At 57.6% G+C, this 55351-nt stretch carries 58 protein-coding genes and 1 tRNA gene; 26 read left to right on the plus strand and 33 right to left on the minus strand.

Annotation, left to right across the window (positions count from 1 at the left end; all coding sequences use genetic code 11):
* Positions 1–162 precede the first annotated feature (162 nt).
* Together BK660_RS23940 and BK660_RS23945 are read right to left on the minus strand one after the other, a co-directional pair.
* Complete coding sequence (locus tag BK660_RS23940; RefSeq protein WP_123435383.1) at positions 163–1290, minus strand: hypothetical protein; 1128 nt, start codon at positions 1288–1290, stop codon at positions 163–165.
* Positions 1291–1365: 75 nt separating this feature from the next.
* Positions 1366–1638, minus strand: coding sequence for a hypothetical protein (locus BK660_RS23945; protein ID WP_123435384.1), 273 nt, complete (start codon positions 1636–1638; stop codon positions 1366–1368).
* A gap of 740 nt (positions 1639–2378) precedes the next feature.
* Here BK660_RS23945 and BK660_RS23950 point away from each other — a divergent pair.
* The 3 genes from BK660_RS23950 (at position 2379) to BK660_RS23960 (ending at position 6125) form a co-directional block, all read left to right on the plus strand.
* Positions 2379–4313, plus strand: coding sequence for a RecQ family ATP-dependent DNA helicase (locus BK660_RS23950; RefSeq protein WP_123435385.1), 1935 nt, complete (start codon positions 2379–2381; stop codon positions 4311–4313).
* A 135-nt stretch (positions 4314–4448) separates the two neighbouring features.
* Positions 4449–5675 carry a 3-hydroxyacyl-CoA dehydrogenase gene (locus BK660_RS23955; RefSeq protein ID WP_123435386.1) on the plus strand — a complete coding sequence of 409 codons (1227 nt, stop codon included), beginning with the start codon at positions 4449–4451 and terminating at the stop codon, positions 5673–5675.
* Positions 5676–5705: 30 nt separating this feature from the next.
* Positions 5706–6125 (plus strand): acyl-CoA thioesterase, encoded by a 420-nt coding sequence (locus tag BK660_RS23960; RefSeq protein ID WP_123435387.1) that lies wholly within the window; start codon positions 5706–5708, stop codon positions 6123–6125.
* Positions 6126–6195: 70 nt separating this feature from the next.
* Here BK660_RS23960 and BK660_RS23965 read toward each other — a convergent pair whose 3' ends face one another.
* The 4 genes from BK660_RS23965 to BK660_RS23980 all read right to left on the minus strand — a co-directional run bounded on the left by BK660_RS23965 (position 6196) and on the right by BK660_RS23980 (position 11080).
* Positions 6196–6687, minus strand: a complete 492-nt coding sequence (locus BK660_RS23965) for a glycine zipper domain-containing protein (RefSeq protein WP_123435388.1) — start codon at positions 6685–6687, stop codon at positions 6196–6198.
* A gap of 228 nt (positions 6688–6915) precedes the next feature.
* Positions 6916–9264, minus strand: a complete 2349-nt coding sequence (locus tag BK660_RS23970; protein ID WP_123435389.1) for an FdhF/YdeP family oxidoreductase — start codon at positions 9262–9264, stop codon at positions 6916–6918.
* A complete protein-coding gene (gene fdhD / locus BK660_RS23975) occupies positions 9261–10100 on the minus strand; it encodes a formate dehydrogenase accessory sulfurtransferase FdhD (protein ID WP_123435390.1) in 840 nt (279 codons plus the stop codon). Before fdhD ends, BK660_RS23970 begins: the two co-directional genes overlap by 4 nt.
* 92 nt (positions 10101–10192) lie before the next feature.
* Positions 10193–11080, minus strand: a complete 888-nt coding sequence (locus BK660_RS23980) for a LysR family transcriptional regulator (protein ID WP_123435391.1) — start codon at positions 11078–11080, stop codon at positions 10193–10195.
* 137 nt (positions 11081–11217) lie between these two features.
* On the opposite strand from BK660_RS23980, the gene lysM reads away from it, so the two are divergent.
* The gene (gene lysM / locus BK660_RS23985; protein ID WP_123435392.1) at positions 11218–11658 is read left to right on the plus strand and encodes a peptidoglycan-binding protein LysM; all 441 of its coding nucleotides are present in this window, start codon (positions 11218–11220) and stop codon (positions 11656–11658) included.
* Positions 11659–11785: 127 nt separating this feature from the next.
* Here lysM and yrfG read toward each other — a convergent pair whose 3' ends face one another.
* Positions 11786–12448, minus strand: coding sequence for a GMP/IMP nucleotidase (gene yrfG, locus BK660_RS23990; protein WP_123435393.1), 663 nt, complete (start codon positions 12446–12448; stop codon positions 11786–11788).
* A 90-nt stretch (positions 12449–12538) separates the two neighbouring features.
* On the opposite strand from yrfG, the gene nudE reads away from it, so the two are divergent.
* Positions 12539–13105: an ADP compounds hydrolase NudE gene (gene nudE, locus BK660_RS23995; RefSeq protein WP_123435394.1), complete on the plus strand. Its 567-nt coding sequence runs from the start codon at positions 12539–12541 to the stop codon at positions 13103–13105.
* Positions 13102–13929, plus strand: coding sequence for a 3'(2'),5'-bisphosphate nucleotidase CysQ (gene cysQ, locus BK660_RS24000; protein WP_123435395.1), 828 nt, complete (start codon positions 13102–13104; stop codon positions 13927–13929). Before nudE ends, cysQ begins: the two co-directional genes overlap by 4 nt.
* 162 nt (positions 13930–14091) lie before the next feature.
* On the opposite strand, the gene BK660_RS24010 is transcribed toward cysQ, so the two are convergent.
* From BK660_RS24010 to rfbB, 7 genes are read right to left on the minus strand one after another with little or no spacing between them, the layout of a single operon-like run.
* Positions 14092–14547 (minus strand): thioesterase domain-containing protein, encoded by a 456-nt coding sequence (locus tag BK660_RS24010; protein ID WP_123435397.1) that lies wholly within the window; start codon positions 14545–14547, stop codon positions 14092–14094.
* Positions 14548–14587: 40 nt separating this feature from the next.
* Complete coding sequence (locus tag BK660_RS24015; RefSeq protein WP_123435398.1) at positions 14588–15979, minus strand: sigma-54-dependent transcriptional regulator; 1392 nt, start codon at positions 15977–15979, stop codon at positions 14588–14590.
* On the minus strand, positions 15976–17784 hold the full coding sequence (locus BK660_RS24020) for a sensor histidine kinase (RefSeq protein WP_123435584.1): 1809 nt from the start codon (positions 17782–17784) through the stop codon (positions 15976–15978). Before BK660_RS24020 ends, BK660_RS24015 begins: the two co-directional genes overlap by 4 nt.
* A gap of 36 nt (positions 17785–17820) precedes the next feature.
* Entirely contained in the window at positions 17821–18690 is an 870-nt protein-coding gene (gene rfbD, locus BK660_RS24025; RefSeq protein ID WP_123435399.1) for a dTDP-4-dehydrorhamnose reductase, read from the minus strand.
* Positions 18687–19232 carry a dTDP-4-dehydrorhamnose 3,5-epimerase gene (gene rfbC, locus BK660_RS24030; RefSeq protein ID WP_123435400.1) on the minus strand — a complete coding sequence of 182 codons (546 nt, stop codon included), beginning with the start codon at positions 19230–19232 and terminating at the stop codon, positions 18687–18689. Before rfbC ends, rfbD begins: the two co-directional genes overlap by 4 nt.
* Positions 19229–20104: a glucose-1-phosphate thymidylyltransferase RfbA gene (gene rfbA / locus BK660_RS24035; RefSeq protein WP_123435401.1), complete on the minus strand. Its 876-nt coding sequence runs from the start codon at positions 20102–20104 to the stop codon at positions 19229–19231. Before rfbA ends, rfbC begins: the two co-directional genes overlap by 4 nt.
* A complete protein-coding gene (gene rfbB, locus BK660_RS24040) occupies positions 20101–21183 on the minus strand; it encodes a dTDP-glucose 4,6-dehydratase (RefSeq protein ID WP_123435402.1) in 1083 nt (360 codons plus the stop codon). Before rfbB ends, rfbA begins: the two co-directional genes overlap by 4 nt.
* A 176-nt stretch (positions 21184–21359) precedes the next feature.
* On the opposite strand from rfbB, the gene BK660_RS24045 reads away from it, so the two are divergent.
* The 10 genes from BK660_RS24045 (at position 21360) to BK660_RS24090 (ending at position 31838) form a co-directional block, all read left to right on the plus strand.
* Complete coding sequence (locus BK660_RS24045) at positions 21360–24272, plus strand: aminotransferase (protein WP_123435403.1); 2913 nt, start codon at positions 21360–21362, stop codon at positions 24270–24272.
* Positions 24273–24591: 319 nt separating this feature from the next.
* Positions 24592–25470 (plus strand): N-carbamoylputrescine amidase, encoded by an 879-nt coding sequence (gene aguB / locus BK660_RS24050; protein ID WP_123435404.1) that lies wholly within the window; start codon positions 24592–24594, stop codon positions 25468–25470.
* A gap of 5 nt (positions 25471–25475) precedes the next feature.
* The gene (gene aguA / locus BK660_RS24055; RefSeq protein ID WP_123435405.1) at positions 25476–26582 is read left to right on the plus strand and encodes an agmatine deiminase; all 1107 of its coding nucleotides are present in this window, start codon (positions 25476–25478) and stop codon (positions 26580–26582) included.
* A 245-nt stretch (positions 26583–26827) separates the two neighbouring features.
* Entirely contained in the window at positions 26828–27040 is a 213-nt protein-coding gene (locus BK660_RS24060) for an HAD family hydrolase (protein WP_123435406.1), read from the plus strand.
* A 214-nt stretch (positions 27041–27254) separates the two neighbouring features.
* Positions 27255–27869: a DsbA family protein gene (locus tag BK660_RS24065; protein WP_123435407.1), complete on the plus strand. Its 615-nt coding sequence runs from the start codon at positions 27255–27257 to the stop codon at positions 27867–27869.
* Between the two features lie 229 nt (positions 27870–28098).
* Positions 28099–29385 (plus strand): OprD family porin, encoded by a 1287-nt coding sequence (locus BK660_RS24070; protein WP_123435408.1) that lies wholly within the window; start codon positions 28099–28101, stop codon positions 29383–29385.
* A 231-nt stretch (positions 29386–29616) separates the two neighbouring features.
* On the plus strand, positions 29617–30366 hold the full coding sequence (locus BK660_RS24075) for a 2OG-Fe dioxygenase family protein (protein ID WP_123435409.1): 750 nt from the start codon (positions 29617–29619) through the stop codon (positions 30364–30366).
* Positions 30367–30412: 46 nt separating this feature from the next.
* Positions 30413–30826 (plus strand): GNAT family N-acetyltransferase, encoded by a 414-nt coding sequence (locus tag BK660_RS24080; protein ID WP_185045211.1) that lies wholly within the window; start codon positions 30413–30415, stop codon positions 30824–30826.
* Positions 30823–31542 (plus strand): AzlC family ABC transporter permease, encoded by a 720-nt coding sequence (locus BK660_RS24085; RefSeq protein ID WP_046031272.1) that lies wholly within the window; start codon positions 30823–30825, stop codon positions 31540–31542. The genes BK660_RS24080 and BK660_RS24085 overlap by 4 nt, the downstream gene beginning before the upstream one ends.
* The gene (locus BK660_RS24090) at positions 31521–31838 is read left to right on the plus strand and encodes an AzlD domain-containing protein (RefSeq protein WP_081743912.1); all 318 of its coding nucleotides are present in this window, start codon (positions 31521–31523) and stop codon (positions 31836–31838) included. The genes BK660_RS24085 and BK660_RS24090 overlap by 22 nt, the downstream gene beginning before the upstream one ends.
* Here the strand turns inward: BK660_RS24090 and BK660_RS24095 are convergent.
* A complete protein-coding gene (locus BK660_RS24095) occupies positions 31755–32681 on the minus strand; it encodes a LysR family transcriptional regulator (protein ID WP_123435410.1) in 927 nt (308 codons plus the stop codon). The genes BK660_RS24090 and BK660_RS24095 overlap by 84 nt on opposite strands.
* A gap of 707 nt (positions 32682–33388) precedes the next feature.
* Positions 33389–33682, minus strand: a complete 294-nt coding sequence (locus BK660_RS24100; RefSeq protein WP_123435411.1) for a DUF3077 domain-containing protein — start codon at positions 33680–33682, stop codon at positions 33389–33391.
* A 573-nt stretch (positions 33683–34255) separates the two neighbouring features.
* Here BK660_RS24100 and BK660_RS24105 point away from each other — a divergent pair.
* The 5 genes from BK660_RS24105 to BK660_RS24125 all read left to right on the plus strand — a co-directional run bounded on the left by BK660_RS24105 (position 34256) and on the right by BK660_RS24125 (position 36791).
* Positions 34256–34573: a transcriptional regulator gene (locus BK660_RS24105; RefSeq protein WP_123435412.1), complete on the plus strand. Its 318-nt coding sequence runs from the start codon at positions 34256–34258 to the stop codon at positions 34571–34573.
* Positions 34563–34847 (plus strand): helix-turn-helix domain-containing protein, encoded by a 285-nt coding sequence (locus BK660_RS24110; RefSeq protein WP_185045209.1) that lies wholly within the window; start codon positions 34563–34565, stop codon positions 34845–34847. Before BK660_RS24105 ends, BK660_RS24110 begins: the two co-directional genes overlap by 11 nt.
* Before the next feature lie 314 nt (positions 34848–35161).
* Entirely contained in the window at positions 35162–35383 is a 222-nt protein-coding gene (locus BK660_RS24115) for a tautomerase family protein (RefSeq protein ID WP_123435413.1), read from the plus strand.
* Positions 35380–36036 (plus strand): DsbA family oxidoreductase, encoded by a 657-nt coding sequence (locus tag BK660_RS24120; protein WP_123435414.1) that lies wholly within the window; start codon positions 35380–35382, stop codon positions 36034–36036. The genes BK660_RS24115 and BK660_RS24120 overlap by 4 nt, the downstream gene beginning before the upstream one ends.
* Positions 36037–36080: 44 nt before the next feature.
* Positions 36081–36791 carry an SDR family NAD(P)-dependent oxidoreductase gene (locus tag BK660_RS24125; protein WP_046031261.1) on the plus strand — a complete coding sequence of 237 codons (711 nt, stop codon included), beginning with the start codon at positions 36081–36083 and terminating at the stop codon, positions 36789–36791.
* Between the two features lie 182 nt (positions 36792–36973).
* Here the strand turns inward: BK660_RS24125 and BK660_RS24130 are convergent, their stop codons facing one another.
* From BK660_RS24130 to BK660_RS24170, 9 genes are all read right to left on the minus strand, one after another.
* Entirely contained in the window at positions 36974–37885 is a 912-nt protein-coding gene (locus tag BK660_RS24130) for an Abi family protein (protein WP_123435415.1), read from the minus strand.
* A gap of 233 nt (positions 37886–38118) precedes the next feature.
* Positions 38119–38331 carry a hypothetical protein gene (locus BK660_RS24135; RefSeq protein ID WP_059181808.1) on the minus strand — a complete coding sequence of 71 codons (213 nt, stop codon included), beginning with the start codon at positions 38329–38331 and terminating at the stop codon, positions 38119–38121.
* A 225-nt stretch (positions 38332–38556) separates the two neighbouring features.
* Positions 38557–38632 (minus strand) — tRNA-Thr (locus BK660_RS24140).
* A gap of 77 nt (positions 38633–38709) precedes the next feature.
* Positions 38710–39534, minus strand: coding sequence for an FkbM family methyltransferase (locus BK660_RS24145; protein ID WP_123435416.1), 825 nt, complete (start codon positions 39532–39534; stop codon positions 38710–38712).
* A 342-nt stretch (positions 39535–39876) separates the two neighbouring features.
* Positions 39877–41106, minus strand: coding sequence for a methyltransferase (locus BK660_RS24150; protein ID WP_123435417.1), 1230 nt, complete (start codon positions 41104–41106; stop codon positions 39877–39879).
* Entirely contained in the window at positions 41087–41776 is a 690-nt protein-coding gene (locus tag BK660_RS24155) for an ABC transporter permease (protein ID WP_123435418.1), read from the minus strand. Before BK660_RS24155 ends, BK660_RS24150 begins: the two co-directional genes overlap by 20 nt.
* The gene (locus BK660_RS24160) at positions 41773–42468 is read right to left on the minus strand and encodes an ABC transporter permease (RefSeq protein WP_123435419.1); all 696 of its coding nucleotides are present in this window, start codon (positions 42466–42468) and stop codon (positions 41773–41775) included. Before BK660_RS24160 ends, BK660_RS24155 begins: the two co-directional genes overlap by 4 nt.
* A 78-nt stretch (positions 42469–42546) precedes the next feature.
* Positions 42547–43293, minus strand: coding sequence for an ABC transporter substrate-binding protein (locus tag BK660_RS24165; protein ID WP_123435420.1), 747 nt, complete (start codon positions 43291–43293; stop codon positions 42547–42549).
* Positions 43294–43306: 13 nt separating this feature from the next.
* On the minus strand, positions 43307–44080 hold the full coding sequence (locus BK660_RS24170) for an ABC transporter ATP-binding protein (RefSeq protein WP_027922189.1): 774 nt from the start codon (positions 44078–44080) through the stop codon (positions 43307–43309).
* Positions 44081–44632: 552 nt separating this feature from the next.
* Between BK660_RS24170 and gabP the strand changes: the two genes are divergently transcribed.
* On the plus strand, positions 44633–46024 hold the full coding sequence (gene gabP, locus BK660_RS24175) for a GABA permease (RefSeq protein WP_123435421.1): 1392 nt from the start codon (positions 44633–44635) through the stop codon (positions 46022–46024).
* Positions 46025–46406: 382 nt separating this feature from the next.
* On the plus strand, positions 46407–46733 hold the full coding sequence (locus BK660_RS24180; RefSeq protein ID WP_123435422.1) for a hypothetical protein: 327 nt from the start codon (positions 46407–46409) through the stop codon (positions 46731–46733).
* Positions 46734–46814: 81 nt separating this feature from the next.
* Here BK660_RS24180 and vapC read toward each other — a convergent pair whose 3' ends face one another.
* The 6 genes from vapC to BK660_RS24210 all read right to left on the minus strand — a co-directional run bounded on the left by vapC (position 46815) and on the right by BK660_RS24210 (position 50643).
* Positions 46815–47222: a type II toxin-antitoxin system tRNA(fMet)-specific endonuclease VapC gene (gene vapC, locus BK660_RS24185; protein WP_123435423.1), complete on the minus strand. Its 408-nt coding sequence runs from the start codon at positions 47220–47222 to the stop codon at positions 46815–46817.
* Positions 47222–47452: a type II toxin-antitoxin system VapB family antitoxin gene (vapB, locus tag BK660_RS24190; protein ID WP_008149391.1), complete on the minus strand. Its 231-nt coding sequence runs from the start codon at positions 47450–47452 to the stop codon at positions 47222–47224. The genes vapC and vapB overlap by 1 nt, the downstream gene beginning before the upstream one ends.
* Positions 47453–47635: 183 nt before the next feature.
* On the minus strand, positions 47636–48088 hold the full coding sequence (locus BK660_RS24195; protein ID WP_123435424.1) for a hypothetical protein: 453 nt from the start codon (positions 48086–48088) through the stop codon (positions 47636–47638).
* 6 nt (positions 48089–48094) lie between these two features.
* A complete protein-coding gene (locus tag BK660_RS24200; RefSeq protein WP_123435425.1) occupies positions 48095–48511 on the minus strand; it encodes a hypothetical protein in 417 nt (138 codons plus the stop codon).
* A 29-nt stretch (positions 48512–48540) separates the two neighbouring features.
* Complete coding sequence (locus BK660_RS24205) at positions 48541–49515, minus strand: alpha/beta hydrolase family protein (protein WP_123435426.1); 975 nt, start codon at positions 49513–49515, stop codon at positions 48541–48543.
* A gap of 69 nt (positions 49516–49584) precedes the next feature.
* Positions 49585–50643, minus strand: coding sequence for a PDDEXK nuclease domain-containing protein (locus BK660_RS24210; protein ID WP_123435427.1), 1059 nt, complete (start codon positions 50641–50643; stop codon positions 49585–49587).
* Between the two features lie 264 nt (positions 50644–50907).
* Here BK660_RS24210 and BK660_RS24215 point away from each other — a divergent pair, with 264 nt between their 5' ends.
* Complete coding sequence (locus BK660_RS24215; protein WP_123435428.1) at positions 50908–51354, plus strand: carboxypeptidase regulatory-like domain-containing protein; 447 nt, start codon at positions 50908–50910, stop codon at positions 51352–51354.
* Between the two features lie 56 nt (positions 51355–51410).
* Here the strand turns inward: BK660_RS24215 and BK660_RS24220 are convergent, their stop codons facing one another.
* Together BK660_RS24220 and BK660_RS24225 are read right to left on the minus strand one after the other, a co-directional pair.
* Complete coding sequence (locus BK660_RS24220; RefSeq protein ID WP_123435429.1) at positions 51411–51872, minus strand: DUF4234 domain-containing protein; 462 nt, start codon at positions 51870–51872, stop codon at positions 51411–51413.
* Positions 51873–52466: 594 nt separating this feature from the next.
* Entirely contained in the window at positions 52467–52790 is a 324-nt protein-coding gene (locus tag BK660_RS24225) for a hypothetical protein (RefSeq protein WP_148057462.1), read from the minus strand.
* A gap of 742 nt (positions 52791–53532) precedes the next feature.
* On the opposite strand from BK660_RS24225, the gene BK660_RS24230 reads away from it, so the two are divergent.
* Together BK660_RS24230 and BK660_RS24235 are read left to right on the plus strand one after the other, a co-directional pair.
* Positions 53533–53733 carry a hypothetical protein gene (locus tag BK660_RS24230; RefSeq protein ID WP_259698530.1) on the plus strand — a complete coding sequence of 67 codons (201 nt, stop codon included), beginning with the start codon at positions 53533–53535 and terminating at the stop codon, positions 53731–53733.
* Positions 53723–55348: an N-6 DNA methylase gene (locus tag BK660_RS24235; protein WP_123435431.1), complete on the plus strand. Its 1626-nt coding sequence runs from the start codon at positions 53723–53725 to the stop codon at positions 55346–55348. Before BK660_RS24230 ends, BK660_RS24235 begins: the two co-directional genes overlap by 11 nt.
* Positions 55349–55351: the final 3 nt, after the last annotated feature.

The raw sequence follows: 55351 nt of genomic DNA on the forward strand, positions 1-55351 counted from the left end.
TGGTTGGCATACATGCACCTCTTACTCATGTTATGCCCGAACACAAAATTTCTGACACCCCCAATTCGCCTGTAGGAACCGGCCGAACCTCGGCTAGTCCCTTTCTATAGGAGTTTTCCGCGACGCAATTTCTCTCGTTTCCTCGATCCCGCGCCCCTCACCTCAACGAATATGCCGATACGAATCCACATCCGCCAGGCCTGTACTCAACCCGGTCGCAGGCGCGTAGATCGTGCCCTTCACCGCCGAGAACTTCACCCCGTTACTGCCCAGCGAGACATACCGTTCGCCCTGATCCAGTTCGGTGAAGTAGGTGTACGAAAACTTTTCCATGGCTTTGTATTTTGCGGCGTCGCGGGTCATGGCGTTGTGGTGGATTTGCAGGTCGGCCACGGTCAGGTTCAGGGTTTTGTTCAGCGGTACGCCCCAGCGCTTCAGGCACACTTCGGCAAAGTGGCGAACGATCAGGCCGGGTTCGGCCAGGGTTTTGGGGCCGCTGACACCATCGGCAGAGGCATTGCCGACCAGCGTGCCATGGCGGCCGGGCAGGGGGTAAATGTGGGTTCGGGTGCCGGTGGCCGTTTGCGGAATGACACAGCTGAAACCTTTGGAGCGCTCGTCGCGGGCGTAGAAACCGACGTACTCCTTTACATTGGCATTGAGTTTTACTTTGTCTTCTTGAAAGTTACTGATGCCTGGTACCGGGTCAATTGCAAAGATACTGACGGGAATGTTTTTTAATGCCGTATCTTTAAACATGGCGTTGGCCAGCATATGGCAACTGATTCCCCCACGGCTCCATCCGACCAGATTAACTTTGGTGGGGATGATGCCGTCTTTGCGGAAGGTCTTGATGATTTGCTCTTGTAACTTTTGTTGGGTGACGCTGCGTTCGCCATAATTATATTTACGCCATAGCCAGGAACCTTCGATTTTCACGTCTTCAATGGGAATACCGGCAGCCTTGAGTCGGTTGTATTCGGTCTCGGTCAATTGTTCCCGCTGCCAGTCACATTTGCCTTTGATGATATTGACGGCGTGTTTGACGTTCTCCTCCCAGCCTTTTCCGAACAGGGTGCCGCTAAGGCCGTAGTCCTTGGACTGGGTAAACAGTTCATCCGCTTGCAGGTTGCTGGTGCCGGGACCATCGATCACGATCCATTCGGCAAACTCTCGCCCACCGTGCAGGGAAGCCAGGATCGAAACCAGTTCGCCATTCCAGTAAGTTGGATTTTTACTGTCAAATTTGGTCGAGCCGGTGCCGCAAAATAAAATAGTTAATGTAGTCATTGTTGTGCTCTTGTTTGATTAAAGAGCGGGCAGGTTAGTGTCGGTCGTTTAAATATTGAAAGTGATGGATTGTTTCTATGTTTGTGAGTGTGGTGTTCTTTGTCTGGCGATATCGAGAAGTTCACAACCATCCTGCGTTAATAAATAAAGCGCATTGACTATGTTGGGGATATCTTTTACATCCGCCTGTTTGAAGCACAAACAATAAAGCGTTTCGAGCAAGTCACTGGCCGCGCGCAAGCGTTGTTGCGCGGCGTCAAGGACCGCGCCGGTACTGGCGGCGGTATCTATGACCAACACGGGAGTTTCGCTGTAACTGGTTTTGAGTGGGCGATAGCGATCTTGCATGAGGTCCGTCCTGTTTTCAGCGGCGCGGCAAACTATAGGGGCGCGCATCCAGGCGTCGCAATACCGCGCAAATGGACAGGGTTTGTAGGGGATTTACTGCTGGTGTCGCCTTTTGCCTACGTGCGGGCCGAGGTTTTTCTCAGCAATACCTTGGGGAGGCGAATTTCCTACGGGATCGTCAGGCATAGCGCTTTAAGCCCCGGAAGAGGCTGCGTCAGAATCTGTAGGACGTTTCGAAAACCGCGTAAGGGAATCAGCCCGGCTCATGCTGCAAGTGCGAGCAAGAGCCGGGTGGTCATGTGGGTGTCTTAGCCACTTGACCCGCAGTTGTCAGGAAGTTCGCCAAGCCTGTTGAGCCGAACACTCAAGGGTGTCGCACGCAGCGAGCAACGGTGGCTCCGTAATGGGTCCATCGCAGGCACTCAGCAGCAGGGAAGTCAGGATCAGCGCAACGGCAAAAATCGATTTTTGGAGCATGGTCATTCCTTGTTCAAGTGCCGCGCCCATCAGGCGTCCTGCCGTGATGTGAAGTGCGCGGACGGTTGTTTTGCGAGGAAGACCTTACCGCCAGAGCAAACGGCACGGCGAGGAACAAAGTGTTTCGTTTGTTTCATTCTGTGGCCAGGCCCGATAGGGCGACGCTGTATCATCCCGTATCGTTTTGGTCCCGACCTTTTCTCGACTCGTTGCGTTTGCCGGCTAGGCTTTGGGCTTCGCAGCGGTCAACGGAGTGACAGCTTATGCACAACACCCTGGAACAGGTTTTCGGTTATTCACAGTTTCGTCCCGGTCAGGAGGCGGCAGTCAGCGCGGTGTTGGCCGGGCGCTCGGCAGCGGCGATTTTTCCCACAGGTTCAGGCAAATCTCTTTGCTATCAACTGCCGGCCCTGTTGCTGCCGCACCTCACGCTGGTGGTGTCTCCGTTGCTGGCGCTGATGCAGGATCAACTGGCGTTCCTGCAACGCCACGGCATTGCGGCGGGCAGCATCGATTCGGCGCAGAGTCGCGATGACGCCAGCGATGTGATGGCTCGGGCCAAGTCCGGCGAGTTGAAGATCTTGATGATTTCCGTGGAGCGCCTGAAGAACGAACGCTTCCGCAACTTCCTGCAGCAAGTCCCCATCTCGCTGCTGGTGGTGGACGAGGCGCACTGCATCTCGGAATGGGGCCACAACTTCCGCCCCGATTACCTCAAGCTGCCCGACTACCAGCGTCAGTTCAATATCCCGCAGGCACTGCTGCTGACCGCGACCGCGACACCCAAGGTGATCGCTGACATGCAGACCAAATTCGCCATCGCCCCGGAAGACGTGGTGACCACGGGTTTCTACCGGCCAAACCTCAATTTATTGGTTGAGCCCGTTCGCGGTCAGGACAAGCGCCGACGTCTGGTCGAATGGATGAGCGAACGCCCCGATCAGCCGAGCATCGTCTATGTCACCTTGCAAAAAACCGCTGAACACATCGCCGAACATTTAGGGCGCAACGGTATTCAAGCCGAGGCCTATCACGCCGGTTTGCCTCACGATCAGCGCGAAGGCATACAAAAGCGGTTCATGGCTGGACAGTCCAATTGCATCGTCGCCACCATTGCGTTTGGCATGGGGATCGATAAAAGCGACATCCGCAACGTGGTGCATTTCGACCTGCCAAAATCCATCGAAAACTACAGCCAGGAAATCGGCCGCGCCGGGCGCGACGGGCAGCCATCCGATTGCCTGGTATTGGCTAACCGCGACAGCCTCAACGTGCTGGAAAACTTCGTCTACGGTGACACGCCTGAACAGGACGGAATCCGCTGTGTGCTCGATGAAATGCTCGCCGCCGCGCCTGAGGGGCAGTGGGAGTTTTTGTTGGGGCCATTGGCCGATCAAAGCAACATTCGCCAATTGCCGCTGAAAACCTTGCTGGTGCAACTGGAGTTGCGCGGCTTGATCGCCCCGCGCTACGCCTATTACGCCGAATACCGGTTCAAGTATTTGCAAGAACCCGAGGCCTTGCTCGCGCGCTTCGAGGGTGAGCGTAAGGACTTTGTCGCCGCGATTATCCAGACTTCCAGCCGCGCACGAACCTGGGCCACGGTGAACTTCGATGCGCTGTACGAGCAGCATCAGGCGGAACGCAATCGGGTGGTCAAGGCGCTGGATTATTTCCAGGAGAAGGGCTGGATCGAGCTTGAAAGCAAGCAGATGACCGAGATCTACAGCCTGCTGAAAACGGACTTCGACAGTCAGGCCCTGAGTGTCGAACTGCACGCTTATTTCACCCAACATGAGCGTACCGAGATCGCGCGGATTCACGCCATGCTGGACCTGTTCGCCACAGACCATTGCCTGGGTTATCGCCTGGCCGAGTATTTCGGCGACGAAAAAGCGCCTCTGCAATGCGGGCATTGCTCGGTGTGTCACGGTGATGTGGCGCGGCTGCCTGCGCCACCGGAATTGCCGGCGCTTGTGGATAAAAATTTCGAAGCGCTGTGCGGTGATTTTATCCACAAGCATGAACAGCACACGGGCAATGTTCCATCGGCTGAGCGCGTGACGCGTTTTCTGTGCGGGATCAGCGTGCCGCTGTTTACCAAGATGAAGGCGCGGGCTGTTTCAGGGTTTGCGGCGCTGGAAGATTATCCGTATGCCGAAGTGCGGGAATGGGTAGAGCAACATCTCTCAGGCTGAACCGTCCCCTGTGGGAGTGATCTTGCGGCCACATCCATCCGCTGAATGTTGCTCATCACAGGAATAAATTTCAAAAACCGGCGATGGCTGACTATGGTGGGGGCAGTCTTTGGATCGCCAACAAGAGAGCAAATCATGAGCCAGACGCCATTCAATATTCAGCGCGCCGCCGTCATCGGGGCGGGCACCATGGGCCGTGGCATTGTCATGTGTCTGGCCAACGCCGGGGTGCCGGTGCAGTGGGTGGATAACAATCCGCAGATGCTTGAACAGGCGCTGGCCGCCGTGGCCGACACCAACGCTCACAATGTGCGACAAGGGCGTATCGATCAGGCTGAAGCCGATGCGCGCATTGCGCGGGTGACCGCAGCGGCGGATTACGCAGCGATCCGCGAGGTCGATCTGGTCATCGAGGCGGTGTACGAAAACCTCGAACTGAAGCAGAAAATCTTTCGCGAGCTGGATGGCCTGCTCAAACCTGAAGCGATTCTGGCCAGCAACACGTCAGCGCTGGACATCGACGCCATCGCCGCCGCCACTCGCCGTCCGCAGCAAGTGCTGGGCCTGCACTTCTTCAGCCCGGCCCACATCATGAAACTGCTGGAAGTGGTCCGCGGCGCCCAGACTGCGCCGGCGGTGCTTGATGCAGCGCTGGCACTGGGCAAGCGCATGGGCAAGGTGAGCGTGGTGGCGGGCAATTGCGACGGTTTCATCGGCAACCGCATGCTTAATACCTACGTACTCGAAGCGCGCAAGATGCTGCTGGAGGGGGCTTATCCCTATCAGGTGGATGCGGCGCTGCAAGGTTTCGGTTTTGCCATGGGGCCGTTCCGCATGTACGACGTAGTGGGCGTCGACCTCGGGTGGCGCGCTCGGGAACTGGCGGGCACAGGCCAGGATGCACCGGAGGTCCAGGTGGATAACCGCCTGTGCGAACTCGGGCGTTTCGGTCAGAAGAGCGGTAACGGTTATTACCACTACGAGCCCGGCAGTCGTCAGGCCGAGCACGATGTTGAAGTCGATGCGCTGGTGCTGCAGGTCAGCGAAGGATTGGGCTTCCAGCGTCGTGAGATCAGCGCTGAGGAGATTCTTGAGCGTTGCTTGCTGGCACTGGTCAACGAAGGGGCGAAGATCCTTCAGGAAGGCATTGCGCAGTCAGCGCACGATATTGATCTGGTGTACCTCAACGGTTACGGTTTCCCGGCGGCGAAGGGCGGGCCAATGGCCTGGGCGGATCAGCAAGGCCTGGCGGACATCCACCAGCGCTTGATGGCGCTGGAAACCCGGCAGGGCGACCATTGGAAGCCGGCGCGTTTGATCGGTGAGCTGGCGGCGGTGGGTAAAGGGTTTGCGGATCGGTAGACTTCAGCCACTTCAAGACGAGAGCTGCGCATGAACCAACGCACCGACTACCCACACTTCCAGCCGATCACCACGCGCTGGCACGACAACGACGCCTACGGTCACGTCAACAACGTCACCTACTACAGCTTCTTCGACACGGCGGTGAATACCTACCTGATCGAAGTCGGTGGCCTGGATATCCATGACGGCGAAGTGGTGGGTTTTGTCGTGAGTTCGGCGTGCGATTACTTTGCTTCCATCGCTTTTCCGGACCGGATCGAGGTCGGCCTGCGGGTCGGCAAGCTTGGCAACAGCTCGGTGCAATACGAGTTGGCCGTGTTCAAGCAAGGGGAAGAGGAGGCCTGCGCGGCCGGGCGCTTCGTGCACGTGTTTGTCGATCGTGCTTCGAATCAGCCGGTACCGATTCCTGCCGGGTTGCGTGGGGCTCTGCAGCGCCTGGTGGTGTAAACCAGGCAAAAAAAATCGCAGCCCAAGGGCTGCGATTTTTTATGTACCGGCCAACGAGGCGATTGAAGCCTCAGTCGCGGTAATACTTGTGATGCTTGCGATGCCCATAGGCATGACCGCGGCCAGGGTGGCGGTCACGGTAGTAGCGACGATCATCGCCATGGCCACGATAGGAGCGATTATCGTTGTCGCCCTCATCATCGTATTTGTTGCCCATGTAGTTACCCAGCGCGCCACCGGCGCCGCCACCTGCTGCGGAGCCGATCAGGCTGCCAGTGGTGCCGCCCATGCTGCGGCCGACCACGTTACCGCCCGCTGCGCCGAGTGCGCCACCGATGGCGGCTTCGCCACGGCTGTGTTTGTTTGCGCCGACTGCGCTACCACCCGCGCCGCCCAGGGCCGCGCCGATGGTGGAACCTGTGTTGCCGCCCAGCGACTGACCGACGACCGAGCCAAGAACCCCGCCCAATGCGCCGCCCACACCTGCTTCGGTGGTGCCGCCAGCAGAAGCAAGGCCACTGAACAAGCCAAGGGACAACAAGAGAATCGAGGAGAACTTCATGGAGGAACCTCAAGGGGATGACGACGCGATCCTGAGGCTGTGTCAGAGGCGTGACAATCGAAATCCGACGAGTAACACGACTTGTGCACAATTCTATAAGTTACTGTTTTTTAGGCGGAACTTAACTGTTTTTCGTCGGTCTTTAGTTACTTCGAACAGGCCGTTTCTTTACAGAAACGGCCTTTTTTGTGGGCGATAGGAAAGTGTTTGACCCGATCAGACGCCGCGTTAAGCCGACTTGGCCAATATCAATCCAGTCTCACTCGCTATTTCCAACCGGATCGCCACAAACTTCGACGTCGGCGTATGGCTGCCATCCCCGATGCTTTCCAGCGGCACCAGTGGATTCACTTCCGGGTAGTAAGCCGCCGCTTGCCCCGCCGGAATATCAAACGCCAGCAACGTGAAGCCCTTCACGCGACGCTCACGGCCGTCATCCCAGATCGAAACGATGTCAGCCTTCTGCCCCGGTTTGAAACCCAGACGGATGATGTCGGCTTCGTTCACAAACAACACATCGCGCTGACCTTTCACCCCACGGTAACGGTCATCAAGCCCATAAATCGTGGTGTTGTACTGATCATGGGAACGCATCGACTGCATGATCAGATCCGGCAACACGCCAGTCGCACGGGTGCGTTCATGCACCAGGTCTTTAGGCAGTACGTTCGGCCGGAAGTTGGCACGCCCCGACGGGGTATTCCACTTGCGCGCCCCGGCACTGTTGCCGAGGTAGAAACCGCCTGGATTCTTGACCTTCTCGTTGAAGTCCCGGAAGCCCGGAATGGTGTCGGCGATCAGGTCGCGGATACGGTCGTAATCGGCCACCAGCCAGTTCCAGTCCACCGGTTTGCTGCCCAGCGTGGCGGCGGCGATGCCGGCGATGATCGACGGCTCCGAGCGCATCTGGTTCGACAGCGCCTGCAACTGACCGTTGGAGGCGTGGACCATGCTGAACGAGTCTTCCACGGTCACCGCTTGCGGGCCTTCGGTCTGGATGTCGATGTCGGTACGGCCCAGGCACGGCAGGATCAGTGCGTCTTTACCGTGGGCCAAATGGCTGCGGTTGAGCTTGGTGCTGATCTGCACGGTCAGGTCGCAATTGCTCAACGCCTGGAAAGTGCGCGAGCTGTCCGGCGTTGCTTGGGCGAAGTTGCCACCGAGGCCGATAAACACTTTGGAGCGACCGTCGGCCATGGCGTGAATCGCTTCGACCACGTTGTGGCCATTGTCACGCGGCACCTTGAACTGGAAACGGCGCTCCAGCGAATCGAGGAACGCCACCGGCGGACGTTCGTTGATGCCCATGGTCCGGTCGCCCTGCACGTTACTGTGACCACGCACCGGGCACAGGCCGGCACCCGGCCGGCCAATATTGCCGCGCAACAGCATCAGGTTGGCGATTTCCTGGATGGTTGCCACCGAATGGCGGTGCTGGGTGATGCCCATCGCCCAGCACATGATCACGTTCTTGGCCTTGACATACATGCGCGCCGCTTGCTCGATCTCCACCAGGGTCAGGCCGGACTGTTCGACGATCTGCTCCCACGGCGTATCGTCGACGGCGGCCAGGTAATCCAGCACGTTGGCGCTGTGTTCGTTGAGGAAGTCGTGGTCGAACACCGCAGGCTCACCGGCCTTCTGCGCATCGCGTTCCCATTGCAGCAGGAACTTCGCCATGCCGCGCATGATTGCCATGTCGCCGCCCAATGCCGGACGGAAGTACGCGGTGTTGGTCGGCTTGTCGCCGTTGGTGAGCATTTCGATCGGGTGTTGCGGGTGCTGAAAGCGTTCCAGTCCACGCTCTTTTAGCGGGTTGATGCACACCACCTGCGCGCCGCGTTTCACTGCTTCGCGCAGCGGTTCGAGCATCCGCGGGTGGTTGGTGCCGGGGTTCTGGCCCCAGACGAAAATCGCATCCGCATGTTCGAAGTCGTCGAAGGTCACGGTGCCTTTGCCGACGCCAACGCTCTGCGCCAATGCCACACCGCTGGCCTCGTGGCACATGTTCGAGCAGTCGGGAAAGTTGTTGGTGCCGTAAGTGCGCACGAACAATTGATAGAGGTACGCCGCTTCGTTGCTGGCACGGCCCGACGTGTAGAACTCGGCCTCGTTCGGGCTCGACAGGCCCTGCAGATGCTTGGCGATCAAGGCGAACGCAGCTTCCCAGCTTATCGGCTTGTAGCGATCGGTTTCGGCGTCGTAGCACATCGGCTCGGTCAAACGGCCTTGGTACTCGAGCCAGTAATCACTTTGCTCCAGCAACGAGCTGACGCTGTGCCTGGCGAAAAACGCACCATCGACACGGCGTTTGGTCGCTTCCCAGTTCACCGCTTTGGCGCCGTTCTCGCAGAACGCCACCATGCCGGCTTCTTTGGAATCGCCCCAGGCGCAACCCGGGCAGTCGAACCCGCCGTTCTTGTTGGTCTTGAGCATCATGCGCAGGTTTTTCAGCGCGTTGTCGCTGGTCAACCAGGCCCGGGCAACGCTGGCCAGTGCGCCCCACCCACCGGCCGGACCTTTGTAAGGCTTGTAACGAGGAACAGGTGTCTGGTCGGCTTGACGGTGTTGACTCACGCTTGATTCTCCAAAGCCGGGCTGTAAACCCGTGGCGCATTCTTCTGGGGCAGATGGATGAGGTTGAGGTTGTGACGACGGGCCCATTGCACGGCAAGGCCCGTGGGTGACGACAGGCTGACCAGGGTCTGGATGCCGGCGCGCAACACTTTCTGGATCAATTCGAGGCTGCAACGGCTGGTGACAATCGCCAGCCCGCCGGTGGTCGGGATCTTCTGGCGGATCAGTCCGCCAATCAGCTTGTCGAGGGCGTTATGACGGCCGATGTCTTCGCGGCCCAGCAGCAATTCGCCCTGACCGTTCATGAACACCGCCGCGTGCACCGCACCGCAGTGCTGACCGAGCGGCTGGAAGGCGCCGATGCGTTGACGCAGGCCATCGAGCCATTCGGCGGGGGGCAGTGGCGCGCCCGGTAATACCCTGAGATCGGGCAATGCCTGCTCGACCGCTTCCACGCCACACAGCCCGCAACCGCTGGTGCCGGCCAGTTGCCGACGTTGCTGCTTGAGGTTCCAGAAGGCGCGATTGGCGATGGTCACTTGCGCGTACTGCGCCGACCCCGAGCCGCTGAGTTGCAGGTCATAAATGTCGGTGGCGTCCTCGATGATGCCGCTGCCCAGGCTGAAACCGACGATAAAGTCTTCAAGGTCAGTCGGCGTCACCAGCATCACCGCCTGGCTGATGCCGTTGTAGGCGATCGCCAACGCCACTTCCTCGGCGAGCGCGGTGCTGGCCGATTCGGTGTATTGGAGGTCGCTATAGCTGTAGGTCTGGCTTGCGTCTGGCGCGGGCGTTTCAAGGGCTGGCGCCGCGCAGGAAGGGCGCTTGGCGTTCATGGCATCACCGACGGATTGGTCAGGCTTAAGCCTAGGCGCGTCAATAGGTCGCGTCTAATCGCTATTACTGATCTGCCGATAGATGGCGTCGATCAAGAGTCCGTTGGTGATTTCTGATAGATCGCAAAACAGGCCTCCGCCAGGGCCGAACGCGGCGCGCTTCGACGCATGATCAGCCCCAGCCGGGCGAGGGTCTGGGCTTTTTCGATGGGTTGCAGGCGCAAATGATCGGTGAGGTTTTCCAGGCCGCCGTCCAACGGCATCACCGCGCAGCAGAGGCCGCCGTGCACCGCTTGTAACAATTGGTGGACGGCATCGGTTTGCAGCAGGGGTTGGGGCGTCAGGCCGCGACTGTGGAAATTGTGGTCGATGGACTGACGAAAGTGCATGCCGCTGGTGAGCATGCCCAAGGGCAACTCGATCAGCGATTCCCATGTGAGCGGCGCTTCGCCGAAACTGAAGAAACGATGATCGTAGAGCAGGCCCATGCGCGTTTCGCTGAACGCCAGCGAATCGAAACGCTCGCCGTCCAGGCGTTCCAGATAGGATACGCCGAGGTCGAGACGGTTGTTCGCCAGTTGTTCGAGGATCTGCTCGGAGCTCAGCGCCGAGAGTTCGAAACGCAGGTTCGGGTGTTCGGCGTGCAGGCGTTGCATCAAGGGCAGCGGATCGAAACTCGACAGCGGCACCACGCCCAACCGCAACGTACCGACCAGATTGCCGCGACACGCCGCGGCTTCCGCCTGCAAACCGTCGTAGGCCGCCAGCACCGTGCGCGCCCACGCCAGCACCCGTTCACCCGGCGCCGTGAAACCTTCAAAGCGCTGACCGCGATTGACCAGCGGCAGGTCGAGTTCTTCTTCGAGGCTGCGCAGGCGCATGGACAGGGTCGGCTGGGTGATGTGGCAGCGCGCAGCGGCCTGGCCGAAGTGCCGGGTTTCGTCGAGGGCGATGAGGAATTTCAGCTGCTTGATGTCCATCTTCGCTCCAGGGCGCGGTGAGGGAGGGGATTCTAGCGCTTGCGCCGGATCAACGTCATTGGTCGGGTTGGAACCGGGGATTACAGGCTTGGTCTAGTCTTTTGCGTCTGGAACCTGAAAACCAAGGAGAGTGCACCATGAGTCTTTTGAGCTTTGTGAAAGAAGCGGGCGAAAAACTGCTCGATTTGCTGACCCCCGGCAACGCCAATGCCAGCGAACAGTTGAAGGACCACATCAGCAAGGTCGGCCTGGGTAACCCGAATGTGCAGGCCACGGTGGATGGCGACAAAGTGACCGTGACCGGGGAAGTCGGCAGTCAGGAAGAGAAGGAAAAAATCCTGCTGGCGGTGGGCAATATTGCCGGCGTGGGCAGTGTGGACGATCAGATTACCGTGACCGGGCCGGTTGCCGTGGCGGCGCAGTTTGTCGTGGTAAAGGCTGGGGACACGCTGAGCGCCATTTCCCTGCGCGTGTATGGCGATGCCAACAAGTATCAAAAAATCTTCGACGCCAACAAACCGATGCTCAAGGATGTGAACAAGATCTATCCGGGGCAGTCGTTGCGGATTCCTGAGTAATCTCCAAGACCGTGTGATGGCCATCGCGGGCAAGCCACGCTCCCACAGGTTTTATGTCGTATGCACACTATGCGAACGACACAAAACCTGTGGGAGCGTGGCTTGCCCGCGATGCAGGCGATAAGGTCTAAAGCCCCGCAATCAAATCCCGATAATCCCCCACCGCCGCAAACTCCGCCGTGTCCTTGGGCCCTTTGCGACTGTCCGGTTCACTCACCGCCAACAGATGCGCTACGCCAAACGCGCGCGCACTGCGCAGGATCGGAAGCGTGTCATCGATAAACAGACTGCGTGCCGGATCAAAGCCGATATCGGCCTGCAACGCCTCCCAGAACTGCGGATTCTCCTTGGGAAACCCGTAATCATGCGAGCTGATCAGGCGCTCGAAATACGGCGCCAATTCAATCCTTTCCAGCTTCAATGACAGCGAATCGCGGTGTGCATTGGTGATCATCACCACTCGCTTGCCGGCCTGTTTGATCGCCGCCAGAAAGGTATCCGCATCCGGGCGCAAGGCGATCAGGTGCGCGGTTTCCAGTTTCAGTTCGCGCACCGGCAGTTTTAATTCAGCGCTCCAGAAATCCAGGCAGTACCACTGCAACTGGCCGGCATTGCGTTCGAACAGCGGCTGCAATTCCATCTCGGCCATGGCCCGGCTCACCCCGTGCAACTCGGCGTAACGCTGTGGCAAGTGCTCCATCCAGAATTGGTTGTCGTAATGCAGGTCCAGCAGCGTGCCGTCCATGTCCAGCAGAACGGTGTCGATGTCGCGCCATGGCAGCAGGGACATAAAAAACTTCTCCAGCGGTAAAAGAGATATCCGAGGTCAACAATCAGGATAGGCCGGGTATAGTAACGCGTTCACGCCCAGGAGCTTTTCATGCGCCAGAAACCCACCGTACTCGCCCGCGAGATCGTCGCCACCAGCCGTCTGTTCTGTGTCGAAGAGCTGAAACTGCGCTTTTCCAATGGCGTGGAGCGCACCTACGAGCGTCTGGTCGGCAAAGGCGCAGGTTACGGCGCGGTGATGATCGTGGCCATGCTCGATGCCGATCACGCGGTGTTGGTCGAAGAATACTGCGGCGGCACCGATGAATATGAACTGTCCTTGCCCAAAGGCCTGATCGAGCCGGGTGAAGATGTGCTGGCGGCGGCCGAGCGAGAGCTCAAGGAAGAGGCTGGGTATGGCGCGCGGCAACTGGAGCATCTGACTGAGTTGTCGCTGTCGCCCGGTTACATGAGCCAGAAGATTCAGGTAGTGCTGGCGACCGATTTGTATGAAGAAAGCCTTGAGGGCGACGAGCCCGAGCCAATGGGCGTGGAAAGGATCAACTTGCGCGAGCTGTCCGCGCTGGCACAGAACCCGCGCTTCACCGAAGGCCGTGCCTTGGCGGCGCTGTATCTGGCCCGTGATCTGCTGACTCAGCGTGGGGTGTTTTTGCCATGAATTTTCCACATCCATTGATGGCGCCGGTGGTTGATCTGGCGTTGAAGGCTGGCGACGCGATTCTGCCGTTCTGGCGCACCGGCACCGCCGTGACGGCCAAGGCTGACGATTCACCGGTGACCGCTGCCGATCTGGCGGCTCATCATTTGATTTTGGCCGGGTTGACCGCGCTGGACCCCAGCATCCCGGTGCTGTCCGAGGAAGACGCCAACATCCCGCAAAGCGTGCGCGCCGGGTGGCAGCGCTGGTGGCTTGTGGACCCGTTGGACGGCACCAAGGAATTCATTTCCGGCAGCGAAGAGTTCACCGTCAACATTGCGCTGATCGAGCAGGGGCGGGTGGTGTTTGGCGTGGTGTCGATGCCGACCAACGGTCGCTTTTACGTCGGTGGTGCCGGTTTGGGCGCCTGGCGTGGCGACAAGGGCAGCTCTCCATTGCCGATCCAGGTCCGCGAAGTGCCAGCGGCGGGGGAAGCGTTTACCGTGGTCGCCAGCCGCCGGCATTCGAGCCCGGAGCAGGAGCGCTTGCTGGCCGGGTTGAGCGATAGCTTGGGTGAATTGCAATTGGCCAACATCGGCAGTTCGCTGAAATTTTGCCTGCTGGCGGAAGGGGCGGCGGATTGTTATCCGCGTCTGGCGCCGACTTCGCAGTGGGACACGGCAGCGGCGCAAGGCGTGCTGGAAGGTGCGGGCGGCGAGGTGCTGGACTTGAGCGGTGCGCCGTTTTGCTATCCGGCGCGGGAATCGTTGTTGAATGAATTCTTTTTGGCGCTGCCGGCGAAGGCCGCGTGGCGCGAAAAATTGCTGGAACTCGCGCGTTCCTGATCGCGGTTAGAAGGGGCTTTACCCCGCAATCTGCCAACTATGCAAAACCCCTGTGGGAGCGAGCCTGCTCGCGAAGGCGGTGTATCAGACAACATTAATGTCGGCTGACACGCCCTCTTCGCGAGCAGGCTCGATCCCACATGTTTTTGTGCTGGCCTCTACTCAGCGGTGGAGGACGTACTGACCGGTAAACCGCACCGCATCCTCATCGCTGTCGACATTCACGATCCTTGAATGCAGCGTCAACCGCGCCCGCCCATAGCGCTGATACATCGCCAGAAACTTCTTCCACACCGCCGCACTCGGCGCCTGGCAAATCGCCGTCGCGTCCATGGTCACCGGCAGTGGATAGCTGATCTGCCCTTCCTGAATCACGATGTGCCCGTCTTCAATCCCTTCTTCACGCAAACGCAAATGCAGCCAGCCCCAACCCGCCAGCACCGCGCCGCAATACAGGCTACCGCCGAACATGGTGCTCTTGTGATTGACGTTGGCTTCCAGCGGCAAGTACAGGCGCAATTGCTGGTCGTGCCAGTCGAGCACTTTGACCCCCATCGCCTGCGTCAGGGGGATGTCGCGATGGAGAATGGATTCCAGGTGACGACTGTCGCGGTTCATGCACAGGCCTCTTGTTTGAAAGTGATGATGTAACGGTCGCTCAATCGAGATCGTCGCTCGACCCGCTGGCGCCACCCGCGAAGTTCAGCCCGTGTTTGCGCAGCTTGTCGTGCAAGGTTTTGCGCGGAATGCCCAGCGCTTCGGCGAGGCTGCGCACAGAGCTGTGAGAGCGTGCCAGTTCGGCGGCGATCAGGCTCTTCTCGAAGTTTTCCACTTGCTCGCTCAAGCTGCCACTGACCCCTTCAACCGTTGTGGCGGTTCCACCCTCGGGCGCCGTGTTGTCCAGTGCCAGTTCCAGGCCGAGGGCAAAACGTTCGGCGGCGTTTTGCAGCTCCCGTACGTTGCCGGGCCAAGTGTGGCGCAGCAGCAGGGCGCGTTGCCCCGGTTGCAATTCATGGGGTGGCAGACCGTGGCGGGCACTGGCTTCATCGGCGAAATGCTGGAACAACATCAACGCATCTTCGCCGCGCTCGCGCAGCGGCGGAATGCGCAGCGGGGCGACGTTCAGGCGGTAATACAAGTCAGCGCGGAAGCGCCCTTGATCGGCGGACTGGCGCAGGTCTTCCTTGGTCGCGGCGATGATGCGGATGTCCAGCGGGATCAACTGATTGCCGCCCAAGCGCTCGACGACGCGTTCTTGCAGCAAGCGCAGCAATTTCACCTGCACATCCAGGCTCATGCTTTCGATTTCATCGAGAAACAGCGTGCCGCCGTTGGCGAATTCGAACTTGCCGATGCGACGTTTTTGCGCGCCGGTGAACGCGCCGGGCTCGTGGCCGAACAGCTCGCTTTCCACTACCGACTCGGCCAGTGCGCCAGCGTTGATCGCCACGAACGGACCGTTACGACGGTTCGACAAATCGTGCAGCGCACGGGCCACGACTTCTTTGCCCGCGCCGGTTTCACCGAGGATCAACACGTCAGCCTTGGTCGCGGCCAGTGCGCCAATCTGCTCACGCAGGCGCAGCATCGGCGCCGATTGCCCAACCAGGCGGGTGCTCAGTTCGTTGCGATCACTCAAGGCCAGACGCAGGCTGCGGTTATCCAGCACCAACCGGCGCAAGGCCAGCGCACGGCGCACGCTGTCGAGCAGGGCGTCGCTGGCGAACGGTTTTTCGAGGAAGTCATAAGCCCCGGCGCGCATGGCTTGTACCGCCAGCGGCACATCGCCGTGGCCGGTGATCAACAGCACCGGCAGCTCCGGGTCCTGGGCATGCAGTTCGGTCAGCAATTCGAGACCGTCCATGCCCGGCATCCGAATGTCGCTGACCACCACGCCCGGCCAGTCGCGCTCCAGTTGCGCGGCCAGGCCTTTGGCTTCGGCCAGCGGCAGGATTTTCAGGCCGGCCAGGTCCAGGGTCTGACTCAAGGCCTGACGCAAATGGGGATCGTCGTCGATCAACACGACCTGAATGCGATTGTCGATGGTCATGCACTTCGGTCCTCGGACGGTTGCAGGCTCACGCCCGGCGCGCCTGCGCGCAGCTTCAGGGTAATCAGGGCGCCACCTTCCTTGTGGTTGGCGAACGACAGTTCACCTCCGAAGGCACGCATCAGGGTTTCGCAAATCGCCAGCCCCAGCCCAAGCCCTTGTGTGCGGGTCTTGGTGGTGTAGAAGGGCTCGCTCGCACGCCCCAGGGCTTCCATGCAAAAGCCGGGGCCGTTATCGCGAATGTACAAAGTGACGCCGTCTGCGGTGGATTGGGCACTCAACCAGAGTTTACGCGGCGGACCTTTTTCGGTCAGCGCATCGAGGGCGTTGGCCAACAGGTTGCCGAGCACCTGACGCAGACGGGTTTCCCCGGCCTCGACCCACAGCGTGGCGGCCGGCAAATCGCGGATCAGTTCGACTTCCATGCTGCGTCGGCGCTTGGCCAGTAACGCCAGTGCGTCATCCAGCGCCGGTTGCAGGGCCACGCTTTCCGGCGCGTGCCGATCACGTCGGGCAAAGGCGCGCAGGTGAGCGATGATCGAGGCCATGCGCCCGGTCAATTCGCTGATCAGTTTGAGGTTGCCGCGCGCATCGTCGGTGCGTTGATGATCGAGCAGCACTTCGGCGTTTTCCGCATAGCTGCGAATCGCCGCCAGCGGTTGATTGAGTTCGTGGCTGATGCTCGCCGACATCGTGCCGAGTGCCGACAATTTGCCGGCCTGGACCAGATCATCCTGGGCGCGAACCAGCTCTTGCTGGGCATGCTCGCGCTCCAGCACTTCCTGTTTCAATCGGCGGTTGAGGCCTTCGAGGTCGCTGGTGCGCTCGGCGACCCGACCTTCGAGTTCACGTCGGGCCTTCGCTTCGAAGGCGATCCGTTCGAGGTAATGGCGCCGGCGCTGCATCATCAGCCCGAGCAGCAACATCACCACCAACAGCGTTGCGCCGCCAATGGCGACCACCGTGCGCACCGGGCGATCGATCAGGGTGCGCGGGGCCAGGATGCTGACGTTCCAGCCGGTTTCGGCGATTTGCCGGGTCTGCGTCAGCCAGGCATTGGGATTGAGTTTCAGCGGCTTCGGATCGCGGGTCGGATACGGCTGGATCGCAGAAATGGCCTGGTTTTCTTCATCGCTCAACGGGCGGGTCGAGCGAAAGCGCCACTCCGGTCGCGACGTGAGAATGACCACGCCGTTGTGGTCGGTCAGCAGCAGTTGTTCCGGGGTTTTGCCCCAGAGGCTTTCGGTGTGGTCCAGGTCGACTTTGACCACCAGCACGCCGATGACTTTTTCGCCATCGCGTACCGCGGCGGCGAAGAAGTAGCCGCGTTTGGCCGAGGTCGTGCCCAGGCCGAAAAACCGTCCGAGCCGCCCGGCCATAGCTTCACTGAAATAAGGCCGGAAGGAAAAATTACGCCCGACGAAGCTGTCATGTTTGTCCCAATTGGACGCCGCCAGTGTCTTGCCACGGGTGTCCATCAGGTACATGACTTCGGCACCCGTTTGGGTGCTGATGTTTTTCAGCAAGCGGTTGGCGTTGCCCTGGGTGACGCTATCGTCTGGCGCTCCGAGTACGGCGCGCAGGGCCGGCAGGTCGCCGAGGATTTGCGGCAAGACTTCATAACGGTGCAACGTGCCCAGCAGGTTGGCGACGTACAGGTCGAGGGTCTGACGGTTCTGTCCGGCCAGTTCGCTGCGGTAATAACGCTCGGCCAAATGCTCCAGCGGCCACAGCAGCGGCGCCAGGCACAGCGCTAGCAGTGCGAGGCTGCGCCAGCGGGGTCTGCGAGGGAGGGTCGGAGTCATGAGCATCGAGCGCCTGAGGGTACAGGCGCATTATGCCTAGGCTTGTCCGGCAAGACACTCGCGCAGCGCAGTTTGCCAGTCTGGCTGGCTGACGCCCCATTCGCGCCGCAGACGGCTGCAATCGAGGCGAGAGTTCAGCGGGCGGGCTGCGGGTGTCGGATAGTCGCTGGACGGAATCGGCAGCAGGTTGGCGCATGGCTTACCCTGTTCGCGAAGCGCATTGCCAATGGCCTGGGCGAAGCCGAACCATGAGGTTTCACCCCGGGCCGTCAGGTGATAGGTGCCCCAGGCGCCGGCCTGTCCCGCTTGCCAGCGTTCAATCAGCGCGACGGTGCTGCTGGCAATCGTGCCGGCCCAGGTGGGCGCGCCGATCTGGTCAGCGACAATGCGCAACTCCGGTTTTTCTTGCAGCAGGCGTTGCATGGTCAGCAGGAAGTTACGGCCGTGGGTCGAGTAAACCCAGCTGGTGCGCAAGATCAGGTGCTGGCCTTGAACCGCCGTGATCGCCTGTTCGCCAGCCCATTTGCTCTTGCCGTAGACGCCGAGCGGGTTGGGCGCATCGTCTTCGTCGTAAGGCTCGGCCTTGCTGCCGTCGAACACGTAGTCGGTCGAGTAATGAATCAGCGGGATACCCAGCGCCAGCGCCTCTTCGGCCAATACGCCCGGGCCGGTTGCATTGATGGCAAACGCCAGTTCCGGTTCGCTCTCCGCCTGATCGACTGCGGTGTGCGCCGCTGCGTTGATGATCAGGTCGGGGCGTACTGTTTGCACGTGCTGACGAATGTGGTCCGGTTGAGCGAGGTCGAGTTGATCGCGCCCCAGCACAATCAATTCGCCGACCCCGCCCAGCCGACGCTGCAACTCACGCGAGACCTGACCGTTCTGGCCATTGATGAGTATTTTCATGGAAACAGATCGGCCTCTAGAAAGCGCTGGCCGTTCTGATCCTTGGCCGACAGCTGCGGGGCTTCTTCCAGTTGCCAGTCGATGGCGAGGGTCGGATCGTCCCAACGAATACAGCGCTCGGCGGACGGTGTGTAGTAATCGGTGGTCTTGTAGAGAAACTCGGCAAAGTCGCTCAGTACCACAAACCCATGGGCAAAGCCTTCGGGCACCCAGAGTTGCCGATGGTTTTCGGCAGACAACCGTACCGCCTCCCATTGGCCGAAATTCGGAGAGCTGCGACGGATGTCTACCGCCACATCGAGCACCTCGCCGGCGGTCACCCGCACCAGTTTCCCTTGCGTGTTTTGCAACTGGTAGTGCAGGCCACGCAGCACGCCTTTCTGGGAGCGGGAGTGATTGTCCTGGACGAACTGTGGGTTCAACCCCGTTGCTTTTTCGAACGCCTTGGCATTGAAGCTTTCGTAGAAGAAACCGCGTTCGTCACCGAAGACTTTGGGCTCGATGATCAATACACCGGGCAGGCTGGTTTCAATTACCTTCATTGTTCTTCCCCAGCCAGCATGAAGAGGTACTGGCCGTAACCGGTCTTGCCGAAATAACTGGCGCGTTCCAGCAGAAGCTCGCGGCTGATCCAGCCGTTTTCATAGGCGATCTCTTCCAGGCAGGCGACTTTCAGGCCCTGACGGTGCTCGATGGTCTGCACATATTGAGAGGCTTCGAGCAAGCTGTCGTGGGTGCCAGTGTCCAGCCAGGCGAAACCGCGACCAAAGCGCTCGACCTGCAAATCGCCGCGTTTCAGGTACGCGTTGTTGACGTCGGTGATTTCAAGTTCGCCGCGAGGCGAGGGTTTTACAGCCTTGGCGATTTCGATCACGTCGTTGTCGTAGAAATACAGGCCAGTGACGGCGTAGCTGGATTTCGGTTTTTTCGGCTTCTCTTCGATCGACAAGGCGCGGCCCTCACTGTCGAAATCGATCACGCCAAAGCGCTCCGGGTCTTTGACCCAGTAGCCGAACACGGTCGCGCCGCAAGGTCGTTTTGCCGCGTTCTTCAACTGATCACCGAAGTGCTGACCGTGGAAGATGTTGTCACCGAGGATCAGGCAGACCGGGTCGTCACCGATAAACTCTTCGCCAATCAAGAAGGCCTGGGCGAGCCCGTCCGGCGACGGTTGTTCGGCGTAACTGAAGTTGACCCCGAACTGGCTGCCATCACCCAACAGGTTGCGGTACTGCGGCAGGTCCTGGGGCGTTGATATCAGCAAAATATCCTTGATGCCGGCCAGCATCAGTACCGAGATCGGGTAGTAGATCATCGGCTTGTCGTAAACCGGCAACAGTTGCTTGGACACGCCCAGCGTGATCGGGTGCAAACGCGTACCCGAGCCGCCTGCCAACACTATGCCTTTCATCATGCGAGCAGTTCCTTGGTATTGATGGCGCCCAGTCGTTGGCCCTGATAGCTGCCGTCCTGAACACGGTGACACCACTCCAGGTTATCCAGGTACCACTGAACGGTTTTACGCAGGCCGGTTTCGAAGGTTTCTTCGGGTACCCAGCCGAGTTCGCGTTCGATCTTGCTGGCGTCGATGGCGTAACGCTGGTCGTGGCCGGGACGGTCCTGGACGAAGGTGATCAAATCGGTGAAGTGCGCCACGCCTTCCGGCTTTTGCGGCGCCAGTTCTTCAAGCAGGGTGCAAATGCCACGCACCACGTCGATGTTTTTCTGTTCGTTGTGCCCGCCGATGTTGTACGTCTCGCCGACCACGCCTTCGGTGACCACTTTGAGCAGCGCGCGGGCGTGATCCTCGACGAACAACCAGTCACGCACTTGCAGGCCGTTGCCGTACACCGGCAATGGTTTGCCCGCCAGGGCGTTGAGAATCACCAGCGGGATCAGCTTCTCGGGGAAGTGGAACGGCCCGTAATTGTTCGAGCAATTGGTCAGCAACACCGGCAAGCGGTAGGTGCGCTGCCAGGCGCGGACCAGGTGATCGGACGCCGCCTTGCTGGCGGAATACGGCGAGCTTGGCGCGTAGGGCGTGGTTTCGGTGAACAGATCGTCGACGCCGTGCAGGTCGCCGTACACCTCATCGGTGGAGATGTGATGAAAGCGGAAAGCGCTTTTTTCAGGTTCGGCCAGCGTCTGCCAATAGGCGCGGGTGGCTTCGAGCAGGCTGTAGGTGCCGACGATGTTGGTCTGAATGAAGTCCGATGGACCGTCGATGGAACGGTCGACATGGGATTCCGCCGCCAGGTGCATGATCGCGTGCGGCTGGAAACGCGCCAGCACTGCGCTCACGGTCGACTGGTCGACGATGTCGGCTTGCACGAACTCGTAGCGGGTGTCGGTGGCAATGCTGGTCAACGATTCGAGATTGCCGGCGTAGGTCAGCTTGTCCAGGTTGAGCACTTCGTGCGCAGTGTTCTGAATCAAGTGACGAATCAGGGCAGAGCCAATGAAACCGGCACCGCCGGTGATGAGAATACGCATGTTGGCCAGCCTTTTTCCGTAAGACGATAAAGCGAATGAGCATAGCTTGTCGGCAGGAGCGGGGTGGTGCAATAGGGTTGTTGGTCGTATTTGGGATTTAGCGCGTCAACGGGGGGTTGATTCTCGACCGAGGCAGTGGCGATATAAGCGCCTAATAACATTTAAGAGGTCGCTGTATGCCGCTCGCCACGTTGATTCATCGCGCCAGTTTGCCCAGCCCGCAAGTGTCTGCGCAGCAAGCGCTAGAGCTGCTGGAGGGGCATTACGGGCTGAGCGGAACATTGCAGGCCCTGGGCAGCCAGCAGGATCTCAACTTTCGCGTCGACAGCGACCAGGGGTGTTTCGTCCTGAAAATCTGCCGTGGTGATTATTCGGCGCTGGAACTGCAAGCCCAGCACGCGGGGCTCAAGCATTTGCGTGAGCAGTCCGGCGTGAAGGTGCCGCGAGTGATCCCGGCCAACAATGGTGCGGATCTGCTCACGCTGGACGTCGCTGGCCAATCGGTGCACGTGCGCCTGCTCGACTACATCGAAGGTCAGTCGCTCACCCATCTGGATCACCTGCCGGGTGCCGTGGTGGCGGGTTTCGGTCAACTGTGCGGCGAAATGGACCTGGCCCTGGCCGCGTTCGATCACCCGGGCCTTGAGCGCACGTTGCAGTGGGACGCCCGTCACGCCAATGCATTGATCGGCCATTTACTGCCGGTGATCAAGGATGACGCGCAACGCCGGTTGATCGCCGAGGCCGCCGAACGCGCCGAGCGCCATCTGCAACCGCTGGTGGACACGTTGCCGGTGCAGGCCATTCACATGGACATCACTGACGACAACGTGGTCTGGCAGCGCGATGCGCAACGCCAGTGGCAGTTGCAGGGCGTGATCGATTTCGGCGACCTGGTCCGCACCTGGCGCATCACCGATCTTTCGGTGACGTGCGCGGCGTTGCTGCACCACGCCAACAGCGATCCGTTCTACATTTTGCCGGCCATCGAGGCCTATCACGCGGTCAACCCTTTGCACCCGGCAGAACTGCTGGCGCTGTGGCCGCTGATCGTCGCCCGTGCGGCGGTACTGGTGCTCAGCGGCGAGCAGCAAGTCAGCATTGATCCGGGCAACCAGTACAGCCGTGACAACCTGACCCACGAATGGGAAATTTTCCGCGTGGCCACCTCGGTGCCGCTGGAACTGATGGAAGTGGCGATCCTGGCGTGCGTCGGCCAGCGCCTGCCGAGCATCGGCAGCGAAGGGTTCGCGCCGTTGTTGCCGAGCCTGGTGGGGCGCGAGTTTGCGCTGATCGATCTGGGCGTCCTCAGCCCGCATTTCGAGGCGGGCAACTGGGAGCAAGAAGGCATCGATCAGCGCCTGCTGACCGAAGCCGCCGCGACTCACGGCCTGGCGGCCAGTCGCTATGGGCAATACCGGTTGTCACGAACCCGGCCAGATACGGCGGACGAGCCGGACACCTGCCCGTTGCACGTCGAGTTGCGAGTGCCCCACGGCACGGCGGTCGAATCGCCGTTTGCCGGTGTGGTTCATCAGCCTTCGGCGGGCGTCCTGCAACTCGACGGTCCGCAACTGAGCGTACGCCTGTGGGGCGTGACCCCGTCGCTGCACACGGGCGCAGCGCTGGTCAAAGGCCAGGTGCTGGGCTCGGTCAGCGGGCCGTTGATGGTGCAGTTGTGCCGAGGCACGGCGTTCAATGCGCCGCTGTTTTGCACACCTTCGCGCGCCCTGGCCTGGCAAGCCTTGTGCCCGTCGCCCGCGACATTGCTGGGGCTGGCCTGTGACGCTGAAGAGGAACTCGATTCGCAAACGCTGCTGGCGCGCCGCAGCGCCAGTTTCGCCCGCACCCAGAAGCACTATTACGTCGACCCGCCGCGCATTGAACGCGGCTGGCGCAACCACCTGATCGACATGCAGGGCCGTTCCTACCTCGACATGCTCAACAACGTCGCGGTGCTCGGCCATGGTCATCCGCGCATGGCCGCGGTCGCCGGTCGTCAGTGGTCGCTGCTCAACACCAACTCGCGTTTCAACTATGCGGCGGTCGCCGAATTTTCCGAGCGTTTGCTGAAGCTGGCGCCGGATTCCATGGACCGGGTGTTTTTGGTCAACAGCGGCAGCGAGGCCAACGACCTGGCCATTCGCCTGGCGTGGGCCTACAGCGGCGGGCGCGACATGCTCAGTGTGCTGGAGGCCTATCACGGCTGGACGGTCGGCGCCGATGCCGTGTCGACGTCGATTGCCGACAACCCCAAAGCCTTGAGCAGCCGTCCGGACTGGGTCCATCCAGTCATTGCGCCGAACACGTATCGCGGGGAATTCCGTGGCCCGGACAGCGCGCCGGACTACGTGCGCAGCGTCGAACACAACCTGGCGAAAGTCGCTGCGCAGGGACGCAAGCTGGCCGGTTTCATTTGCGAACCGGTGTACGGCAATGCCGGCGGGATCTCGTTGCCACCGGGTTATTTGCAGCAGGTCTACGCCATGGTCCGCGCCCAGGGCGGTGTGTGCATCGCCGATGAAGTGCAGGTCGGTTACGGCCGAATGGGCCATTTCTTCTGGGGCTTTGAAGAGCAGGGCGTGGTGCCGGACATCATCACCATGGCCAAAGGCATGGGCAACGGCCAGCCGTTGGGCGCAGTGATCACCCGCCGGGAAATTGCCGAAGCACTGGAGGCAGAAGGGTATTTCTTCTCGTCGGCGGGTGGCAGCCCGGTCAGTTGCCAGATCGGCATGGCGGTGCTGGATGTGATGGAAGAAGAAAAGCTCTGGGAAAACGCTCAAGTGGTGGGCGGGTATTTCAAGGAGCGGCTGGAAGCGCTGATCGATATTCATCCGCTGGTGGGCGCGGTGCACGGTTCCGGGTTCTACCTGGGCGTCGAGCTGATCCGCAACCGCGACACGCTGGAACCGGCAACCGAAGAAACCACGGCGTTGTGTGATCGCCTGCGTGAGCTGGGGATTTTCATGCAACCGACCGGTGATTTCCTCAACGTCTTGAAGATCAAGCCGCCGATGGTGACCTCGCGCCAGAGCGTGGATTTCTTCGTCGACATGCTCTCGAAGGTGCTCGCGGAGGGCCTGTAAATACCTTCTCACTGTATGCGTAGGGACAAAATGTGGGAGCGAGCCTGCTCGCGAAGCGGTGTGTCAGGGGGCGTTGATGTCGACTGACACACCGCCTTCGCGAGCAGGCTCGCTCCCACAAGAAGGAGTGTTAATTCGATAGATATCGGCTTCTGAGCAAAAAAAAATGACAAAATGTTTCTTGGTTGCTTCTAAAGCCGATATTTATCGGCTATAAAGTCACCGCTGCCTCGCTGTGGACGATCCACAGCCTGCGCTTCCCATTTCTGTCACGGGTCGAGGCCACACTCGACCCAAGCCTTTGCTCAGGAGCCGATTCATGAGTCGTATCGTTACCGTCGCCGCTACCCAGATGGCCTGTTCCTGGGACCTTGAAGCCAATATCGAAACCGCTGAAAAGCTAGTTCGTGAGGCGGCAGCCAAAGGCGCGCAGATCATCCTGATCCAGGAACTGTTCGAAGCCCCGTACTTCTGCCAGAAGCCCAACGCGGATTACCTGCAACTGGCCACGACCGTTGAAGACAACGTCGCGATCAAGCACTTCCAGAAAGTCGCCAAAGAGCTGCAAGTGGTGCTGCCGATCAGCTTCTACGAATTGGCCGGGCGCGCGCGCTTCAACAGCATCGCGATCATCGATGCCGACGGCTCCAACCTCGGGATTTATCGTAAAAGCCACATCCCGGACGGCCCCGGTTACCACGAGAAGTACTACTTCAACCCGGGCGATACCGGTTTCAAAGTGTGGAACACCCGTTACGCGAAAATCGGCGTGGGCATCTGCTGGGACCAGTGGTTCCCGGAGTGCGCCCGCAGCATGGCGTTGCAAGGCGCGGAAATCCTGTTCTACCCGACCGCCATCGGCAGTGAACCGCACGACAAGACCATCTCGTCCCGTGATCACTGGCAGCGCGTGCAACAGGGCCATGCCGGCGCCAACCTGATGCCGCTGATCGCCAGCAACCGCATCGGCAACGAAGAACAGGACGGCTACGACATTACCTTCTACGGCTCTTCCTTCATTGCGAACCAGTTCGGCGAAAAAGTTCAGGAGCTCAACAAAACCGAAGAAGGTATTCTTGTGCACACTTTCGACCTCGACGAGCTGGAACACATTCGCAGCGCGTGGGGTTCGTTCCGTGATCGTCGCCCGAACCTGTACGGCGCACTGAAAACTCTCGACGGTTCCCTGGAGTCCTGATTCTCATGACCACTTTGCACACCACGCCTCGCGCCGACGGCTTCTACATGCCGGCCGAATGGGCGCCACAAACCCAGACCTGGATGATTTGGCCCGAGCGCCCGGACAACTGGCGCCTGGGTGGCAAACCGGCGCAAGCCGCACACGTGGCGGTGGCCAAAGCCATCGCGCGTTTCGAGCCGGTGACCGTCGCGGTTTCCGCAGGCCAGTACGAAAATGCTCGCGCCCGTCTCGACGTGCCGAATATTCGTGTGGTGGAAATGTCCAGCGATGACGCGTGGGTGCGCGACACTGGTCCGACCTTCGTGATCAATAACCGTGGCGAAGTCCGTGGCGTGAACTGGGACTTCAACTCGTGGGGTGGTTTCGACGGCGGCCTGTATTCGCCGTGGAACCGTGATTCGCAGGTCGGCGGCAAGATCCTCGAGATCGAGCGCAGCCAGCGTTACCGCACCGAGGGCTTCGTGCTCGAAGGCGGTTCGATTCACGTCGATGGCGAAGGCACCCTGATCACCACCGAAGAATGCCTGCTCAACCGCAATCGCAATCCGCACCTTGATCGTGCAGAAATCGAAGCGGTGCTCAGCGCGAATCTGGCTGTGGATAAAATCATCTGGCTGCCGGACGGTTTGTTCAACGACGAAACCGACGGCCATGTGGATAACTTCTGCTGCTACGTGCGTCCGGGCGAAGTATTGCTGGCCTGGACCGATGATCCGCAAGACCCGAACTACCCGCGCTGCCAGGCGGCGATGAAAGTCCTGCAAAGCAGCACTGACGCCAAGGGACGCCCCTTCACGGTGCACAAGATGCCGATTCCGGGGCCGCTGTACGCGACCGAAGAAGAGTGCGCCGGTGTCGACCCGGTGGACGGCACTCAGGAGCGAAATCCGACCGTTCGTCTGGCTGGTTCGTACGTGAACTTCCTGATCGTCAACGGCGGCATCATCGCGCCAAGCTTCGATGACCCGCTGGACGGCCCGGCAAAGGAAATTTTGCAGACGCTGTTCCCGCAACACGAAGTGGTGATGGTGCCAGGCCGGGAACTGTTACTGGGAGGCGGTAACATTCACTGCCTTACCCAACAGCAACCCGCACCGCACAAGGAGTGAGTGGGGTTGTAACAGCCTGAGTCGATTGCAAAATCAACCGGGTTCAGGCGAACCCTCTCCGCACCCTGAAAAGCCCGCAGCCCTTATGGACTGCGGGCTTTTTTGTATCCGCTTGTCGACAGTTCAGAAACATTGGCACAGCTCTTGTATCTGTCACCGCGTGAAACAGGGAGGGGGAGGACTTCGATGTTCTGTCATAAACCTTGGATAAGTTAGCCGCTCACAAACCAGGAGAGAGCGCTGAAATGAACGCCGAAGTGAACGTAGTGAGCGAGCGGGCGTTGCATCCCCTGGCAATTAATAGCGAATCGCTCCAGGTCCTTGCGCATTGGTTCAAGTCCAATGGAACGCGTCAGATCAGTGAACCTGATCCGCGCCGGATGATGATCGAGCGCTACCCCGCTGGCTTGTTCAGCGAAGCGGAGCTGGAAGCGTTGTGGGATGTGATGGAAGGATAAGAAAAATAAACAAAGGATTGATAAAGCGCTGCCGGGATGGCGGCGCTTTTTTATGGGCGATGGTTTTTTCAGGACCACTGAAGGTCAGAGATCGGCCTGCATTATTTGACCGATCCACGAAACAGACTGAAAGCCATTCCAGCGTTTTTCCGCAATCACCTGAGGATTAGTCTGCCGGCATTAAATTTTCCTACTTTGATGCCGGAGCCTTCCGATGATCCTTCATTACATTTATGACCCATTGTGCGGCTGGTGCTACGGCGCCAAACCGCTGGTGCAGGCTGTCCAAGGCGTGTTGCCAGTAATTGCCCACGGTGGCGGCATGATGACGGGCGCCAACCGCAAGGCTGTTTCACCACAACTGCGCAATTACGTGATGCCCCACGATCGACGCATTGCCGAATACAGCGGCCAGCCTTTTGGCGAAGCGTATTTTGAAGGTCTGCTGCGCGATGAAACGGCGGTGTTTGATTCTGCGCCGCCGATTGCGGCAGTGCTGGCCGCTGAGCAAATCGCCGGGCGCGGGATTGAGTTGTTGGGGCGTTTGCAGACCGCGCATTACGTTGAAGGTCGGCGCATTGCCGATGAGTCGGTGCTGCTTGAGTTGGCAACAGAGATTGACCTGGAACCTCTGGCCTTCGAAGCGGCCTTTCAAAGTGCCAAGACCGGTCAGCACATCAAGGACAGTCGCGCCCTGTTGGCCAAGGTCGGCGGACAAGGTTTTCCGACACTGGCGCTTGAGCGAAATGGCCAGTTCACATTGGTTGATGTCAGCCCGTGGCTCGGCAAACCCGAGGCGTTTGCGACCTGGCTGGCGCAACTAGCTTAGACGTTTTTCATCTATCCATAGTCAATTCATCAAATTGACACAGCATTATGGGCGCGACTAGGATCCCGCCCAACGCCTGTGGCTAACCGCCACGACTCACAAAATAATAAAAGGTCCGCCACGATTTTCTCGTGCGCGGACCTTTTTGTTTTGGGGTGAAAAAAGAGTGCGATAGCGCCGTTTCAGCCGTTCGACACAGCGCGTTTCAACCCGAAATAAGGAAAACAAAATGTTGAACAAGCGAATCAGCCTGATCGCTCTGGGGATGTTGAGTGCTACACAGGCCATGGCTAACGACCAGGCCGAGTCCAAGGGTTTCGTTGAAGACAGCAGCCTCAAAGTGCTGCTGCGCAACGCCTACATCAACCGTGATTACAAAGACGGCAACCCGGATAAATCCGAGTGGGGCCAAGCGGCCATCGGCACGTTCTCGTCCGGCTTCACCCAAGGCACCGTCGGTGTCGGTGTCGACGCTTTCGGTCTGTACGCCCTCAATCTGGAGCGCAGCGAAGACCGTAGCGGCGCGCAAGGCATCGACTTCTTCAAAAAGGGCGACAGTGGCCAGCCGGCTGATGACCTGTCCAAGGGCGGCGCCGCGATCAAGTTCCGCCTGTCCAGCACCACGCTGACCTACGGCGACCAGATGCCGGCCCTGCCGGTGTTGAACTACGACAACTCGCGCCTGCTGCCAGAAAGCTACACCGGCACCTTGATCACCTCCAAAGAGATCAAAGGCCTGCAACTGGACGCCGGTCGTTTCACCGCCGAATCGCGTAAAAGCGCTGAAGGTCGTGACAGTGGTGGCTTGAAGTCGATCAACGTCTTGGGCGGTAGCTACCAGTTCACCGAACAATTCAAAGGTGCGCTGTACGCCTCCGACGTCGAAGACGTGTTGAAGAAGCAATACGTGAACGCCAACTACCTCTTCCCGATCGACAAGGATCAGTCCCTGACCCTGGACTTCAACGGTTACCGCACCAAGCTGGACGATTCCTACGTCCGCGAAAACGGTATCACCGGCGACGACAACAAGATCTGGAGCCTGGCCGCCACCTTCGCCACCGGCCCGCACTCGTTCACCCTCGCGCACCAGCGCAGCACGGGCGACAGCAACCTCGGCTACGCCTACGGCGGTTATCAGAAAGACCAGGGTCGTGTGGGTGACGGTGGCAACACCATCTACCTGGCGAACTCCTACTGGTCCGACTTCAACGCCGAAGACGAACGCAGCTGGCAGTTGGGCTACGGCCTGGACTTCAGCGCGTTTGGCGTTCCGGGTCTGACGTACAACGTGGCGTATGTGCGCGGTGACAACATCACTACGTCCACCAGCGAAGGCGGGACCGAGCGCGAAATCTTCAACCAGTTCAAATACGTCGTCCAAAGCGGCCCGGCCAAAGACCTGAGCGTGAAGCTGCGCAGCTCGGTGCTGCGCGTGTCGCAGAAGTCCAGCGAGTACAACGTCAGCGGTAACGAACTGCGTGTGTTCGTGGATTACCCGATCAACGTCTTCTGATGATCGATAAGCGTTAAAAAAAATCGAAAATCCCTCGACTGGCTCGGGGGATTTTTTTGCCTTGTGAGGGTGAAAATGCGCTAAAAACCGCTGTTTTCAGTCGTAAAAAGTCAAATTGCAGCTACTTCAAACCCCGTTTCAAGCAACGCTTGATATGCCTGAAATTCTTTCTCATGGACGCAAATCCTGTGCTCTCTAGATTAGGTTGCTAAATGCACGGAGATTTTGAAAATGCTCGTTTTGAACAAAGAAGTGGGCGAATCGCTACGGCGCGACAAATACGTCAACGTCAAAAGTAGTGACTTCAATCTGTTCGGTCACTTCTCCGACTTCGTCAGATTGACCAGAAGTTGGGAAAACATGGAGCCCGACAGTTACTACGGTCAGGCCGAGGCGGGCAATCGGTACCGACGCTACAGCGATTTCGAATACAACCCGGTGACGCGCGAGCTGACGCAACTGGAGCACCGCGCGTACGTCCAGTCCAAGGCCAACAACGCCTACGTGGGCGGAATGGTCCGGCACTTCCAGGACTTCTCCGATGAAATCATTCATTCGCCGGTGATGCGCAGCCTGATCGACACCGATTTCGAGGTGTACAAAAACGTTCTGCCGCCGGAACTGCACGACGAAATCTGGCAATGCCAGATTCACCAGATCCGGATCGAGATCAAACCAGGCAAGCAACTGGAGATCACCCCGGAAGGTATTCACTGCGACGGTTACCCGTTCAGCGGCGTGCATTTCTGGGGACGCAATAACGTGGAGGGGGCGGAAAGCCGCTTGTACAGCGCCCATGAACAAGAGCATCTGGCGTCGACGACTTACACGGACATTCTCGATACCACTTACTTCCTGGATCGGGACATGCGCCACTACGTCACGCCAGCGCGCAACACCCATTCCCACGCCATGGCTTATCGGCAAATTCTGGCGATCTCCTTCTCGCGGCCCGGGACCGCTTTCGACATTGTTCGCTGAACAGTACAACGCCGCGATCAGACTCGCCGAGTGCCCTGCACCGGTGATGTTGAGGCGTACGACAGCCAAGGATGCCCAGCGTCTGGAGCGTTTCTTCCGGCAATTCGAAGAGGTGTCTTTCTGCGAATGGCAGGACGCCAAGTGTCTGCGCGGTGTATTGGTGCAAAAGACCACCACCGCCTTCATCGCGCTGGACACCAGTGGCGAAATCGTCGGCGCGGTGCTCGGCGGCATGCTCGGCAGTCGTGGCACGATCAACCATTTGGCGGTGAGCCCGCTGTATCGCAGCCAGGGCGTCGGTCAACGGCTGGTTGAGGCGGCTTCGGCGGACATGAAACGCGTGGGCGTACTGCGCATGTTCCTGTTTGTCGACGATGCCAACCTCGCCGGAAAACGCTTTTGGAGTGCCCAGGGTTTTTGCGAACCGCGTGGCGAAAGAACATTTGAGAGGGACCTATGAATGAGACGTCCAGCAGCCGCCCGCTGATGGTCGGGCCGCAACAACGTTCGCGCACCTTCGCAGAAGCAAGCCCCGTAGTGGCGGGCTATTTCACGGTGTCGTTCGTGTTCGGCCTGATGGCGGTGAATGCCGGGATGCCAGTGTGGTTGCCGGTCGCGATGTGCCTGTTTGTCTACGCCGGTGCTTCGCAGTTCGCCGCGTTGGCGCTGATTACCAGTGGCGCGTCGCTGACCACCATTGTCCTCACCACGTTTCTGATCAACGCGCGGCACATGCTGATGTCCGTTTACATGGCCAAGGCGTTGCAGGCGATGGGGCTCAGTCGACTTGAGCGTTGGTGTTACGCAGGCGGGTTGACCGATGAATCGTTCGCCTTCCACAGCGTCAAACTGGGCAAGGGTGCGCCGGTCAATGTGCGCTACCTGATCGGCTTCAATCTGTTTTGTCACACCTCATGGGTGCTCGGCGGTTTGCTCGGGGCGATTTGCGCGCAGTACGCGGCGCACTTGATCAAGTATCAGCTCGACTACGCACTGACGGCGATGATGCTCTACGTGCTGGTTTCACTGTGCAATACGCGCAACAAACTCATCGCCGCATTGGCCGCGGTCGCCTGCATGGGCGCACTGAGCCTGGTCGGCAGCTCGCCGTTCAACGTATTCATCGCCACCTTTGTGGGCTGCGGGGTGGGTGTATGCCTGACCAAACGTTCCTGATTCTGGTCGTCGTCCTGATGATGGCCGTGACCTTCCTGCCGCGTGCGCTGCCGCTGCAAGTGAACACCGACCATTGGCCGCCCTTCGTCGCCCGTGCGCTGGAATACTTGCCGGTGGCGATCGTCGCTGCCATCAGCGTTACGCCGTTGTTGATCAAGGATCAGCACGTGCAGCTCGATCGCCCGGAATTCTATGCCGCGATTCCGACGTTGTTATGTGCGTACTTCAGCAAAAACCTCTTTCTCTCCGTTGCGGTGGGCACGGCTGCGTACATTGCGCTCGGTTCGTTCATGTAGCGGCAGGTCGACCACATCGTGCAACGCCTGGCCCGACAACTCAGGGTTGTTGACCGCCAACCGCACTTCGAGGGCATCCTCGAAGCCAGGGAAAATGGTCAAGCCGTTACGTTGGGCCGCATCGCGAGACACCATGCCGAGGCCATCCATTTGCGTGATCAGCGACAGCGTCAGCGTTTCACTGCAGGAGTAGACCATCCGCTTGTTCGACTCGTAATTGCCAAGACCGGCGTCGAGAAAGCGCAAGAAGCTGTGGGAATACGGACAATCGTCAGCCGGACGCACCTGAAACTTGTTGCCAAGCATCACCAGCGGATCATGTTCCTGGCCGCAATGGGCACCGACCACCTGCACCTGAACCTCGGGCAGGATGATGCTCGGTAATCCCGGCTGCTGCGGGCCGATCAACACCGCCAGGTCGAAGTCTTCGTTCTTCAGCTTGCTGAGGTTTTCCATCGACTCGGCGTAGCTGAATTCCAGCTGATAGTCGGGAAACACCTCAATCAGGCGTCCGATCATTCGCCGATTGAAGTCAGACGAAAGCGTCGTGTTCAGCGCCACCCTGAGCGTGCGCTGCCCAGGCTCTTTCAACGCTGCGACTTTTTCTTCGAGTTGCCGCGTGGCCACTAACACCTTGTCCATGAAAGGCGTGAGTTCCGTGCCCTGCGTGGTCAGGGTCAACCCCTTGTTGGAGCGACGAAACAACCGAAAACCAAACTGCTCTTCGACCTTGTTCAACTGCGCAGCCAATGCCTGCACCGTTAAACAGGAATGCTCTGCCGCCGCCGACAATGAGCCGGTCTGCACAATGCGCATCAGGTTGCGTAGGGTTCTGCTATCCATTGGGTAATGCCCTCTAAAGTGGGCTGGCTATTGTTGAGTACCTGGCCGTCGGTTGGGCGATACGTGCTGGCTATAATCCTGCACCTGAACCCGCTTGTCCCGAGTTTAGTAGCGAAATGATGCTGGCGTCCGATGGTTGGAGGGTTGTGTAGGGTCGGGGGCTTTTGGGGGAGGGCGGGTGATCGGGGTCGAAGAATGCTCGGACCGGGAGGTTTGGGCATTTTTTTGTGTGGGAAATGGGGATGGCGGTGCGGGTTTCTACCTGCGGGTGGTTCAGAACCAAACTCGTGAAGTTGCTAATTTCAAGCAGAAAAAAAGCAGCCATTCAGGCTGCTTCAAAAACAAGAGATCTCACCCGAGCGCTGATGTTCAAGTCATTAACGGGGTTCCTAACGCCGACTATCGCCACTTGAAGGCAGTCGGTTTCGCGTTCTTGGAGGCAAGTCTCGGCAACGGTGGGGCTTGTGTCAACTCAAGGCTATAAACGCTGGTTTTCAGAAGTGGGTGAGAACCGAGCGGGTATGCAACGTTTGTTAATACTTCAGGGTGATATGGCCGATTTCGAAACGTTTTTATGCAAAAGGTTAGTTTTATGATCGTTTTTGTGCACGAAAACTCGTTTTTATGCAGAAGGCCAAAATTTCTAATGATGTTCCTCAAGCATAAAAGCCTCGAGCAATTCGAGGCTTTTCTGTATGCGGTTTAAATCATGGGGTGACGTTACTGGATCGGTTGTTACACGGTGCGGCGAGAACCTTCACCACGTCATCGATGATTGCCTTACTCATATCCTGCAAGTAATGAGGCGCCCAGGCATGCCGGTCGGTATCGCGAACCATCGCGGCATCTGATGCGAGAAGCTTGGCGATGTGGAGCAGATCGGAAGCGTGGGAGAGGGCCTGGATCACCGGAACGCCGGCGTTGATGCGGAACAGCGCATCGTTGGCGTGGTAGGAGAAAGGGGTGAGGCCGATGGTTTTGAGGTCTTGAGGGTTGGTCATTGGGCACCTCCGGTTTTTGGGCGGTGGTGGGTGATGGCAGGCGTAGCAGAGATGGAAGTTTTGAACGGATCAATAGCGTGCATTGCAATACTCCAAAAACAAATTAGAGCTGTCACATTCGTTCTCAGGCGAATGGGTGGCAGCTATGCGCAGGCTGAGAAACCGGTATGCACGACCCGGCAGACCCTAAGGTCTCCCACGCACAGCCGCCATTGCACGGAAATGCAGGCACAAAAAAACGCCGGCAATCGTGATTTAGGGCGCTGGTGCGCGCGCATATTACCCGGGTTCTCAGGCCCGGTCGCTGAATTGGCAGCGACGACCTGAAGGTAGCTTGAGAGGGAAGGATGCGCAATCGTGGCTAGGTGGTGGCGTGGGGGAACGTTTTCGTGATTTTTATGGCTGGGTAATTTTCATAACTCCGGCAATCAATTTCCAACGGCTCTAGACTCGGGTTGTAGCTAAATTGAATTTTGTTCGATGATGGAGTGGATATGCATAGCACCCAGCGTCAGGTCCGATCAGACAAACGTGCATTGCTCACCTATACGGCAAAGCCGTATAGTCACGCCCATGTTCACGATTATCGAAACCGAAATTTTCAAGCGTCATGCTGAATCCATCTGGGACGATGGCGAACGTCATGAATTCATTACTTGGCTAGCGGCTAACCCGTTGGCCGGCGATGTGGTTCCTGGCAGCGGCGGTCTACGCAAGGTTCGTTGGTCCCGTAGCGGGATGGGCAAACGAGGTGGTACACGTGTCATTTACTACAACACGCTTTCAGAAGGCTCTATCTGGTTGTTGATCGCCTACACCAAGGCGAAATTCGACAATTTACCCGCAGCCTTCCTCAAGCAACTGAAGGAGGAAATCAGCGATGGTCAATGAACTGGAGCAATTCCAGCAGGACTTGCTGGACTCTGTGCGGCAAATGAAAGCCGGCAAAGCGGCTCGCGTGACTGAGGTGCCTCTGTCACCGGCTGCCGAAGCGCGCGCCAAAGTGGGTGTTTCTCAAAGCGCGTTCGCCAAGCTGATTGGAGTCAGTTTGCGGACGTTGCAGGATTGGGAACAGGGGCGTCGGCAACCGACGGGAGCGGCTCAGACATTGTTGCGTGTTGCGAGCCAGCATCCTGAAGCGTTACGTGATCTGTATGTAGCTTGAGAAAATATAATGATTTTCTGAATTGAGAGTTCTGGCACTCTGAGAGTGCCAGAATTTGCTACCTACCTTTAGCGTTTACGACGAATAAAAATCCGAAACGGCGGGCCGTTAGCTCGCCGAATCACCTTTCCAGACTTGGTGCGCATCGTTATACGATAAATGACCTCGCAGCCTTCGTCCTGTTGGCTGAATCATTACACCAAGTAACTAATGATGTTCCCGCCCCCACCTTTTTCCCCTCCAGCTAACGCCCTACATTGAGCTCCAACGCCTACCCATTCATTCCGAAGGGCAGGTCACTTGGAGATTCCCTCATGCCTTTTGTCAGCGTTCGCATTACCCGCGATGGCGTTACCTCAGAGCAGAAAGCTCAGGTGATCGCCGAAATCACTGAAACCCTGGAACGCGTCCTCAAAAAGGATCCGCACCTGACCCACATCGTGATCGAAGAAGTCGACACCGATAACTGGGGCTACGCCGGTATTACCACCACCCAGTACCGCAAAAAACTGGCTGAGGCGGAGGGCAAGCCATGACCGCGTCCGTCTCCATCGACTTCATCTCCGACGTGGTGTGCCCGTGGTGCGCATTGGGCGCGACGGCGCTGGAGCAGGCGATCGAGAACGTGGCCGGTGAAGTGTCGGTGGCGCTGACCTTCAAGCCCTTCGAGTTGAACCCGGACATGCCGGCAGTCGGCGAAAAAGCTGTTGAGCATTTAATGCGCAAGTATGGACGCACCGCCGAGGACGTCGCCGCCGGCAAAGCCATGCAAATCGCTCGTGGCGCGGCCATCGGTTTCACGTTCGATCTGGAGAAGCGCACGCACTTCTACAACACGTTTGATGCGCACCGGTTGCTGTTGTGGGCGTTGCAGGAAGGGCGGCAGATCGAGCTGAAGAAGATCCTGTTGCGCGCTTACTTCACCGATGGCCAGAACCCGAGCAACCGCGAAACTCTGGTTCGTCTGGCCGGGGAAGCAGGACTGGATGTGGCGGCTGCGCAAGAGGTGTTGGCATCCGGAGCGTTCGCGAAAGAAGTGCGCGAGCTTGAGGCGTTCTACCGCCAGCACGGCATCAACTCGGTCCCGGCCATGATTCTCAACGGTCGTCACCTGGTGTCCGGATCGCAGTCGGTCGAGTACTACGAACAAATGTTGAGACAAATGGCCAAGGCCCCCGCCGAAGCCTGATTACTTACTTTTTTAAATCATCTTTTAATTAGCAGAGGTTCATCATGAGCAATTCGAAAAAAGTCATCGTCATTACCGGCGCATCCCAAGGCCTCGGCGCAGGCATGGTCAAAGCATTCCGTGATCTGGATTACAAGGTTGTCGCCACTTCGCGTTCGATCAAACCGTCTACCGATCCAGACATCCTCACCGTGGCAGGCGACATCGGCGACCCGGCTGTTGCGCAGCAAGTGATCCGTGAAGCGATCGCCCGTTTTGGCCGCATCGATACTCTGGTCAACAACGCCGGGATCTTTATCGCCAAACCGTTCACTGCGTACACCGCTGAAGACTACGCCAATGTGTTGTCGGTGAACCTGAATGGCTTCTTCTACATCACCCAGCTCGCGATCAACGAGATGGAAAAACAGGGCAAAGGCCATGTGGTCAACATCACCACCAGTCTGACGGACCATGCGGTTGATGGTGTGCCATCGGTTCTGGCTTCGCTGACCAAAGGTGGCTTGAACGCGGCGACCAAATCCTTGGCGATTGAGTACGCCAAGCGTGGGATTCGGGTGAATGCGGTTTCGCCAGGCATCATCAAGACGCCGATGCATGGTGAGGAAACGCACGAAGCGCTGGGCAATCTGCACCCGGTTGGGCATATGGGCGAGATTAGCGACATTGCTCAGGCGGTTGTTTACCTGGATAGCGCGAACTTTGTTACTGGTGAGATTTTGCACGTGGATGGTGGGCAGAGCGCTGGTCACTAAGGCTTGGTTTCTCCAGCGCCAGAAACAACAAAGCCCTCGTATTTCTACGAGGGCTTTGTTTTGTATGGTCCTGGCAAGGGAAATAGATCCGTCCCGTTTTTCCGCTTCAAACATACCGTAGGCGGTAAAAACGGTATTGATTAAATGAGCTCATCTACTTCACCCGGTGACTATCACCCTAATTACCAGCCTGTGGCGTCAGTCTTCCAGAGCTCAGGAAAGCCCATACGCTGGAAGAGCGCTGCGCCATACCTTTGCTCCATTGAGGTGAGTCTTGCTTTGAAGGTGCCGTTAAATCCTATGGAACTCAGCAAGACATGAATCACTGTTAACGAAGCGTAGACCGTCTTGTTGTCGCTGAATTTGATGCCTTTGAGCTTCAGGTTGGTTGGGGAAACCCCAATTTTTACGTCGATGAACCGGTCGTGGTGGGCTGCCATATTCCGAAGCACTGTCAATGCATGCAGCCAGCTTTCAAAAACCTCTACCTGCGTGATACCGAATTTTGATGAGATGATTTTCCTATCGGTCGGATCTCTTAGCATTGCGAAGATTTTCGACCAGGTGCCCAGCGTCACGCATTCGCTCATAGCCCAGCTTGGGGGGAGGTAGGGATCGTCGTAACTGTCGTAATACGCTTTTATGTAAAGCCGAGATGATGCTCGATCAACCTCCCCCTCAATTTTCGACAGCATTTGCCCGATGCCAACACGTCCTTTCGGGGCAAAAATCTCATTTTTTAGATACCAGTGCGGTGAATACTTCAGGCTCAGGAGGTTGCAGATCACGGTGCGCACCGCAACCTCAAGCCTTTCCGCCGATTCCATAATAATCGCGCGGATTTCTCGATCACACTCATAGCGCTCAGAGATATGTTCGAACGTTGTGTTGGGTAGGAAGATTTTGGTCGTAGGCTCTTGCAGCTGGTACCAATATCCTTTGAGCCGGAAATGGCCTACGTACGCAATATATTTGAGGGCCATGTCGTCATCGTTGACGATCAGACCTTGCGTTTTTAGCTTGGCGAGCAGTGCCTGGGGGGTAAAAGCTGATTTTGAAAATGGAAGCTTCGTCACAAGTGCCCTCTTGGCCATGCTCAAATTCCAGGCAAAAAAAACTCGCCTTTTGCACGCCTGCTTTGAGGCAGGACCCTACCCGTTGGGCAGGACGTGTGGCGAGTGTGTTGACTCAAGGTTATTCGTGATTGACGGTGTGGTCAATCCAAAATAGATAACCAATGATAACGGCAGGTAAAACAGCAGGTGAAAAGAACCTGTAAAAGAACGGTGCCGGCAGCAGATGGAAAACTAAATCCGTGCCCTTATTTCTACAGACAAGAAAGCTCCACATCTTCGTCGTCAGGGACTTCGTCCGTAACAATCACTCGTGCGTGCGCGCTGTGTTCGTCTTCCATGCGCAACCCGAAGTAGCGAGTGTCGTTGGCGTCCCAAAATGCCTCTATCTGCGCCATGGGTGCATGTTCAAGCAGCACCTCGGCGCTGTGCTCCAAGATGATCGAGTAACGTCGTTCGGTGTTCATTACAAAGGGGCTCGCAACGGCGGAGAGGGTTGTGCATAAGCACTGCTGTCATTATGCCGCTTCACAGCTTTTCGACCGTAACCGCTCATCGTTTCGGGGAGGGATGTAGATGCGCGGTACCAGAATGGGATGCGTCGATTCGCCATCCTTTAGCTAGAGGGGCGAGCGTAAGACCCACAAACGAAAAAGGCCCACCTTTCGGTGAGCCTTTTTCGATATTGCGTATGGTGCCGGCACCAGGAGTCGAACCCGGGACCTACTGATTACAAGTCAGTTGCTCTACCAACTGAGCTATACCGGCGTGTTGGGCGACGATTATAGCGATTGGGATGGTTCTGTAAACCCCTGAATTCAGACTATTTTTGCGCAGGCTTCAGGTCAGGCGCGCAGCAGGGTTTTCTTGAGTTTCTGGATGGCTTGCCAGGTGCGGCTGTTTTGCATCGCGCGCAGCTGTGCTTCGGCCTGTTCGGCGCGTTGCAGGGCGGCGGCGAGTTGCTGTTCGGCGTCGCCGACGGGGTGGCTGAAGTTGTGGCCTTTGCAGAACTGGAATTCGTCCAGGTTGCAGGGCGGGATGTCGAAGGCGGGTTTGAGGTTCAGGTGTTCTTCGGCGAGGTAGTAGGTGTTGATGCCGTCGAACAGGATGGACTGGTAGCCGGCGCCGGTGACGAGGGTTTCCCAGGTCTGGTCGCGGTCCCACGGGGTTTCGATGAGGATGACCCACGGCCGCCACCGGGTGAAGTCCATGCCGCGCAGGACGGTTTCTTCGTGGCCTTCGACGTCGATTTTCAGGAAGTGGATCGGGCGGCCCTGGGCGTGTTCTTCACAGATTGAGGTCAGGGTGCGGGACTGGACGGTTTGGCTGCGCACGTCCATGCCGGCATCTTTGTGCATTTTCGCCATGGCCGGATCGACAGTCGAGAGCCCGGTGCCGGCGATGCCGTAGAAGGTCAGGCTGTCGGTGCTTTCCCCGGCCACGCATTGCAGGTTGGTGTCTTTGGGACGTTGCTGGCACAAGGCTTCGTAGTAGTTGGGCATCGGTTCGACGTTGATGCCTGTCCAGCCGTGGTCGTAGAACGCTTTGGTGACCGAGTCATGGGTCGGATCGTTGGCGCCGACGTCGATATAGAAGCCGTTCTCGACGGTTTTGAGGGCGCGCCACAGGCGTATGTCTTCGAAGTTCTGTGCGTAGGAAATGAACGTCACTGTCGCATCCTGTCGGTCGAATTTTCTTGTTCGTGGCCGCGCTGACGGCGTCCTTGCGTGTTTGTATAACAAGAGTCGAGTGGAGGTGCAATTTTCCCCGCGTGAGGTCCGGGTTTAGGCGCTTATGTCCTTTGCATTGAATGCTTATGCACAACGGCAGCGGTGGCACTCTGCGCTCACCGGTGTTTTTGTGGACCTGTTCTCATTTGGCTGCAAATCCCTGTTTTTCAGGATTTTTTCGTGAGTGTACGAAAAATGAACAGTTCAGTTTCACCCCTGAAACAGCCGTAGATATTGGATCCACGATAATTTCATCAACAGAGTTATCCACAGGCTGTGGCTTTACGGGCGTTCCGCCAAGAGCAGGAAATTACGTGGCGTGAGCGGGGTTTCGCAGAAGGTCCCGAGGCGAACGGTGTAACCCTGATCGACAAGGAAAAAGGCGCGGTCGAGGACCAGCCAAAGCTCCAAGGGGCGTCGGAAAAGTCCGCGTAGCAGCTCCAGATTGCGCACTTGCGCCAAGCGTTGCCATCCAGCAGCTTCGAGAGCGGACCAATCTTGCGAACCGACTGTGGATAACTCTTTCAATGCGGCCAGATGATGGCAGTAGTCAGCGAAGGATTTATCCAGCCAGGCACTCGGCAGCGAAGGGGTGGGCAGGTATTCATCGACGCCGCGCAGTTGCCGTTGCAGCAGGTCGAAACCCAGGCGTCGGGCCATGGAGGTGTCGCGTTGACGTCGCACGCGAGCGCCAGCGGTGACGGTTTCGCTCATGGGCAGGGCGAGATCGTCGAGAGACAGCTGTAGGTCGGATCGTAAACCGACCGAGGAAAGCGGCTGATAGGCCGACTGATTGATCCGGTTATAACAGCACGGCGCGATTGCCAATTGTTTGCAACCCGCCGCGCTGGCGAGCTGGATCAGCCGCACATGCAAATCACCGCAGGCGTGCAGCGCCACCGGGGTGTGATCAACGTTCAATAAACTCGCGGCGCCAGGCGCGAGCACATCCTGTTCGACGTGCAGCGCCCTTAATTGATGACGCTGGCTGAGTGCCTGTCCGCTGGCCACGAGGGCCGGGTCGTATTCCAGGCAGGTCAGTTGTTGCCCGGTTTGCAGCAAACGCCGACCCAAGTGGCCCTTGCCCGAACACCAATCCAGCCAGTGCTTCGGCGCCACCGCAAACGACAGGCGACTGGCAAACGCTTCGATCTGTTGCCACTTGCGCCCCGGTACATCGACGTTCAGCCGATGCCCGGCAGCTTGCAGCGAATGCGCCGGTAACTCGCCGACCGTACTCAGCTCAAGCGATAACGCCGCCAACGAAGCAAACGGCTCCGGCGCATCCAGCAAACAAGGTTGGTTATGAGCAGATTCTGCGTCGTCCAGCGACTGTTCCCGTAGCCAAAGTGCCAACTCCGGGTAGGACGTTTCCCAAGGCAGGTGCAGATGAGTAAACGGACGCGGCTTCCACAGTGCTTGATGCTCGATCAGGAAAGCTTCCAGCGCGGTGAAGCGGGCGAGCAGGTCCTCGCCCGTCAGCACGTTGGAATCAACGCCCTTGGCAGGCATCGACGCGCAACCAGCGCTCCAGCAGCTTGAAGCCGCGAACCAGTACGTAAGCCATCAACAGATAGAACATGCCTGCGGCGAAGAAGATCTCCACCGGCAGGTAGGTCCGGGCAATGATGGTGCGGGCCATGCCGGTCAGTTCCAGCAAGGTCACGGTACTGGCCAGCGCGCTGGCCTTGAGCATCAGGATCACTTCGTTGCTGTAGGCCGGCAGGCCGATGCGCGCGGCTCGCGGCAGGATGATGTAGAACAGCGCTTTGGCGCGGGACATGCCCAACGCGCGCGCCGCTTCGATTTCACCCGGTGGAATCGCCTGGATCGCGCCGCGCAGGATCTCGGCGATGTAGGCCGCGGTGTGCAGGGTCATGGTCGCTGTGGCGCACCAGAACGGATCGCGCAGGTACGGCCACATCGAGCTGTTACGAATCGCGTCGAACTGCGCCAGGCCGTAATAGACGAGGAACAGCTGAACCAGCAACGGCGTGCCACGGAAAAAGAAGATGTAGCCGTAGGGAAATGCCCGCACGTACCAGAGCCGCGACGAACGCGCGATGCCCAACGGAATCGCCAGCAGCAAACCGGCGATCACGGCGATGGCCACCAGTTCCAGGGTCAGCGTTGCGCCTTGGGCCAGTTTTGGCAGCCACTTGATGATGACTTCCCAGTTCATTGGGTGCTCCTCGCGAAGCCGCGAGCGGCACGTCGTTCCATCAAGTGCATGCCGCTCATGGCGAGCACGGTCAGGCCCAGGTACATGAACGCGGCCACCATATAGAAGGTGAACGGTTGCTTGGACACGGTCACGCCGATTTGCGCGTGGCGCATGATTTCTTCCAGGCCGATGACCGATACCAGCGCGGTGTCTTTCATCAGGATCATGAACAGATTGCCAAGGCCCGGCAGGGCGATGCGCCACATCTGCGGCATGATCAGTCTGGTGAATATGCGGAATTTCGACAGGCCCAGCGCCACACCGGCTTCACGATGCCCTTTGGGAATCGCCAGAATTGCGCCGCGAAACACTTCGGTGGCGTAGGCGCCGAAGCACAGCCCCAGCGCAATCACGCCAGCAGCGAAGGCATTGAGCTCGAGATCGGGATTGCCGAAAAACTCGCCCAGGGCACGCATCAGGTTGACCGTGCCGAAGTAGATCAACAGCACCCAGAGCAATTCCGGGATGCCGCGAACCAGTGTCGAATAAGTGCCGCCAAGCCATTGCAACGGCTTGTACGGGGATGTCTTGGCCAAGGCGCCGAGCAAACCGAGCACCAGCCCCAGACACAAGGCCGAGAGTGCCAGTTTCACAGTCATCAGCGCGCCAGCGGCGAGCGCCGGGCCGAATCCGTAGAGATCGATAGTCATGGGTTTCTTTTCAAATCGCGGCAGGCAATGCCATGGACTGGCGCCGTTAGCGAACGGCGCCGGTCCGGCAGGTCAGAATCAATAGATGCTGAACGGGAAGTACTTGTCGTTGATTTTCTTGTAGGTGCCGTCTTCGACGATTTCCTTCAGGGCGAGGTTCAGCTTCGCGCGGATCGGGTCGCCTTTACGTACCGCGATACCGATCTTGTCGCTTTCTTCTACCGGATCACCCTTGAATTCGTAGGACCGGCCGGCGTCGCTTTTCAGCCATTCGTAGTTGACGTACTTGTCGGCGAGGATGCCGTCCAGACGACCGGAAGTCAGGTCCAGGTAAGCGTTTTCCTGGGTGTCATAGAGTTTGACTTCGACGCCTTCCATGTTGTCTTCCATCCAGGTGCCGGCGAGGGTCGCACGTTGTGCACCGATCACTTTGCCTTGCAGGGAAGCCTTGTCGGTTTTGAAGTCGACGTCTTTCTTGGCGATGAACTGGAGTTTGTTCGAGTAGTACGGGTCGGTGAAGTCCACCGCGCCCTTGCGCTCATCAGTGATCGACATCGAGGAGATCAGGAAGTCGAACTTCTTGGCGTTCAGGGCCGGGATGATGCCGTCCCAGTCGGAGGTCACCACGGTGCACTCGACTTTCATCTTGGCGCACAGGGCGTCGCCGATTTCCTTGTCGAAGCCGACGACATTGCCACTGGCATCTTTATTGTTGAACGGCGGGTAGGCCGCTTCGATGCCCATCTTCAGGGTTTCGGCCATGGCACCGGCGCTGAACGCGAGGGTGACGGCGGCAGCCAGGAAGACTTTTTTGAAGTTCTGCATGCGGGTAGCTCCGTTAGCGGTTGCTGGACATGAATTGTTTGCAGCGTGCCGAAAGCGGGTTGTCGAACACCTGCTGTGGCGATCCTTGCTCTTCTACCAAGCCTTGGTGGAGGAACACCACTTCGCTGGAGACCTGACGGGCAAAGCCCATTTCATGGGTCACGAGCAGCATGGTGCGGCCTTCTTCAGCCAGTGCGCGGATGACATTAAGTACTTCCTGGACCATTTCCGGGTCAAGGGCGGAAGTCGGCTCGTCGAACAGGATCACCTTGGGTTGCATCGCCAGCGTGCGGGCGATGGCCGCGCGTTGTTGCTGGCCGCCGGACAATTGCGCCGGGTAGGCGTGACGCTTGTCGGCGATGCCGACCTTGGCCAGCAAGGCTTCGGCGACTTCGATGGCTTCGGCTTTGCTTTGCCCGAGCACGCGGCGCGGCGCTTCGATGATGTTGTCGAGCACGCTCATGTGCGGCCAGAGATTAAAGTTTTGAAACACAAAACCAATCTCGCTGCGCAGACGGTTGATCTGCTTGCCGTCGGCAGCGACCAGTTCGCCATTTTTCGCGGCTTTGAGTTTGAGTTCTTCGCCGGCCACCAGGATCTGGCCCTGGTGCGGGTTTTCCAACAGGTTGATGCAACGCAGGAACGTGGACTTGCCGGAACCGGAAGAACCCAGGATCGAGATCACGTCGCCGTCGCGGGCGGTCAGCGAGATGCCTTTGAGCACCTCAAGCTGTCCGTAGCGTTTGTGCAAGTTGCGGATTTCAAGCGCGGGCGTGGCCTCAGCCATGTGCGTTCCTCATAGTGTTTCGCTCCTGCTGTTGGCGGCCTTCCTGGCGAGGCGGCCAAGCTAGCATAGCGTTTGAATGGCAGCCAACAGCGCTGCGGGCGGTAAACGGACGTGACGTGGCAGGTTGTCGCATCGCTACAGCAGACTGTCGCGCTGCTATCAACCGAACAGCCGTTTGAACCAGTTGCCCGGCGGGTGTCGTGTAAAAAAGGGCGCGATGTTGCCAGCTTTGGCGGGGGGTTGGAAGCGCTAACCGGCCAAACGTTCCTGTTCTGCACTTATATTGTGCGTCGAGGATTTTCCGGGCGTGTTTCCGGTGCGCGGATTCGTCCTTGAAAGTGAGTCGCAGGGTAACGCTTTGGCAAAGTGCCATTATTTTCAATGGGTTGCGATGACTGTCCGGTCTGGATGAGATCGCCGTGGTAGACGGTTTTGAAATATTTTGGCGCAATTATTGCGTACAGAATCCAGAACGCCCCGTTGGTTTCTTTTTACGAGAAAGAAATCGAGGCGGGATGCACGCATTCGCTTTTCCTTACAAAGGTAGTTTCAATGAGCAGTACCCCAAGCTCCAATGGCCTCGAACAGGGGCTCAAACCGCGTCATGTGACCATGCTGTCGATTGCCGGGGTAATCGGCGCCGGCTTGTTCGTAGGCTCGGGTCACGCCATCGCCGCCGCAGGCCCGGCCGTGCTGTTGGCTTACGCCGCCGCCGGTATGCTGGTCGTGCTGGTGATGCGCATGCTCGGCGAAATGGCTGTTGCCTCGCCGGACACCGGCTCCTTCTCGACGTATGCTGATCGCGCGATCGGCCACTGGGCCGGTTTCACCATCGGTTGGTTGTACTGGTGGTTCTGGGTATTGGTAATCCCGTTGGAAGCCAACGCCGCCGCGACCATCCTGCACGCCTGGTTCCCGAACGTGGCGATCTGGGCTTTCACGCTGATCATCACCCTGCTGCTGACGGTGACTAACCTGTTCAGCGTAAAAAACTACGGTGAGTTTGAATTCTGGTTCGCCCTGATCAAGGTCGTGGCGATCATCGGTTTCATCGCCCTCGGCGTAATGGCGATCTTCGGTTTCTTGCCGAGCAGCCAGGTCAGCGGCGTTTCGCACCTGTTCGACACCCAAGGCTTCCTGCCAAACGGCATGGGCGCGGTACTGGGCGCGATCCTGACCACCATGTTCTCCTTCATGGGCACCGAGATCGTGACCATCGCGGCCGCGGAATCGAAGAACCCGGGCCAGCAAATCTCCAAGGCTACCAATTCGGTGATCTGGCGGATCGGCTTGTTCTACCTCGTATCGATTTTCATCGTTGTGGCCCTGGTGCCGTGGAACGACCCGATCCTGGCCAGCGTTGGTTCGTACCAGACTGTGCTTGAGCGCATGGGTATCCCGAATGCCAAGCTGATCGTCGACATCGTGGTTTTGGTTGCTGTGACCAGCTGCCTGAACTCGGCGCTGTACACCGCTTCGCGCATGATGTTCTCCCTGGGCAAGCGCGGTGATGCACCGGCCGTTTCCCAGCGCACCAACAAGAGCGGCACCCCATACTGGGCCGTCATGCTGTCCACCGGCGCTGCGTTCCTTGCGGTATTCGCCAACTACGTGGCCCCGGCCGCTGTGTTCGAATTCCTGCTGGCCAGCTCCGGCGCCGTCGCGCTGCTGGTGTACCTGGTGATCGCCATTTCACAACTGCGTATGCGCAAACAGCGCATGGCTCGCGGTGAAAAAATCGCCTTCAGCATGTGGCTGTTCCCGGGCCTGACCTACGCGGTGATCATTTTCATCGTGGCGGCCCTGACCATCATGTTGTTCCAGGAAGCGCATCGCGTAGAGATTCTCGCGACCGGCCTGCTGGCGCTGTTGGTGGTCGCGGCAGGCGTGCTGGTTGCTCGCCGTCGTCACAATGAGAAGCTGAGCGCAGCCTTGGCCCGCTGAGTGATCTGACTCACGCCAATAGTTGTTGAGACACCGAAACGACCGCCATCAGAGATGATCGCGGTCGTTTTTTTTGCCTTTCATTCAGGTGCTTTATTGGGTAGCAAGCGGATAGACACGATGATGGCAAGATAGTAGCCTTTGCGCCGAATGTGTATCCCGCTGTTACGGGATGCGATGGAGTTTCAGGACACGGATTGTTCGACGCCCTCAGCCTTTGCGGCTAAAAGCCCCCCGACCCTTTCTTGCCTGCTCCTTCATCTGCGGTGTGTTCACAGATGCATTTGCGTGTGCCTGCCGTTCAAGCGGTAGATCGGAATCAGCGCTGCATGGAGCTAGCCCGGCCATTCAGCCAACCCATTGGGGCATCAAGGAGACAGGCATGGCGTTTACATCGGTTGTGTTCAAAAACCCGAATACCGGTGCCATGAAAGAAGCGCCAATCGGCTTCTCGTGGACCGTATTTTTCTTTGGCTTTTTCCCGGCCTTGTTCCGTGGTGACTTCAAGTGGGCAGCGATCATGTTCGTCGTGGCCTGCTTCACCTTCAGCTTCAGCAACCTCGTGTTCATGTTCATCTACAACAAGCTGTACGTGAAGGACCTGATCAATGACGGCTACAAGGCTCAGTCCATCGCCAAAGGCGAACTGGGCTATGCCAGTGCCAAGCTTGGCTTTGATATCCCGCGTCTGGATGGTGTTGCTGCCTGATAGTTGGTTGAAGGCGTGAAAAAAACGGCCGCTGTCAGAGATGACGAGCGGCCGTTTTTTGTTTGAGTGGCTGTGTCCGACTCAAGCGGGGTGAACCCAGTCTTCTACACGTAGTCCGGGGACCCGTTCGAACTCGCGCAGGTTGTTCGTTACAACAATGAGCCCGCGTGAACGGGCATGTCCCGAAATCATGTAGTCGTACGGGCCAATGGGGGTGCCCGCCCTTGCCAGCTCTGACCGAATCATTCCAGTGTGCGCGGCCGCGTCATTGTCGAAAGGCAGGACCTCAAGGCGTGCTGCGAAGCTCTCGACCACCGCCAGATTCTTTTCGGGAGCCGCAGATTTTTCAGCGCCGTAGATCAATTCCATCAACGTGACTGCACTGATGCATAACTGCCCGTCGTGAAGGTTGAAAGCTTCTCTTACGATTTGCGGTTTGTTTTTGATGGTGAAGATGCAGATGTTGGTATCGAGCATGAACTTGATCATCAGAACGACTCACGCTCCTGTTCGAAGGGTTGGTCGCGGTCAGTCATAAAGTCTGCGCTTACGCCATCTCCATCGAACCAGCTATCCCAAGTTTCGTCCGCTGGGGTGATGATGCGAGCCCTGCCGATGGCGACTACGTTGACTCGTTTTACATCGCTTGGCATGGCGACAGCTTTCGGAAGACGGACAGCCTGGCTTCGATTACTCATGAAAAGGGTGGTCTGTTCCATTTCTGGCCTCCGGCTTTTGGGGTGTGTTGAGAGTCCAAAGAATAGATTTAAAGAGGGATATGTCAATGGGATATACCTTTCCGCTGACGAGAGGTAGCGGAAGAGTCCTTTTGCAACGGTTTCCATAAAAACGGCCGCTGTCAGTGATGACGAGCGGCCGTTTTTTGTTTCTGCCAAGCGCGTTTACTCGCTCTTTTCTTCCTGCGCATCCAGCGCCTGACGATAGCTGTCCAGTGCATTACCGAAGTCAGTGATGAACTGCGGCTCGGTCAGCCAGGCCTGAGCCGTTTCCCGGTCCATGCCATCAGCCCACATGCGGTAGTCGAGCAGCATGTCGGCGGCCAGGTGGGTGGCGGCCATGGCTTCGTTGTCGGCGTTTTCCATGTCCAGCAAGTCTGGATGGTCGCTGATGATGCCGGCGAGGTCCGACAGCAGGACCTGAAGCATGTCGCTGCGGCTGGTGGCTTCGGCGTCGTGCATTTTGCTGAACATCGCCAGGGTGTATTCCGGGATCGGCTCGCCGATTTCGTCCAGGTCATCGTCCAGCGCGGCGGGTTTACGGCCGTGGATGTTGATTTGCTTGGCTTTGGCCTTTGCGCGCTTGGCGCGTTTTTGTTGCTTGTTCAGGGATGCCATGGGAGCTCAGTTTGCTTTCTGTTGGGTTTGCGCGGCGATGATATCGGACGCTGCGACATAGTCAGCCTGGAAGGCTGGTGATTCGATCCACGCCAGGGCACCGGCCTCGTCGACTTCGGTCGACCATTGGCGGTACTCGATCAGCGCGGCGAGAATGAAGTCCATCGCGCCTTCTTCGCCTTCCTGTTCGTAGACCAATTCCAGCAGCGGGTCTTCCAGGAAGGCCACGCACATCGCTTGCTGGCTGGTCTTTTCGGCGTCGATCATTTTCTTGAACAGCTCGGTCAGGTCCACCGATTCGAAGTCGATGCGATCGTCGTTCGGGTCCAGCTCGACCGGCGCGGTGGCACGCTGGGTGCGGTTCTGCTTGGCCTTGGCTTTGGCGCGGGTAGCGCGTTTGTGCTGCTTGTTGGCGGAGGCCATGTTCGTCGTTCCGTATTCGTTGAGAGGGCTTAGCTGCGCGGGACTCGCCGCCCGGGTGTGTCGGGGGCCAGTTCGGCGTTTTGCAGCCAGGACAATGCAATGGGCCATAGTGTGGCTTGGTATGCGCTGCGAAAAAAGGCGAAATGTCCGACTTCTTCTTCGCCGATGTCTTGCGGGGTGATTCGCAGATGGGTGCGGGTGCTGTGGGTGAAGTAGTCGAGCAGGCGTTCGATGGCCGAAATCGTACCGTAGGGATCGTCGCTGACACTAATCGCAAGGATGTTTGCGCTGACACGCTCGAAGGGCAATCGACCGGTTCCGCCCTGCAGGCGCCGACCGCTGGGGCGTGTTTCAAAGCGGTCGGTCGGCGTACTCCAGTCACGAACCACGCCGGCTGGCGTGTCTTCCAGCCAGCCGAGGCGTTTACCGGGGAAGTAGCCGTGGAACATCGTCATCAACGGCATCACCACGTGCCACTTGCCGAACATCCGCCAACGATGGGCGGGCGCATAGTCGCGCCAGTAAGCGAATTGCGCGCCGACCGTCACCATCCGTCGAATGACATGCCCGGACGCTCCCAGGCCCGCTGCACAGCCGCCAAAGCTGTGGGCGACGACATCGATGGGCTGCCCCGGGAATTGACGCTCGGCGCGCTTGAGCATCGCCTCAAAGTCCAGCGCGCCCCAGTCGGTCCATGAAGCGTCGAGGTTTTTCAGCGAGGCGGGGCGAGATTCGCCGATACCCCGGTAATCGTAGGTGATGACATCGAACCCGTTGGCGAACAGGTAATCGGCAAAGCGTGAGTAATGGCGGCAGCGCACCGAGGTGGCGGCGTTGATGATCACGACGGGGCGGGCCGGGTCTGGCGGGGTGTGCCGCCAGGTGAAGCCACCGAGGATGAAGCCGTCTGCGGCGGTCTCCTTGAAGGAAGTGCCGGGTGGGGTGGCAGGCAATGGCAGCTCGATCTGAGCCGGCGCCAGTGCAGGCGTGTCCTTGAAATTCATCGGTGACGTACCTTTGCGCGTAGGTGCCAACGATAGTCTTCATGGTACTGGTGGACAATCCGCCCATTTCTATCGGCGCTTCTGATTGAGCAGTCGCTCCTCGAGCAGGGCCCGCTCCCGATCCAGTTCCGCACGAAGTTCTTCTTCACTTGGTAGCACCAGTTTGTACTTGCTGGCGAACAGTTGCTCATTACCCTCCAGCACGGAATAACGGACCACGGATTCATCCTTCTGTGCGCAAAGAATGATGCCGACAGTGGGACCATCCTCTGGTCCGCGTTTGAGGTCGTCGTACATGCGCACGTACATATCCATCTGGCCGACATCCTGATGGGTCAGTTCACCGCGTTTGAGATCGAAGATGACAAAGCATTTGAGCAGGTAGTTGTAAAACACCAGGTCGATGAAGAAGTCTTTGCTGTCGGTGCTGATGCGTTGTTGGCGGGCGATAAAGGCGAAACCCTTGCCCAGTTCAAGCAGAAATCCCTGAAGCTGATTGATCAACGCCTGTTCGAGCTCGGTTTCCAGAATCAGGCCCGCATTGGGCAGACCCAAAAACTCCAACACAACCGGATCCCGAATGAAGTCTCTTGGGCTAGTGGCCATTTTCTGGATATTGGTCGCGGCTTCCTCCCTGACAGAAGACCGGTCGCGACTCGCCAGCAGTCGCTCGTAATACAGCGTGTTGATCTGGCGCTCAAGGGCGCGGCTTGACCAGTTCTGGTGGGCCGATTCGTTCATGTACCAATGACGGGCATGGTCGTTGTCGACGCGCAGAAGCCTTCGGTAATGGGTCCAGCTCAATTCGGAACGCACTGCGTTCCAATTTGGAAAGGTTTGATAAAAATCGCGCATGTATCGCAAATTGCGCTCATCAAAACCTTTCCCAAACTCGGCAGTGAGGGCTTTGGCCAAAGTCGCCAACAACTGCTTTCCATACCCCGCCCTACGAGCTCCCTCCTGCTCAAACTCGACAATATGCCGCCCTATCTGCCAGCAGGTTTGCACTTGAGCTGTATCGACCGCTCGCAGCGCTTTAAGGCGTGCCTGACGGATCAGTTCGCCAAGGTTGTCCACCAATGAGGTGAGTTGTGAATCTGGAGTGTTATCGGGTTTGACGAGGGTCATGAAGTCTTCCGCGGCCGGAGAAGCAGGCGAAAGAGGATGCCAAGTGCACATGGGGCAGGGATGCAGTACGCCGCTGCTAATCCGGAAGGAATTACCGGATACGTTTCGCAGGACCTTGCCGATGGCCGGATGTATTTTTGGAATACAGGGTGTAGTCCGTTTCGCAGTGAACCCAAGATCGAATCAATCTAAAACCGGAATGACGTCCGGGAAATCAAAACTCAAGGGGATGAGAGGGTTCTGAAGAGCCCGGGAGTCGTCATCATGAAATACGTCCATGCCTTCACGTTGTCCCTTGTTGCTGTCGGTGTCCTGGCGTTTCCGGCGATGTTGAGCGCTGCCAGCATTGACCCTATCGATACGACTGGCGTGCAAGTTCAACGGCAGGAACAAAACGGGATTTCATACCTCTCCGGTGGTGTCGGCGAGGATGAGGCCAAAGCTATCCAGCAAACGACTGGCTACAACCTGCACATGACTTTCTCGGTCGGTCCGCAAGACGAATACATTCCGGACGTGCAGCTGCTGGTCCAAAACGCTAAAGGGCCGGTGCTGACGCTGAGTCAGGCGGGTCCTCTGGTCTATGTCCAATTACCTGCCGGCAAGTACACGGTCGTGGCAACGCGCAACGGTGAGGAGAAGCGTGACACGACAGATATCGGCAGTGCTGGCGCGAGGAATCTGGTGTTCCACTGGAACGGTAGCGAATGAGGGAGGCTGCAGATTAGACGGGCGGCCACTGGGGGCTGCCCGTCCATTACCGTGAATCAGGCTTGTGTTGTCGAGCCACGCAGGATCAGTTGTTTGCGTTGTTCTTCAGGCAGGTCGTTGATGCAGTAGTTGATGTAGAAAACATTCAGGAAAAACGTATAGAACGCGTTCATCCGCAGATCGATTTTGTGTTCGCTGAGGGCGTATTCCGACAGTGCATTCTTGGCTTTGAACGCCCAGACGATGTACAGCGCGTTGGTCGCAATGATCAGAATGCCGGACAGTGCATCGAACAGTACTTCACCCGAGTTGGACAAAGCGCCGCTCCAGCCAAGGCAGACGGCCAGCCAGATGATGTAGGTGTTATCGACCAGTTTGATTTTGGTGGTTTCGCTGATTTTCTGATTGGTTCTGACCAGCCAAAGCAACAGGTACAGCCCAACGGTTGCGACCGACAGCAAAACCATATTCAAGGTTTTGGTGTTGATCTTGTCTTTGAGTTCATTGATGTCAGACATAACTGTTCCATGTTCAGGATTTCGAGAGGAGGGCGTGCTGGCAAGACTGGCTACACAGGTCCAACAGGGGAGGGCAGTGTTTTGCGGGGAGGGGTGAAAAAGCACGCACTCCATGCGCTGTCTCGATCCTGTATCGATTGATTCGGATGCGGGGGCATCGGGATCAATGTAGGTCGTCTTCCATGTAACGGAAAAATAATAGCACGGAGCCATCATTGAGCCAGAGCAATAAAAACGGATGTGTTTTCAGGGGGGGATGTACTGCAGGTTTCAGGCGGTTATGAAATCGCAGGTATAAAAAAACCCTGAATCTTGCGATTCAGGGTTTTCGGTATTTGGTGCCAGAGACGGAACCGAACTCCTCGCATAACTACTTGTCACCATTGGGTTTATTTTGGCTCGACATCCTGCGATGCCCCCAGATATGCCCCCAAAAGGAAAAGTAGCCCCGGTATTGGCTTCCAATGTTACCCAACCACTGCCGATGAATACCAGCAAAACCCAAATGCATTACGCCGTGGCCGACGTGGTTGCCGGTGTCATGCCGAAAACACCGCAAGTGCCCACACAGCGGTGCCACGGCGGGCCATACCTTCACGCCAGCAGCGGATCACTTTCTGCATTGAGGGAGGTCATTTGCAACTCAAGTTGCTGGCCCGCACGTTTGCGGCTCGGCTCATCGCCCAGGTGTCGTTGACCTGCCGACAGTCCCAGCGCCCGCACAAACGTGACCGCCTGGCGCTTGAGATTCCCGCAGTGGGTTGCACGAGGGTTGATGATTGGCGTTCCGAGGCGAGTGGTCAGCACGTCACCCTCGACCGCCAACACCTCCTGAGTCCATTCGATCTGGGCATTGATCTCGGCCAAGTCGGTCGCCAACTGTAGGTCATAAGCTCCCCACAGAGTCGCTGGCCGCATGCTGATGATCATGGCGAAAATTTGCCGCGCTCGGGGCTCAAGGTGACGCGTTGGTTTCAAAACCAAACGCGTGGCCTGCATCACCTCTACTTTGGAGTTGATGGAGGTATCAGGCTGTTTCCGGGTTTCCGCTTGTCTTCTGGCCATTTTTTGGCCCTCGAAATCACTCTAATCAGTATTGAGAAAAAGCTCAGTGGCCGCTCGGAGGTTCATCGCCTTTTCGAAAGCATGCCCCCCCTTCGCCACACCCTTTCCCCAATCGGATCACCATCAGTTTAGTCCTGGAGTCGAGAAGCGTCCGGACGCTCCGCCACCTCGAAGTAGGTACGTCTATCAGACCTACTGAATTTCATTGTCGGTGACCAGTCCATCGCTCGATGCTGACTTTAAAACTTCGTATTGTTGGGCAGAAAATCGGCCAAGAGCAGCTGCTCGCGACGGATTGCTTTGGACCCATTATAGATAGTCGGTCACAACGTTTGGAGGCGCACTCGCCCCAAGAGGCTTAATCGGGAATTTTTGTGCAGGTTAATTGAGGCACTCGTAGTGCTGAGCTTGGTCGGCGCGTCTGAAAAACCTACGGAAGGATCACAGTACGGGATTTGTCAGGGCCCCAACGTCACATTCTGATGGATCTGAAGATTTTCTGGTGGCGTGTAATCGAATTAAAGTGGGCATTAGGATATTTTTTCTTTCAGCGATGCTGCATTTTATGTAACCTATGTAATGTAATATACATCATATGGGTGATGGCATGGCGAAAAGTGATTCAGGGCGCATAGTTCTAGAAATTGATCCAGGGTTAAAGAAAGCTCTCTACTCAGTTTTGGCTCATGAACAACAAACATTGAAGGACTGGTTCATGAACAAAGCTAATGAGCACATAGAAGAAAAAAAGTCAGAAATTATAAAGAGTTTTTTAAAGGCAAATAATGAAATTTAAAGCAGACCAGACCACTCAAAAACTGCGCGGTGGTTATTATACCCCCCAAAAATTGGCAGATTATGCGGCTAGGTGGGTTTTGCAGAAACAACCTAAATCTATTCTGGAACCAAGTTGTGGTGATGGCGTGTTTATTCAGGCCCTACACAATAATCACTGTGATAAAGCAATTAAGTTATCTGGCTTTGAGCTTTTTGATGCTGAAGCCCAAAAGGCATCCGATTTATGCTCAAAACTGGGTTTCGAAAACTCCAGTGTCACTGAGGGAGATTTTCTAGTTTGGGCGAATCAGCAGCTAAATCAGAAACGGCAATTATTTGATGCAGTAATCGGTAATCCGCCGTTTATTAGATATCAGTTCCTTGAACAATCTTTTCAAGAACAAGCTGAGCTTGTTTTTAAACAGCTGGGTCAAAAATTCACCAAACATACAAATGCTTGGGTTTCATTTTTATTATCTAGCCTCTCTCTACTGAAGAGCGGCGGGCGTATGGGAATGGTAATCCCGTCAGAGATAATTCATGTAATGCATGCTCAGTCTCTGCGTAGCTATATGGGGCAAATATGCTCGAAGATTGTAATCATTGACCCAAAAGAAATTTGGTTCGAGGACACCTTGCAAGGCGCTGTCATTATAATGGCAGAGAAAAAAGAAGATACAAGCAAGCCTTCAGAGGGTGTTGGTATCGTGAGCGTGAGCGGTTTTGATTTTCTTAATGAATGTCCCGAGACATTATTTAATAGGATTTTGGGCATTAATGGTGAAACGGTTGAAGGTAAGTGGACTAAAGCAACATTAGAGAAAAGTGAGATATCACTAATCAAGAAAATTATCAGCCATGAATCCGTACATAAGTTTAAAGATATAGCCAAAGTTGATGTTGGTATCGTGACGGGAGCCAACAACTTCTTTTTGGTCAATAACGAAACAGTCAAGACATTTGGTCTCGAAGCATACGCTCATCCAATGTTTGGGCGTAGTCAGCACTGTCCTGGTATTTTGTATGATAAAGCTCAACACCAGTCGAATCAGTTGCAAAGTCTTCCAACAAACTTCTTGTATATCAGAGATGATTACAGCGAGCTTCCGTCAAAAGTGCAGCGCTACATAAAAACTGGTGAGCTTGAAGAATTCCATCTGCGGTATAAATGTCGCATTCGTAAGCCTTGGTATAAAGTTCCATCCATATATAGCACAGAGATAGGAATGCTAAAACGCTGTCATGAGGCGCCTAGATTAATTTTGAATCAGGTTGGTGCTTATACGACTGATACGGCTTATCGAATTACTTCAAGCTTTACTGATGCTGAGAATCTTGTATGTAGCTTTTTAAATCCTCTCACAGCCATTACGGCGGAACTAGAAGGGCGTTACTATGGTGGTGGCGTGTTAGAACTTGTTCCTTCTGAAATTGAGAAAATCTATATACCCGTGATCCAAGGTTATCAGCATGACTCCGCCACTCTAAATCAATTGGTAAAAGACGGTAAGGTTGAAGAAGTCATTCGAGAGCATGGCGGAGCTATCCTAGCTGAGTTAGGGGTCTCTAAAGAAGATAATGAACAACTTATGAAAATCTGGAAAAAACTAAGAGACCGTCGTTTACGTAAGTAGTAG

This window comes from Pseudomonas brassicacearum, assembly GCF_003732265.1.
GTDB lineage: Bacteria > Pseudomonadota > Gammaproteobacteria > Pseudomonadales > Pseudomonadaceae > Aquipseudomonas > Aquipseudomonas brassicacearum_D.

Excerpts from the sequence above, each read along its gene's own strand:
- BK660_RS23965 (WP_123435388.1), bottom strand. The coding sequence starts at position 6,687 with ATGAAGTTCTCCTCGATTCTCTTGTTGTCCCTTGGCTTGTTCAGTGGC.
- BK660_RS23945 (WP_123435384.1), bottom strand. The coding sequence starts at position 1,638 with ATGCAAGATCGCTATCGCCCACTCAAAACCAGTTACAGCGAAACTCCC.
- BK660_RS24090 (WP_081743912.1), top strand. The coding sequence starts at position 31,521 with ATGCCTGACCAAACGTTCCTGATTCTGGTCGTCGTCCTGATGATGGCC.
- rfbC (WP_123435400.1), bottom strand. The coding sequence starts at position 19,232 with ATGAAGGTAATTGAAACCAGCCTGCCCGGTGTATTGATCATCGAGCCC.
- BK660_RS24120 (WP_123435414.1), top strand. The coding sequence starts at position 35,380 with ATGACCGCGTCCGTCTCCATCGACTTCATCTCCGACGTGGTGTGCCCG.
- nudE (WP_123435394.1), top strand. The coding sequence starts at position 12,539 with ATGCGCCAGAAACCCACCGTACTCGCCCGCGAGATCGTCGCCACCAGC.
- BK660_RS24195 (WP_123435424.1), bottom strand. The coding sequence starts at position 48,088 with ATGGCATCCCTGAACAAGCAACAAAAACGCGCCAAGCGCGCAAAGGCC.
- BK660_RS24105 (WP_123435412.1), top strand. The coding sequence starts at position 34,256 with ATGTTCACGATTATCGAAACCGAAATTTTCAAGCGTCATGCTGAATCC.
- BK660_RS24125 (WP_046031261.1), top strand. The coding sequence starts at position 36,081 with ATGAGCAATTCGAAAAAAGTCATCGTCATTACCGGCGCATCCCAAGGC.
- BK660_RS24015 (WP_123435398.1), bottom strand. The coding sequence starts at position 15,979 with ATGACCATCGACAATCGCATTCAGGTCGTGTTGATCGACGACGATCCC.
- gabP (WP_123435421.1), top strand. The coding sequence starts at position 44,633 with ATGAGCAGTACCCCAAGCTCCAATGGCCTCGAACAGGGGCTCAAACCG.
- BK660_RS24100 (WP_123435411.1), bottom strand. The coding sequence starts at position 33,682 with ATGACCAACCCTCAAGACCTCAAAACCATCGGCCTCACCCCTTTCTCC.
- BK660_RS23940 (WP_123435383.1), bottom strand. The coding sequence starts at position 1,290 with ATGACTACATTAACTATTTTATTTTGCGGCACCGGCTCGACCAAATTT.
- BK660_RS24115 (WP_123435413.1), top strand. The coding sequence starts at position 35,162 with ATGCCTTTTGTCAGCGTTCGCATTACCCGCGATGGCGTTACCTCAGAG.
- BK660_RS24110 (WP_185045209.1), top strand. The coding sequence starts at position 34,563 with ATGGTCAATGAACTGGAGCAATTCCAGCAGGACTTGCTGGACTCTGTG.
- BK660_RS24200 (WP_123435425.1), bottom strand. The coding sequence starts at position 48,511 with ATGGCCTCCGCCAACAAGCAGCACAAACGCGCTACCCGCGCCAAAGCC.
- yrfG (WP_123435393.1), bottom strand. The coding sequence starts at position 12,448 with ATGTCCCTGCTGCCATGGCGCGACATCGACACCGTTCTGCTGGACATG.
- BK660_RS23950 (WP_123435385.1), top strand. The coding sequence starts at position 2,379 with ATGCACAACACCCTGGAACAGGTTTTCGGTTATTCACAGTTTCGTCCC.
- fdhD (WP_123435390.1), bottom strand. The coding sequence starts at position 10,100 with ATGAACGCCAAGCGCCCTTCCTGCGCGGCGCCAGCCCTTGAAACGCCC.
- BK660_RS24230 (WP_259698530.1), top strand. The coding sequence starts at position 53,533 with ATGGGTGATGGCATGGCGAAAAGTGATTCAGGGCGCATAGTTCTAGAA.
- BK660_RS24150 (WP_123435417.1), bottom strand. The coding sequence starts at position 41,106 with ATGCCTGCCAAGGGCGTTGATTCCAACGTGCTGACGGGCGAGGACCTG.
- BK660_RS24220 (WP_123435429.1), bottom strand. The coding sequence starts at position 51,872 with ATGTCTGACATCAATGAACTCAAAGACAAGATCAACACCAAAACCTTG.
- lysM (WP_123435392.1), top strand. The coding sequence starts at position 11,218 with ATGAGTCTTTTGAGCTTTGTGAAAGAAGCGGGCGAAAAACTGCTCGAT.
- BK660_RS23980 (WP_123435391.1), bottom strand. The coding sequence starts at position 11,080 with ATGGACATCAAGCAGCTGAAATTCCTCATCGCCCTCGACGAAACCCGG.
- BK660_RS24010 (WP_123435397.1), bottom strand. The coding sequence starts at position 14,547 with ATGAACCGCGACAGTCGTCACCTGGAATCCATTCTCCATCGCGACATC.
- BK660_RS24180 (WP_123435422.1), top strand. The coding sequence starts at position 46,407 with ATGGCGTTTACATCGGTTGTGTTCAAAAACCCGAATACCGGTGCCATG.
- BK660_RS24075 (WP_123435409.1), top strand. The coding sequence starts at position 29,617 with ATGCTCGTTTTGAACAAAGAAGTGGGCGAATCGCTACGGCGCGACAAA.
- BK660_RS24235 (WP_123435431.1), top strand. The coding sequence starts at position 53,723 with ATGAAATTTAAAGCAGACCAGACCACTCAAAAACTGCGCGGTGGTTAT.
- BK660_RS24045 (WP_123435403.1), top strand. The coding sequence starts at position 21,360 with ATGCCGCTCGCCACGTTGATTCATCGCGCCAGTTTGCCCAGCCCGCAA.
- BK660_RS24080 (WP_185045211.1), top strand. The coding sequence starts at position 30,413 with ATGTTGAGGCGTACGACAGCCAAGGATGCCCAGCGTCTGGAGCGTTTC.
- BK660_RS24155 (WP_123435418.1), bottom strand. The coding sequence starts at position 41,776 with ATGAACTGGGAAGTCATCATCAAGTGGCTGCCAAAACTGGCCCAAGGC.
- cysQ (WP_123435395.1), top strand. The coding sequence starts at position 13,102 with ATGAATTTTCCACATCCATTGATGGCGCCGGTGGTTGATCTGGCGTTG.
- BK660_RS24205 (WP_123435426.1), bottom strand. The coding sequence starts at position 49,515 with ATGAATTTCAAGGACACGCCTGCACTGGCGCCGGCTCAGATCGAGCTG.
- BK660_RS24215 (WP_123435428.1), top strand. The coding sequence starts at position 50,908 with ATGAAATACGTCCATGCCTTCACGTTGTCCCTTGTTGCTGTCGGTGTC.
- vapC (WP_123435423.1), bottom strand. The coding sequence starts at position 47,222 with ATGATCAAGTTCATGCTCGATACCAACATCTGCATCTTCACCATCAAA.
- BK660_RS24060 (WP_123435406.1), top strand. The coding sequence starts at position 26,828 with ATGAACGCCGAAGTGAACGTAGTGAGCGAGCGGGCGTTGCATCCCCTG.
- BK660_RS24020 (WP_123435584.1), bottom strand. The coding sequence starts at position 17,784 with ATGACTCCGACCCTCCCTCGCAGACCCCGCTGGCGCAGCCTCGCACTG.
- BK660_RS23960 (WP_123435387.1), top strand. The coding sequence starts at position 5,706 with ATGAACCAACGCACCGACTACCCACACTTCCAGCCGATCACCACGCGC.
- BK660_RS23955 (WP_123435386.1), top strand. The coding sequence starts at position 4,449 with ATGAGCCAGACGCCATTCAATATTCAGCGCGCCGCCGTCATCGGGGCG.
- aguB (WP_123435404.1), top strand. The coding sequence starts at position 24,592 with ATGAGTCGTATCGTTACCGTCGCCGCTACCCAGATGGCCTGTTCCTGG.
- BK660_RS24130 (WP_123435415.1), bottom strand. The coding sequence starts at position 37,885 with ATGGCCAAGAGGGCACTTGTGACGAAGCTTCCATTTTCAAAATCAGCT.
- aguA (WP_123435405.1), top strand. The coding sequence starts at position 25,476 with ATGACCACTTTGCACACCACGCCTCGCGCCGACGGCTTCTACATGCCG.
- BK660_RS24165 (WP_123435420.1), bottom strand. The coding sequence starts at position 43,293 with ATGCAGAACTTCAAAAAAGTCTTCCTGGCTGCCGCCGTCACCCTCGCG.
- BK660_RS24095 (WP_123435410.1), bottom strand. The coding sequence starts at position 32,681 with ATGGATAGCAGAACCCTACGCAACCTGATGCGCATTGTGCAGACCGGC.
- BK660_RS24085 (WP_046031272.1), top strand. The coding sequence starts at position 30,823 with ATGAATGAGACGTCCAGCAGCCGCCCGCTGATGGTCGGGCCGCAACAA.
- vapB (WP_008149391.1), bottom strand. The coding sequence starts at position 47,452 with ATGGAACAGACCACCCTTTTCATGAGTAATCGAAGCCAGGCTGTCCGT.
- BK660_RS24225 (WP_148057462.1), bottom strand. The coding sequence starts at position 52,790 with ATGCGGCCAGCGACTCTGTGGGGAGCTTATGACCTACAGTTGGCGACC.
- BK660_RS24135 (WP_059181808.1), bottom strand. The coding sequence starts at position 38,331 with ATGAACACCGAACGACGTTACTCGATCATCTTGGAGCACAGCGCCGAG.
- BK660_RS24070 (WP_123435408.1), top strand. The coding sequence starts at position 28,099 with ATGTTGAACAAGCGAATCAGCCTGATCGCTCTGGGGATGTTGAGTGCT.
- BK660_RS24065 (WP_123435407.1), top strand. The coding sequence starts at position 27,255 with ATGATCCTTCATTACATTTATGACCCATTGTGCGGCTGGTGCTACGGC.
- BK660_RS24170 (WP_027922189.1), bottom strand. The coding sequence starts at position 44,080 with ATGGCTGAGGCCACGCCCGCGCTTGAAATCCGCAACTTGCACAAACGC.
- rfbA (WP_123435401.1), bottom strand. The coding sequence starts at position 20,104 with ATGATGAAAGGCATAGTGTTGGCAGGCGGCTCGGGTACGCGTTTGCAC.
- rfbD (WP_123435399.1), bottom strand. The coding sequence starts at position 18,690 with ATGAAAATACTCATCAATGGCCAGAACGGTCAGGTCTCGCGTGAGTTG.
- BK660_RS24160 (WP_123435419.1), bottom strand. The coding sequence starts at position 42,468 with ATGACTATCGATCTCTACGGATTCGGCCCGGCGCTCGCCGCTGGCGCG.
- BK660_RS24210 (WP_123435427.1), bottom strand. The coding sequence starts at position 50,643 with ATGACCCTCGTCAAACCCGATAACACTCCAGATTCACAACTCACCTCA.
- rfbB (WP_123435402.1), bottom strand. The coding sequence starts at position 21,183 with ATGCGTATTCTCATCACCGGCGGTGCCGGTTTCATTGGCTCTGCCCTG.